This window comes from Streptomyces shaanxiensis, assembly GCF_039537145.1.
Taxonomy (GTDB): Bacteria; Actinomycetota; Actinomycetes; order Streptomycetales; family Streptomycetaceae; genus Streptomyces; species Streptomyces shaanxiensis.
This window is the reverse complement of sequence record NZ_BAAAZY010000022.1, coordinates 169108-225543: the sequence shown is the minus strand read 5'-3', so window position 1 is coordinate 225543 and position 56436 is coordinate 169108. Positions and strand designations below refer to the sequence as shown.

53 protein-coding genes and 1 tRNA gene (2 of these 54 cut by a window edge) are annotated in these 56436 nt (G+C 70.9%); 32 read left to right on the top strand and 22 right to left on the bottom strand.

Annotated features, from left to right (window positions below; all coding sequences use genetic code 11):
- On the top strand, positions 1-1503 hold the 3' portion of the coding sequence (locus ABD932_RS33880) for an MFS transporter (RefSeq protein ID WP_345018753.1). Its footprint begins 39 nt before the window's first position; 1503 of the gene's 1542 nt are visible here — the last part of the coding sequence; its start codon lies beyond the left edge, outside the window; the stop codon is at positions 1501-1503.
- A 117-nt stretch (positions 1504-1620) separates the two neighbouring features.
- Here ABD932_RS33880 and ABD932_RS33875 read toward each other — a convergent pair whose 3' ends face one another.
- Positions 1621-2190 carry a MarR family winged helix-turn-helix transcriptional regulator gene (locus ABD932_RS33875; protein WP_345018752.1) on the bottom strand — a complete coding sequence of 190 codons (570 nt, stop codon included), beginning with the start codon at positions 2188-2190 and terminating at the stop codon, positions 1621-1623.
- 119 nt (positions 2191-2309) lie between these two features.
- Here ABD932_RS33875 and ABD932_RS33870 point away from each other — a divergent pair, with 119 nt between their 5' ends.
- Positions 2310-3095: a dioxygenase family protein gene (locus tag ABD932_RS33870; protein ID WP_345018751.1), complete on the top strand. Its 786-nt coding sequence runs from the start codon at positions 2310-2312 to the stop codon at positions 3093-3095.
- A gap of 46 nt (positions 3096-3141) precedes the next feature.
- Here ABD932_RS33870 and ABD932_RS33865 read toward each other — a convergent pair whose 3' ends face one another.
- Complete coding sequence (locus ABD932_RS33865; protein ID WP_345018750.1) at positions 3142-3672, bottom strand: GNAT family N-acetyltransferase; 531 nt, start codon at positions 3670-3672, stop codon at positions 3142-3144.
- 169 nt (positions 3673-3841) lie between these two features.
- On the opposite strand from ABD932_RS33865, the gene ABD932_RS33860 reads away from it, so the two are divergent.
- Positions 3842-4837: a sigma-70 family RNA polymerase sigma factor gene (locus tag ABD932_RS33860; protein ID WP_345018748.1), complete on the top strand. Its 996-nt coding sequence runs from the start codon at positions 3842-3844 to the stop codon at positions 4835-4837.
- 515 nt (positions 4838-5352) lie between these two features.
- Here the strand turns inward: ABD932_RS33860 and ABD932_RS33855 are convergent.
- Positions 5353-6318, bottom strand: a complete 966-nt coding sequence (locus tag ABD932_RS33855; RefSeq protein ID WP_345018747.1) for a helix-turn-helix transcriptional regulator — start codon at positions 6316-6318, stop codon at positions 5353-5355.
- A 62-nt stretch (positions 6319-6380) separates the two neighbouring features.
- Between ABD932_RS33855 and ABD932_RS33850 the strand changes: the two genes are divergently transcribed.
- The 5 genes from ABD932_RS33850 (at position 6381) to ABD932_RS33830 (ending at position 12547) form a co-directional block, all read left to right on the top strand.
- Entirely contained in the window at positions 6381-7958 is a 1578-nt protein-coding gene (locus tag ABD932_RS33850; protein ID WP_425587555.1) for an MFS transporter, read from the top strand.
- Positions 7959-8153: 195 nt separating this feature from the next.
- Complete coding sequence (locus ABD932_RS33845; RefSeq protein ID WP_031487724.1) at positions 8154-8915, top strand: DeoR/GlpR family DNA-binding transcription regulator; 762 nt, start codon at positions 8154-8156, stop codon at positions 8913-8915.
- Positions 8912-9859, top strand: a complete 948-nt coding sequence (gene pfkB, locus ABD932_RS33840) for a 1-phosphofructokinase (RefSeq protein WP_345018743.1) — start codon at positions 8912-8914, stop codon at positions 9857-9859. The genes ABD932_RS33845 and pfkB overlap by 4 nt, the downstream gene beginning before the upstream one ends.
- Positions 9860-10109: 250 nt before the next feature.
- Positions 10110-12185, top strand: a complete 2076-nt coding sequence (locus ABD932_RS33835; RefSeq protein ID WP_345018741.1) for a PTS fructose transporter subunit IIABC — start codon at positions 10110-10112, stop codon at positions 12183-12185.
- Positions 12186-12289: 104 nt separating this feature from the next.
- Positions 12290-12547 carry a hypothetical protein gene (locus ABD932_RS33830; RefSeq protein ID WP_345018739.1) on the top strand — a complete coding sequence of 86 codons (258 nt, stop codon included), beginning with the start codon at positions 12290-12292 and terminating at the stop codon, positions 12545-12547.
- 16 nt (positions 12548-12563) lie between these two features.
- Here the strand turns inward: ABD932_RS33830 and ABD932_RS33825 are convergent, their stop codons facing one another.
- From ABD932_RS33825 to ABD932_RS33810, 4 genes are all read right to left on the bottom strand, one after another.
- Entirely contained in the window at positions 12564-13310 is a 747-nt protein-coding gene (locus tag ABD932_RS33825; RefSeq protein ID WP_345018737.1) for a DUF6227 family protein, read from the bottom strand.
- Between the two features lie 178 nt (positions 13311-13488).
- Positions 13489-14694 (bottom strand): L,D-transpeptidase, encoded by a 1206-nt coding sequence (locus ABD932_RS33820; protein ID WP_345018735.1) that lies wholly within the window; start codon positions 14692-14694, stop codon positions 13489-13491.
- Positions 14695-14857: 163 nt separating this feature from the next.
- Positions 14858-15958 (bottom strand): P1 family peptidase, encoded by a 1101-nt coding sequence (locus tag ABD932_RS33815; protein WP_345018733.1) that lies wholly within the window; start codon positions 15956-15958, stop codon positions 14858-14860.
- 82 nt (positions 15959-16040) lie between these two features.
- On the bottom strand, positions 16041-17279 hold the full coding sequence (locus tag ABD932_RS33810; protein WP_345018732.1) for a low temperature requirement protein A: 1239 nt from the start codon (positions 17277-17279) through the stop codon (positions 16041-16043).
- An 84-nt stretch (positions 17280-17363) separates the two neighbouring features.
- Here ABD932_RS33810 and ABD932_RS33805 point away from each other — a divergent pair, with 84 nt between their 5' ends.
- Complete coding sequence (locus ABD932_RS33805) at positions 17364-17546, top strand: hypothetical protein (protein WP_345018730.1); 183 nt, start codon at positions 17364-17366, stop codon at positions 17544-17546.
- Positions 17547-17568: 22 nt separating this feature from the next.
- Here the strand turns inward: ABD932_RS33805 and mscL are convergent, their stop codons facing one another.
- The 6 genes from mscL to ABD932_RS33775 all read right to left on the bottom strand — a co-directional run bounded on the left by mscL (position 17569) and on the right by ABD932_RS33775 (position 23333).
- Complete coding sequence (mscL, locus tag ABD932_RS33800; protein WP_345018728.1) at positions 17569-18024, bottom strand: large conductance mechanosensitive channel protein MscL; 456 nt, start codon at positions 18022-18024, stop codon at positions 17569-17571.
- 129 nt (positions 18025-18153) lie between these two features.
- Entirely contained in the window at positions 18154-18768 is a 615-nt protein-coding gene (locus tag ABD932_RS33795) for a hypothetical protein (protein WP_345018726.1), read from the bottom strand.
- 159 nt (positions 18769-18927) lie between these two features.
- Positions 18928-19761, bottom strand: a complete 834-nt coding sequence (locus tag ABD932_RS33790) for an S-methyl-5'-thioadenosine phosphorylase (protein ID WP_345018825.1) — start codon at positions 19759-19761, stop codon at positions 18928-18930.
- 86 nt (positions 19762-19847) lie between these two features.
- Complete coding sequence (locus ABD932_RS33785; RefSeq protein WP_345018724.1) at positions 19848-20177, bottom strand: FmdB family zinc ribbon protein; 330 nt, start codon at positions 20175-20177, stop codon at positions 19848-19850.
- A gap of 67 nt (positions 20178-20244) precedes the next feature.
- The gene (locus tag ABD932_RS33780; RefSeq protein ID WP_345018722.1) at positions 20245-21537 is read right to left on the bottom strand and encodes an MFS transporter; all 1293 of its coding nucleotides are present in this window, start codon (positions 21535-21537) and stop codon (positions 20245-20247) included.
- 248 nt (positions 21538-21785) lie between these two features.
- Positions 21786-23333: a potassium/proton antiporter gene (locus ABD932_RS33775; protein ID WP_345018720.1), complete on the bottom strand. Its 1548-nt coding sequence runs from the start codon at positions 23331-23333 to the stop codon at positions 21786-21788.
- Positions 23334-23550: 217 nt separating this feature from the next.
- Here ABD932_RS33775 and ABD932_RS33770 point away from each other — a divergent pair, with 217 nt between their 5' ends.
- Positions 23551-26322, top strand: a complete 2772-nt coding sequence (locus tag ABD932_RS33770) for a penicillin acylase family protein (RefSeq protein ID WP_345018718.1) — start codon at positions 23551-23553, stop codon at positions 26320-26322.
- A gap of 72 nt (positions 26323-26394) precedes the next feature.
- On the opposite strand, the gene ABD932_RS33765 is transcribed toward ABD932_RS33770, so the two are convergent.
- Positions 26395-26976, bottom strand: a complete 582-nt coding sequence (locus tag ABD932_RS33765; RefSeq protein WP_425587554.1) for a 5-formyltetrahydrofolate cyclo-ligase — start codon at positions 26974-26976, stop codon at positions 26395-26397.
- Between the two features lie 133 nt (positions 26977-27109).
- On the opposite strand from ABD932_RS33765, the gene galU reads away from it, so the two are divergent.
- The 8 genes from galU to ABD932_RS33725 all read left to right on the top strand — a co-directional run bounded on the left by galU (position 27110) and on the right by ABD932_RS33725 (position 34015).
- Positions 27110-28012: a UTP--glucose-1-phosphate uridylyltransferase GalU gene (galU, locus tag ABD932_RS33760; protein WP_126392855.1), complete on the top strand. Its 903-nt coding sequence runs from the start codon at positions 27110-27112 to the stop codon at positions 28010-28012.
- A 4-nt stretch (positions 28013-28016) separates the two neighbouring features.
- Positions 28017-29339 (top strand): molybdotransferase-like divisome protein Glp, encoded by a 1323-nt coding sequence (gene glp, locus ABD932_RS33755; RefSeq protein WP_345018713.1) that lies wholly within the window; start codon positions 28017-28019, stop codon positions 29337-29339.
- Positions 29340-29425: 86 nt separating this feature from the next.
- Positions 29426-29920, top strand: a complete 495-nt coding sequence (gene moaC / locus ABD932_RS33750; protein ID WP_126392853.1) for a cyclic pyranopterin monophosphate synthase MoaC — start codon at positions 29426-29428, stop codon at positions 29918-29920.
- On the top strand, positions 29917-30414 hold the full coding sequence (locus ABD932_RS33745) for a MogA/MoaB family molybdenum cofactor biosynthesis protein (protein ID WP_345018710.1): 498 nt from the start codon (positions 29917-29919) through the stop codon (positions 30412-30414). Before moaC ends, ABD932_RS33745 begins: the two co-directional genes overlap by 4 nt.
- A 20-nt stretch (positions 30415-30434) precedes the next feature.
- On the top strand, positions 30435-31082 hold the full coding sequence (locus ABD932_RS33740; protein WP_126392851.1) for a GNAT family N-acetyltransferase: 648 nt from the start codon (positions 30435-30437) through the stop codon (positions 31080-31082).
- A gap of 183 nt (positions 31083-31265) precedes the next feature.
- The gene (sepX, locus tag ABD932_RS33735; RefSeq protein WP_345018707.1) at positions 31266-32507 is read left to right on the top strand and encodes a divisome protein SepX/GlpR; all 1242 of its coding nucleotides are present in this window, start codon (positions 31266-31268) and stop codon (positions 32505-32507) included.
- A gap of 92 nt (positions 32508-32599) precedes the next feature.
- A tRNA-Ala gene (locus tag ABD932_RS33730) sits at positions 32600-32673 on the top strand.
- 94 nt (positions 32674-32767) lie between these two features.
- Positions 32768-34015, top strand: a complete 1248-nt coding sequence (locus ABD932_RS33725; protein WP_345018705.1) for an MFS transporter — start codon at positions 32768-32770, stop codon at positions 34013-34015.
- Positions 34016-34019: 4 nt separating this feature from the next.
- Here the strand turns inward: ABD932_RS33725 and ABD932_RS33720 are convergent, their stop codons facing one another.
- Positions 34020-34496: a GNAT family N-acetyltransferase gene (locus ABD932_RS33720; protein WP_345018703.1), complete on the bottom strand. Its 477-nt coding sequence runs from the start codon at positions 34494-34496 to the stop codon at positions 34020-34022.
- A gap of 77 nt (positions 34497-34573) precedes the next feature.
- Here ABD932_RS33720 and ABD932_RS33715 point away from each other — a divergent pair, with 77 nt between their 5' ends.
- The gene (locus tag ABD932_RS33715; protein WP_345018701.1) at positions 34574-35377 is read left to right on the top strand and encodes an exodeoxyribonuclease III; all 804 of its coding nucleotides are present in this window, start codon (positions 34574-34576) and stop codon (positions 35375-35377) included.
- Here ABD932_RS33715 and ABD932_RS33710 read toward each other — a convergent pair.
- Positions 35374-36015 (bottom strand): MerR family transcriptional regulator, encoded by a 642-nt coding sequence (locus ABD932_RS33710; RefSeq protein WP_425587559.1) that lies wholly within the window; start codon positions 36013-36015, stop codon positions 35374-35376. The two genes, ABD932_RS33715 and ABD932_RS33710, sit on opposite strands and share 4 nt — an antisense overlap.
- Positions 36016-36211: 196 nt before the next feature.
- On the opposite strand from ABD932_RS33710, the gene ABD932_RS33705 reads away from it, so the two are divergent.
- The 4 genes from ABD932_RS33705 (at position 36212) to ABD932_RS33690 (ending at position 39912) form a co-directional block, all read left to right on the top strand.
- Positions 36212-37765 carry a flavin-containing monooxygenase gene (locus ABD932_RS33705; protein ID WP_345018697.1) on the top strand — a complete coding sequence of 518 codons (1554 nt, stop codon included), beginning with the start codon at positions 36212-36214 and terminating at the stop codon, positions 37763-37765.
- Entirely contained in the window at positions 37762-38715 is a 954-nt protein-coding gene (locus ABD932_RS33700) for an alpha/beta fold hydrolase (RefSeq protein ID WP_345018694.1), read from the top strand. Before ABD932_RS33705 ends, ABD932_RS33700 begins: the two co-directional genes overlap by 4 nt.
- A complete protein-coding gene (locus ABD932_RS33695; RefSeq protein WP_345018692.1) occupies positions 38712-39605 on the top strand; it encodes an SDR family oxidoreductase in 894 nt (297 codons plus the stop codon). Before ABD932_RS33700 ends, ABD932_RS33695 begins: the two co-directional genes overlap by 4 nt.
- 88 nt (positions 39606-39693) lie before the next feature.
- Entirely contained in the window at positions 39694-39912 is a 219-nt protein-coding gene (locus ABD932_RS33690) for a hypothetical protein (RefSeq protein ID WP_345018690.1), read from the top strand.
- A gap of 208 nt (positions 39913-40120) precedes the next feature.
- Here ABD932_RS33690 and ABD932_RS33685 read toward each other — a convergent pair whose 3' ends face one another.
- Complete coding sequence (locus ABD932_RS33685) at positions 40121-43396, bottom strand: S41 family peptidase (protein ID WP_345018688.1); 3276 nt, start codon at positions 43394-43396, stop codon at positions 40121-40123.
- A gap of 186 nt (positions 43397-43582) precedes the next feature.
- Between ABD932_RS33685 and ABD932_RS33680 the strand changes: the two genes are divergently transcribed.
- From ABD932_RS33680 to ABD932_RS33650, 7 genes are all read left to right on the top strand, one after another.
- Positions 43583-44182, top strand: a complete 600-nt coding sequence (locus ABD932_RS33680; RefSeq protein ID WP_345018686.1) for a TetR/AcrR family transcriptional regulator — start codon at positions 43583-43585, stop codon at positions 44180-44182.
- A gap of 199 nt (positions 44183-44381) precedes the next feature.
- Positions 44382-46607, top strand: a complete 2226-nt coding sequence (locus tag ABD932_RS33675) for an MMPL family transporter (protein ID WP_345018684.1) — start codon at positions 44382-44384, stop codon at positions 46605-46607.
- 115 nt (positions 46608-46722) lie between these two features.
- The gene (locus ABD932_RS33670) at positions 46723-47058 is read left to right on the top strand and encodes a CU044_2847 family protein (RefSeq protein ID WP_345018681.1); all 336 of its coding nucleotides are present in this window, start codon (positions 46723-46725) and stop codon (positions 47056-47058) included.
- The gene (locus ABD932_RS33665; protein ID WP_345018678.1) at positions 47055-47855 is read left to right on the top strand and encodes a trypsin-like serine protease; all 801 of its coding nucleotides are present in this window, start codon (positions 47055-47057) and stop codon (positions 47853-47855) included. The genes ABD932_RS33670 and ABD932_RS33665 overlap by 4 nt, the downstream gene beginning before the upstream one ends.
- A gap of 1021 nt (positions 47856-48876) precedes the next feature.
- On the top strand, positions 48877-49629 hold the full coding sequence (locus ABD932_RS33660) for an HAD family hydrolase (RefSeq protein ID WP_345018823.1): 753 nt from the start codon (positions 48877-48879) through the stop codon (positions 49627-49629).
- 45 nt (positions 49630-49674) lie between these two features.
- Positions 49675-50193 carry a YbaK/EbsC family protein gene (locus ABD932_RS33655; RefSeq protein WP_345018676.1) on the top strand — a complete coding sequence of 173 codons (519 nt, stop codon included), beginning with the start codon at positions 49675-49677 and terminating at the stop codon, positions 50191-50193.
- Positions 50190-51035 (top strand): EamA family transporter, encoded by an 846-nt coding sequence (locus ABD932_RS33650; protein WP_345018674.1) that lies wholly within the window; start codon positions 50190-50192, stop codon positions 51033-51035. The genes ABD932_RS33655 and ABD932_RS33650 overlap by 4 nt, the downstream gene beginning before the upstream one ends.
- A 46-nt stretch (positions 51036-51081) precedes the next feature.
- On the opposite strand, the gene ABD932_RS33645 is transcribed toward ABD932_RS33650, so the two are convergent.
- The 3 genes from ABD932_RS33645 to ABD932_RS33635 form a co-directional block, all read right to left on the bottom strand.
- Positions 51082-51378, bottom strand: a complete 297-nt coding sequence (locus ABD932_RS33645) for a hypothetical protein (protein WP_345018672.1) — start codon at positions 51376-51378, stop codon at positions 51082-51084.
- 103 nt (positions 51379-51481) lie between these two features.
- Complete coding sequence (locus tag ABD932_RS33640; RefSeq protein ID WP_345018670.1) at positions 51482-52225, bottom strand: class I SAM-dependent methyltransferase; 744 nt, start codon at positions 52223-52225, stop codon at positions 51482-51484.
- A 72-nt stretch (positions 52226-52297) separates the two neighbouring features.
- Positions 52298-53797 (bottom strand): purple acid phosphatase family protein, encoded by a 1500-nt coding sequence (locus tag ABD932_RS33635; protein ID WP_345018668.1) that lies wholly within the window; start codon positions 53795-53797, stop codon positions 52298-52300.
- Positions 53798-54025: 228 nt separating this feature from the next.
- Here ABD932_RS33635 and ABD932_RS33630 point away from each other — a divergent pair, with 228 nt between their 5' ends.
- Positions 54026-54496, top strand: coding sequence for a hypothetical protein (locus tag ABD932_RS33630; RefSeq protein WP_345018666.1), 471 nt, complete (start codon positions 54026-54028; stop codon positions 54494-54496).
- Positions 54497-54530: 34 nt separating this feature from the next.
- Here ABD932_RS33630 and ABD932_RS33625 read toward each other — a convergent pair whose 3' ends face one another.
- Positions 54531-54986, bottom strand: a complete 456-nt coding sequence (locus ABD932_RS33625) for an HIT family protein (protein ID WP_345018664.1) — start codon at positions 54984-54986, stop codon at positions 54531-54533.
- Positions 54987-55153: 167 nt separating this feature from the next.
- Here ABD932_RS33625 and ABD932_RS33620 point away from each other — a divergent pair, with 167 nt between their 5' ends.
- A complete protein-coding gene (locus ABD932_RS33620) occupies positions 55154-55429 on the top strand; it encodes a DUF1876 domain-containing protein (RefSeq protein WP_345018662.1) in 276 nt (91 codons plus the stop codon).
- A 12-nt stretch (positions 55430-55441) separates the two neighbouring features.
- Here the strand turns inward: ABD932_RS33620 and ABD932_RS33615 are convergent, their stop codons facing one another.
- Positions 55442-56436, bottom strand: partial view of a serine hydrolase domain-containing protein gene (locus tag ABD932_RS33615; protein WP_345018660.1) — the 3' portion only. 163 nt of this gene lie beyond the right edge of the window; 995 of the gene's 1158 nt are visible here — the last part of the coding sequence; its start codon lies beyond the right edge, outside the window; the stop codon is at positions 55442-55444.

Genomic DNA, 56436 nt, shown 5'->3' with positions numbered 1-56436 from the left:
ACGTCCGGTGACGCCAACCGCTGGAAAGCGCTCGTCTTCATCGCGCTGGCCCAGCTCATGGTCGTCCTCGACGCGACCATCGTGAACATCGCCCTGCCGTCCGCCCAGGTGGACCTCGGCATCTCCGACGGCAACCGCCAGTGGGTCGTCACGGCCTACGCGCTGGCCTTCGGCGGTCTGCTCCTGTTCGGCGGCCGGATCGCCGACCTGTGGGGCCGTAAGAACGCCTTCGTCGTCGGCCTGGTCGGCTTCGCCGGCGCCTCCGCGCTCGGTGGCGCCGCCACCAACGAGGCCATGATGTTCGGCGCCCGCGCCCTGCAGGGTGTCTTCGGCGCCCTGCTCGCTCCCGCCGCGCTCTCCCTGCTCGCCGTGATGTTCACGGACGCCAAGGAGCGTGCCAAGGCGTTCGGTATCTACGGTGCGATCGCCGGTGGCGGTGGCGCCGTCGGCTTCATCCTCGGTGGCGTGCTGACCGAGTACATGGACTGGCGCTGGACGTTCTTCGTCAACATCCCGTTCGCGATCGTCGCGGCGGCCGGCGCGTACTTCGTCATCCGTGAGCCGGAGGGCGGCCGCAACCGCAACCCGCTCGACATCCCCGGCGTCCTGCTGTCCACCCTGGGCCTGGTCGCGCTGGTCTACGGCTTCACCCGCGCCGAGTCCGACGGCTGGGGCGACTCCGTGACCGTGGGCATGTTCGTCGCGTCGGCGGTCCTGCTGCTCGCGTTCGTCGTCACCGAGGCCAAGGTCAAGGCCCCGCTGCTGCCGCTGCGCGTGGTCACCGACCGCAACCGCGGCGGCGTCTACCTCTCGCTCGGCATCGCGATCATCGCGATGTTCGGCACGTTCCTCTTCCTGACCTACTACCTGCAGATCGTGAAGGGCTACACGCCGATCAAGACGGGCTTCGCCTTCATGCCGATGATCGTCGGCATGATGGTCGGCTCGACCCAGATCGGCACCCGCCTGATGACCCGCGTCCCGGCGCGGCTGCTGATGGGCCCCGGCTTCCTGGTCGCCGCACTGGGCATGCTCCTGATGACCCAGCTGGAGATCGGTTCGTCGTACACCTCGATCATCCTGCCGGCGATGCTGCTGCTCGGCCTCGGCATGGGTACGGCCTTCATGCCGGCCATGTCCCTGTCCACCCTGGGCGTCGAGCCCCGGGACGCGGGTGTCGCCTCCGCGATGGTCAACACATCGCAGCAGGTGGGCGGCGCGATCGGTACGGCCCTGCTGAACACGATCGCCGCCTCGGCCACGACCTCCTACATCGCCGACCACATCGGCTCCGCAAGCTCGCGCTCGCAGCAGCAGCTGGTCCAGCTGGAGGGCATGGTGCACGGCTACACCAACGCGATCTGGTTCGCCGTCGGCATGCTGGTGCTGGCCGCGGTCATCGTCGTGACCTTCGTCAACGCCGGTCGCCCGGACGGTACGACGGTGGCGTCCTCCGAGGAGGGCGCGGCGGACGAGGTGCCGGTGCCGGTCGTCGCGCACTGACACCGGCGACGACGACCGTACGGCCGTACCCCCTGGGACCAGGCGTACGTATGGGGAAGGGGACGCTCCGTACGTACGGCCTCACAGGACCTGCCCCGGCTCGCTGAATCGAGCGGCTCAGCGGAGCCAGGGCAGGTCCGCACCCGCTTCGCTCGGCTGCAGGCCCTCGGCGACGATCTGCATGATCTCGCCGAGGGCCTGCTGCTGTTCGACGGTGAGCCGGTCGAACATCGCCTGCCGTACGGCCTCCACATGGCCCGGCGCCGTGTCCCGCAGCACCTGCACGCCCTGTTCGGTCAGCACCGCGAACTGGCCCCGCTTGTCGTCGGGGCAGTCCTCGCGCCGCACCCAGCCGTTCTTCTCCAGCCGCGCGATGGCGTGCGAGAGACGGGAGCGGGTGATCTTCGCGAGCATCGCCAGCTCGGTCATCCGCAGTCTGCGGTGCGGGGCGTCGGAGAGCTTGACCAGCAGGCCGTAGTAGACGTGCGGCATGCCCGCGTCGCGCTGGAGCTGGCGGTCGAGGTGGTCCCAGAGCAGCGTGGACGCCTCGATGTACGAGCGCCATACGCGCTGCTCCTCGTCGGTGAGCCAGCGCGGCGGTGCCGACGCGTGTGCCTGTTCGGGTACTCGGTCGGTTTCGTGTTCGGGTTCGGCCGCGGGTGGCGCGGAGGTCGGTGCCGTATTCATGTACTCCACTGTACGAGAGCTCTCCTTGAAATTTTAACTACCGCGGCGTACCGTCTTGAAGAGAGAAGTTTTAGATTTGAAGCAAATAGGGCTTCAGCTCTCCGGAGGGAGTCGCCACCATGTCCGCCGCCACGCAGGAGCGCATGCCTGCCCTTTATCTCAGCCACGGCGCCCCGCCGCTCGCGGACGACCCGATCTGGCCCGGTGAGCTCGCGGCGTGGTCGGCCGACCTGCCGCGCCCCAAGGCGATCCTGATGGTCTCCGCCCACTGGGAGGAGGCCCCGCTTGCCATCGGTGCCACCGAGTCCGTTCCTCTCGTCTACGACTTCTGGGGGTTCCCCGAGCACTACTACAAGGTGACGTACACGGCACCCGGCGCTCCCGAGCTAGCCGAGTCCGTACGGAAGCTCCTGCGCGCCCCGGGCATGCCCGTGCAGGACATCCCGGACCGCGGTCTCGACCACGGCGCCTACGTACCGCTCGTCGAGATGTACCCCGAAGCGGACATCCCCGTACTCCAGATTTCCATGCCGACCCTCGACCCGCTGAGGTTGCTGGACATCGGCCGCAAGCTGGCGCCGCTGCGCGACGAGGGCGTGCTGATCGTCGGCTCCGGCTTCTTCACCCACAACCTGGCCGCCCTGCGGCAGGGCGGCATCCCCTCCTGGTCCGTGGAGTTCGACGACTGGGGCCGCCGGGCGCTGGAGAACGGCGACTGGGACGCCCTGCTGGACTTCCTCCGCAAGGCCCCGGCCGGCCGCTACGCCCACCCGCGCACCGAGCACTTCGCCCCGCTGTTCGTGACCATGGGCGCGGCGGACGCGGCCGGTGAGGCGGCCGGCCAGAAGTCGGTGATCGACGGGTTCTGGATGGGGCTGGCGAAGCGGTCGGTGCAGTTCGGCTGACGGGGCCGGTGCGGTTCGGCCGACGGTTCGGCCGGGCGCGGGGGAGTTACAGCTCCTTCTCGTACCAGGCCACGTCCCAGTACCGGCCGAACTTGCGGCCCACCTCGCGGTACGTGCCGATGTGCCGGAAACCGAAGCGCTCGTGCAGCCGGGTGGACGCCTCGTTGGGCTGCGCGATGCCGGCGTAGGCGCGGTGCAGGTCCTCCTCGGCCAGGGCCTCGAACAGGGCCTTGTAGAGGAGGGTGCCGACGCCGCGGCGGCCGGCGTCCGGCGCGAGGTAGACCGTCACCTCGACGGAGGTCTCGTAGGCGGGCTTCGGCCGGAAGGCGCTGGATGTGGCGTAGCCGAGAATCCGCTGTGAGTTCCCTTCGAGGCCGGCCTCCACGGCAACCATCAGCCGGTACGGCCCGTCTTCAGGGTGGGAGAGCAGCCAAGGGCGGCGCTCTTCCGGCGTGAAGACCTCCGTATCGAATGTGATGGGCGTCTCACGTACGTAGTGGTTGTAGAGGTCGGTGAGGGCTTCGAGGTCACTCTCGACTCCCGGTCTGACCTGCACCTCTGTACGTTCCGGCGGCATCGGTCCTCCCCATGTGGCCGGACAGGGTACTGCAAGATCAGAAAAATAGGTGGGCGGGTTGGGAATTCTGTCCTGATTCCAGTCGTTGTTTCCATCGGATGCAGGGCACTCGAGCAGAGTCCCAAGCGTTCAAGAGCCACCCGCCAGCCCACATCGCAAGGGAGCACGCATGGCAACCCGTGCCGTCGCCCGTCGTCAGTCCGCCACCGGCCGGACCGACACGGCAAGCAGTGTTCGCGCCCATGGCGGCGAGATCGCGGACCGCGACCTGGTCGGCATGTACCTCGACGAGATCGCGCGCACGCCGCTGCTCGACGCGGCCAAAGAGGTCGAGCTGTCGCAGATCATCGAGGCGGGTGTGTTCGCCAGGCAGGTCCTCGACGGGTACGAGGAGGCCAGGGCGGACGCCACCCGCGATGAGCTGGAAGCCCTCGTCGAGGAGAGCGAGCGGGCCAAGGACGTCTTCATCCGCTCCAACCTCCGCCTGGTCGTCGCGGTGGCCCGCCGCTACCCGCGCAGCGGCCTGCCCCTGCTGGACCTGATCCAGGAGGGCAACGCCGGCCTGGTGCGCGCGGTGGAGAAGTTCGACTACCGCAAGGGCTTCAAGTTCTCGACTTACGCGACGTGGTGGATCCGCCAGGCCATCACCCGCTCGATAGCCGACCAGTCCCGCACCATCCGCCTCCCCGTCCACCTGGTCGAGGAGCTGGGCCGAATCCGGCGCGTGCAGCGTGAGTTCAACCGCGAGCACGGCCGCGACCCGGAGCCCGCGGAGATCGCCGCCGAGCTCGGCTCGAACGCGGACCGTGTGACGGACGTCCTGGACTGGGCCCGCGACCCGGTCTCCCTGAACATGTCGGTGGACGACGACGGCGACACCCAGTTCGGCGACCTCCTGGAGGACACGTCGGCGGTCTCCCCCGAGCAGTCCGTCCTGACCCTCCTGCGCAGCGAGGAACTGGACGACCTCATCGGCCGGCTCGACCAGCGCACGGCGTCCATCATCAAGATGCGGTACGGCATCGAGGACGGCCGCGAGCGCACGCTGACCGAGGTCGGCAAGGAGCACGGCCTGACGCGCGAGCGGATCCGGCAGATCGAGAAGCACGCATTGCTGGAGCTGAAGAAGCTGGCGCGGAGCACCGGGTTCGACGCTGCCGCGTAGTGCCTCCGGCGGGAAGGCCGGGGGTGTGTGTCCGGGGGCGGCGTACGCCGGGTGGCGAAAGACCGCGCAAACATGGCGATGTAACGCCGCTTCAACTGCTGGAGCACCGGGAACAAGACTTCCGGGCAAGGGAGTTCGGGACCTGAGGCGACAGGCCTCGGGCCCGGACGGAGATCGACGGACCCCACCGACCGCGACCCGAGCACACCACACACCAAGAGACCGAGTCCCGACGCACTCCCCCCGGCGCCGGGACTTTCCCCGAGTCGGGCTTCGGCGCCTATCCCCCCTGGGTGCCGGGGCCCGGCTCTCTTTTTGGGTTCGGGACCTGTCTTCGGGTCCCGGGGCCCGCCGGGCCGGACCTGGACCGGTGGGCCACCCCGTACCTGAACCACGGGGTGGCCCACCAAATGGCAGATTCTGTCATATGGGCGGAGCGTCTCTGATCGGCTTGTGTCACATGGGCAGAGCCTTTCCGATCGGTGTGCCGATCCCCTGGGGCCCCGGCCCCGGCCTCACCCCGCGGCCCGCCCCAACCGGCCCCCCAACTCCCGCACGCACCGCACCAGTTCCTCCGGCGACTCCACCACGAACTCGCAGTCCACCATCGCCAGCCGCACCGCCATCCACTCCACGGCATCCCCCGCCGCGCCCCGCAACCGGCACCGCCGCCCGTCCCCGACCGGCTCCGGCGCCCCCAGCCACCCCGGCAACCGAGCCGCGACGAACTCCGCGGGCGCGTCGAACGTCACCGAGAACTCGTACGTCTCCTGCCGCCGCCACATCGACTGCCGCAGATACTCCGCCGCGCTCCCCGACGGCAGCTCCCGCGGAGTGAACCGCGCCCCCGTGGCGAACGGCTCGCTCACCCGGTCCACCCGGAACGTCCGCCAGTCGGCCCGGTCGAGGTCGTACGCGACGAGGTACCAGCGCCGCCCGGTCGACACGAGCCGATACGGCTCCACCAGCCGCCGCGACTCGGTTCCGTCCCCCGCCCGGTACGCGAACCGCAACCGCTCCTGCCCCGCCACACTCGACGCCATCACGGTCAGCGTCTCGGGCGCGATACTCGCCCCGTCCCCGCTGGTCAGCGGCGTCGTCGCGGCCTGCAGGGTGGCCACCCGGTGCCGCAGCCGCGACGGCAGCACCTGCTCCAGCTTCGCCAGCGCCCGCACGGACGCCTCCTCCACCCCCTCGACCGCGTGCCCGGCCCCGGCCCGCAGCCCGACCGCGATCGCGACGGCCTCCTCGTCGTCCAGCACGAGCGGCGGCATCGCCTTGCCCGCGACGAGCCGGTAGCCGCCGTCGGCCCCTTTGGTCGCCTGCACGGGATAACCGAGCTCCCGCAGCCGGTCGATGTCCCGCCGGACCGTGCGCCGGGACACCGCGAGGCGCTCGGCGAGCTCACCGCCGGGCCATTCGCGAGGCGTCTGGAGGAGGGAGAGGAGCTGGAGCAGCCGTGCCGGAGTATCCGTCGTCATGAGTTCGAGGATGCCGTAGAACTAGGACACGATCTGACCTAATGGGGTCGTAACTTCCTTCCATGACCTCAAGGACCTCAGCGGGGACCGACCCCGTGACCCACCACAGCGCACCGCCCGCCGAGCCTGCCGAGCCCGCCGCGGGCGACCGCCGCCGCTGGTTCGCCCTGGCGATCGTGATGACCGCGGCCTTCATGGACCTCGTCGACGTCACGATCGTCAACGTCGCGATCCCGTCGATCCAGCGGGACGCCGGCGCGACCTTCAGCCAGATCCAGTGGATCACCGCCGGCTACGCCCTCGCGTTCGCCGCGGGCCTGATCACCGGCGGCCGGCTCGGCGACATCCACGGCCGCAAGCGGCTGTTCCTCATCGGCATAGCCGGCTTCACCCTGGCCTCGGCCCTGTGCGGCTTCGCCGCGAACCCGGAGATGCTGGTCGCGGCCCGGATCCTGCAGGGCGGCATGGCGGCGCTGATGGTCCCGCAGGTCCTGTCGATCGTGCACGCCACCTTCCCGGCGCACGAACGCGGCAAGGTCTTCGGCCTGTTCGGCGCGGTCGTCGGACTCGGCGCGGTCATGGGCCCGCTCCTCGGCGCGCTGCTGACGGAGTGGAACCTGTTCGGTCTCGAATGGCGACCGATCTTCCTCATCAACCTCCCGGTCGGCATCGCGGGCCTGATCCTCGGCAGCCGCTTCATCACCGAGTCCAAGGCACCGAAGGCGCTGAAGCTGGACATGGTCGGCGTCGCGCTCGTCACCCTCGGCCTGCTGATGCTGCTCTACCCGCTGACCCGCGGCCGCGAGCTGGGCTGGCCGCTGTGGGGGTACGTGTCGATGGGCGGTGCGCTCGTGGTCCTCGGGGCGCTGGTGGCGTACGAGAGGCGCAAGGCCGCCCGCGACGGCTCGCCGCTCGTCGAGCTGTCCCTGTTCAAGGTGAAGAGCTTCGCGGCGGGCATCGCCGTACAGACCGTCTTCGGTGTCGCGCTCGGCATCTTCTTCCTGGTCTGGACGCTGTACATGCAGTACGGCCTGGGCTGGAGCCCGCTGAAGGCCGGCCTGACCGGGATCCCGTTCTCGATCGCGGTCTCGACGGCGGCCGGCCTGTCCGTCCAGAAGCTGGTACCGCGCTTCGGCCGCAAGGTGCTCCAGGCGGGCGCGCTGGTCATGGCGATCGGTGTCCTGATCTACATCTGGGAGTCCGGCCACTACGGCCTGTCCATCGCCCCCTGGCAGATGGCCCTGCCGCTGGTCGTCATGGGCGTCGGCATGGGGCTGATCGTGGCCCCGCTGACGGACGCGATCCTCTCGGAGGTGCCCCGCGAGCACTCGGGTTCGGCGTCCGGCCTCATCAGCACCGTCCAGCAGATGGGCAACGCGCTCGGGCTGGGTCTGGTCTCCGTGGTCTTCTTCGGCGTCATCGACGACCGGCTGGCGGAGGGTGCGGAGTCCGCGCACGGTTCGGCGGCGGGCGCGGCCTTCGCGGACGGCTTCCAGCACGCGCTGGGATGGGTGGCCGCGGTGATGGCCGTCATCTTCCTGCTGATGTTCGCGCTGCCGAAGCGGTCGGCCCAGCACATCGAGGGAGCGGCCGATGATCCGTCACCGGCGACGCGGAAGGAGCCCGCGCTGGTGGGCTGAGAGCGGGGGAGGGGCCCGGCACTTCGGTGCCGGGCCCTTCGTCGTTTCCGTATCTCCCCATGCCGGAAGCCCGATCATGCCCAGGTGGGAAGCCAATCATGCCCGATTGCATCCGAACCTGTTTACTTTCCGGAAATCCGGGCGTAGCCTCCCAGCGAAACCACAAGTTCGGGCACAGTTCGGAGGCGAACGGACATGTACGCACCGGAGCGGCAGCAGGAGATCCTCCGGCTCGCCCGTGACGGCGGCCGAGTGGACGTCCTGTCGCTGGCCGAGGAGTTCCAGGTGACGGCGGAGACGATCCGCCGGGACCTGAAGGCCCTCGACCGCGCCGGGCTCGTACGCCGTGTGCACGGTGGCGCGATCCCGGTCGGGCGCCTGGACTTCGAGCCGGACCTCGCCGAGCGCGAGTCGACGGCGGCCGACGAGAAGGACCGCGTCGCGAAGGCGGCCCTCGCCGAGCTGCCCACCGAGGGCACGATGATCCTCGACGCCGGTACGACGGTGGCCCGCCTGGCCGCGGCGCTGCCGCTGGAGGCGTCCCTCACCGTCGTCACGCACAGCCTGCCCATCGCGGCCCGCCTCGCGGACCACCCCGGTATCCAGCTCCACCTGGTCGGAGGGCGCGTACGGCACCGCACGCGCGCCGCCGTGGACGCCTGGGCGCTGCGCGCGTACGGCGAGATCCGCGCCGACGTCCTGTTCGTCGCGGCCAACGGCTTCTCCGCCGAGCACGGTCTGACCACCCCCGACCTCGCCGAGGCCGCGGTGAAGCGCGCGGCCGTCGCCGCGGCCCGCCGGGTGGTGCTGCTCGCCGACTCCTCCAAGCACGGCCAGGAGCACTTCGCCCGCTTCGGCGACCTGAGCGACGTGGACCTGCTGATCACCGACAGCGGGCTGAGCCCCGAAGACGCCGCCGCGATCGAGCGCGGCGGCACGGAAGTAGTGCGCGCATGATCCTCACCGTCACCCCGAACCCGTCTCTGGACCGCACGTACGAGATCCCCTCCCTCGACCGCGGCGAGGTCATCCGCGCCACCGGCGAGCGGATGGACCCGGGCGGCAAGGGCGTGAACGTCTCGCGCGCGGTCGCGGCCGCCGGGCGGCGCACGATCGCCGTCCTGCCCCTGGGCGGTGCGCCCGGCGCGCTCGTCGCCGACCTGCTCGACGCGCAGGGCATCGAGGTCGCGCCGGTGCCGGTCGCCGGGGCCACCCGCTCGAACATCGCGCTCGCGGAGTCGGACGGCGTACTGACGAAGATCAACGCGCCCGGTCCCGAGCTGTCCGCGGCCGAGCAGGAGCTGCTCCTGGAGACGGTCCGTGAGCAGTCGCGCGACGCCGACTGGATCGCCTGCTGCGGCAGCCTGCCCCGCGGACTCGCACCGTCCTGGTACGCCGATGTGGTCGCCCGGGCACACGCCGGGGGCGCGCGGATCGCGCTGGACACCTCCGGGCGCGCCCTCCTCGAAGCCCTGCGTGAGCGGCCCGACGTGGTGAAGCCGAACGCCGAGGAGCTCGCGGAGGCCGTCGGGCGCCCCCTGGCCACCGTGGGCGACGCGGTGAAGGCCGCCGAGGAGCTGCGCGAGATGGGCGCGCGCGCCGTGCTCGCCAGCCTGGGCGCCGACGGGCAGCTGCTGGTGGACGCCTCGGGTGCCTGGTTCGGCACTGCGCGCGTCGACGTCGTACGCAGCAATGTCGGCGCCGGCGACTCCTCCCTCGCCGGCTTCCTGATCGCAGGCGGCAGCGGGCCGGAGGCCCTCGCCTCGGCGGTCGCCCACGGCGCGGCGGCCGTACAGCTTCCCGGCAGCGTGATGCCGTCCCCGGACGATGTGGACCTGGCGGCGGTGACGGTCACGGCCGAGGTGCCGGTGGACCGTGTACTGAAGGAGCCGGTGTCATGACGAATGTCGCGGTTGTCACAGTTGTTGCCGATCGGTCCCGTGAGCGGCGAAGCTCGCTGTTACTCACGGCCGCCGACGGACGGCAGGGCCTCCTGATCCGCTCTGCCGCCCGGAGGAGGCGGGATTTCCCCGACCCCGCCTCCTCCACCCCCGCCACCCCCCACCGCAGCACCACCACCCCCCATGGCACCCCCGTCCCCTTCTCCGCCCACCACACTCCCCGGGCGATACGCGTGCGAAGGAGCCCGCGATGAGCGACATGATCACCGCGGACCTGGTCGATCTCGACCTGTCCGCCGATACCAAGGAAGCCGCGGCCCGCGCCCTCGCCGAGCGCATGGTGGCCCTGGGCCGGGTGACCGACCTCGAGGGCTTCCTCGCCGACGTGGCCGCCCGTGAGGCACAGATGCCGACCGGCCTCGACGGCGGTATCGGCATCCCGCACTGCCGCAGCGAGCACGTCACCGAGCCGACCCTCGGCTTCGGGCGCAGCGCCGCCGGCATCGACTTCGGCGCGGCGGACGGCCCCGCCGACCTGATCTTCCTGATCGCCGCCCCCGCCGGCGCGGACGACGCCCACCTGACGATCCTGTCGTCCCTGGCCCGGCAGCTGATGAACGCCGAGTTCACGGACGCGCTGCGGTCGGCGGGCGACGCGGCCTCGGCGGCGGCGCTGATCCGGGGCGAGGAGCCCCCGGCTGCCGAGGCCCCCGACGCGCCTGATGGCGCCGTTTCCACAGACTCCGTGGCGTCGTCGGTGGCGGCCTCCGCCGACGCCGCCACGGGCACCACCTCCCCGGCCCCCGCCGAGACGTCCGGCGAGCGCCCCTTCCGTATCGTCGCCGTCACCTCCTGTCCGACCGGCATCGCCCACACCTACATGGCGGCCGAGTCGCTGGAGAACGCGGGCCGCGAGGCGGGCGTCGAACTCGTCGTCGAGACACAGGGCTCGGCCGGCTTCACCCGGCTCGACCCGTCCGTCATCGCGGCGGCGGACGGCGTGATCTTCGCCCACGACGTGTCCGTACGCGAGAAGGACCGCTTCGCCGGCAAGCCCACCGTCGACGTCGGCGTGAAGGCGGGCATCAACCGCCCGGCCGAACTCATCGCCGAGGTCCGCGCCAAGGCCGAGCGCGGCGAGGTCACCGCGGCGGCCCGGCCCGGCGGCGGTACCCCCGTCGAGCGCGCGGGCGAGCCCGGCGAGGGCTACGGCACCAAGCTGCGCAAGTGGCTGATGTCCGGCGTGAGTTACATGGTCCCGTTCGTCGCGGCCGGCGGTCTGCTGATCGCCCTCGGCTTCGCGATCGGCGGCTACCAGATCAACGAGGCCAAGTCGGTCACCGAGCACTTCGACTGGGGCCAGATCGACAGCTGGGGCGCGCTGCTCTTCCAGATCGGCGCCGCGGCCTTCGGCTTCCTCGTCCCGGTCCTCGCCGGGTACATCGCGTACGGCATGGCCGACCGGCCAGGACTCGTGCCCGGCTTCGTCGGCGGCGCGATCTCGGTCACGATCGGCGCCGGGTTCCTCGGCGGTCTGGTCGCCGGCCTGATCGCCGGTGGTGTGGTCCTCGGCATCCAGCGGATCGACATCCCGCCCGTGATGCGCGGCATCATGCCGGTGGTGGTGATCCCGCTGGTCGGCTCGGCGGTCGTCGGCTTCCTGATGTTCGTGGTCATCGGCAAGCCGATCTCCGAGGCGCAGAAGGGCCTGACCGACTGGCTCAACAGCCTCTCCGGCACCAACGCCATCCTGCTCGGCGTCCTGCTCGGCCTGATGATGTGCTTCGACCTGGGCGGCCCGGTCAACAAGGTGGCCTACACCTTCGCGACGGCCGGCATCTCGGTGGCGGCCCCGAGCGACTCGGCCATGAAGATCATGGCGGCCGTGATGGCGGCCGGCATGGTGCCCCCGCTGGGCATGGCCCTCGCGACCATCGTCCGCAAGAAGCTGTTCACCACGGCCGAGCGCGAGAACGGCAAGGCCGCCGTGGTCCTGGGCGCCTCCTTCATCTCCGAGGGCGCGATCCCGTTCGCCGCGGCCGACCCGCTGCGCGTCATCCCCGCCTCCATGGCGGGCGGCGCGGTCACCGGCGCGCTGACCATGGCCTTCGGCTCGACCCTGCGCGCCCCGCACGGCGGCATCTGGGTCACCTTCCTGATCGGCAAGCCGTTCCTCTACCTGCTGGCCATCGCGGCCGGTACGGCGGTCACGGCCGGCCTGGTCATCGTCCTGAAGGGCATGCGCAAGACGGCCCCGGACGGCACCCCGGCCGCCGAGTCCCCGGCCACCACGGCCGCGGAGGCGAAGCAGCCGGTGGCGGCGTAAGGATCCCGCTTGTCCCTTTGAGGCGCTGTGAGTTGTTCACGGCACCTGCGAGATACGTCACGGTCCGGGCCCAAAGGCCCGGGCCGTGGTGTCTACTGGGCCCCATGCCTGAGCACGTCTCGTTCCTCCAGCTGCTGGGCCCCGTCGTCCTGGCCCTGGCGGCCGCGCTCTGGGTGACCGGCCTGATCCGCCTCCTGCGCGGCATACGCCCCGAGCGGTCGCCGTGGCACGCGGGCGGCTCGGCACTCTCCGCCCTCCCGCAGCAGCGGCAGACGCCTCCCGAGCGGGAGGCCGTGGAACTGACCCCGGCGGAACGGGACGCCTTCGCGGGACTGGTACGACAGCTCGGCAACGGCCGCTGAAACAGCGGGACCGGCGTTACGACACCTGCGCCGCCCGGCGCTCCATCGCATCCCGCGCCGCGTCCTCGTCGACGTACACCTCGCACATGTGCCGCCCGTCCGGCGTCGCCGTGTGCTCGACCTCCCACAGGGAGATCTCCCTGCCGTCGCGCAGCAGGAAGGCGTGCTCGTAGAGCGAGAAGCACAGGCCCGCGCGCCCCGAACGGCCCGGGCGCCCGAACGCCTGCGTGATCTGGTGCGCGAACGCCGTGGCCAGCAGCGCGGCCGTCTCCGCGCCCGGCCGGTCGGCGTTCTCCGCCCGGCGCAGCAGCCGGCGTGCGTGGTCCGCCGAGTCGTCCGGCACATACGCGTGCCGGGGCGCGGGGATCGGCGACAGCTGCACCGTCACCGGCAGTTCGAAGTCCGGGGCGTCCGGCGGCAGCGGCAGCCGCGCGGTCGCGGCGCGCAGGTCCTCCTCGTCGGCGTACACCTCGTGCTGCGGCGCACCACTCCGTGCGGTGTTGTGCACCAGCTCCCACAGTGTGAGCGCCGAGCCGTCGGCGAGCAGCCAGGTGTGCCGGTACGTCTCGCGATGCCGCCCCGCGCTGTGGTGCGCGGAGTGCAGCGAGCTGTCGTGAGCCAGCGCGCAGTCGAGCTGTCGTATCGTCTCGTCCGGCAACTCGAAGGAGTTCAGGGCGCGGCCGAGGAGTCGCGCGAGGTGCTCCTCCGGAGACTCCGGCGACTCGGGTGGTTCGTACGCTGCCGTGTCGTACGGAACGCTCAAGGTTTCTCCCGGCGTTGCTGCATGTCACCTTGTGGGTGCATACCGTAGCCCCTCGGTCGGACATCATGTCCGGGAACCGAGAAAACGTACGTCCGGTAAAACGCACGGACCGCGCGAGAAGTTCCCGCGCGGCCCGACGAACCGTCAATAATCCCTGTTCGAGCTGTACTTCACTGGATCACACGGCACTGCCCGCGACCCACTCGTTCCATCCCATGTTCCAGCCGTTGAGCCCGTTGTCCGGCGTCACGGTCTTGTCGGGGGAGTTCTTGACGATCACCACGTCGCCGACGAGCGAGTTGTCGTAGAACCACTTGGCGGAGGTGTCCGCCTGCCCGCCCCGCGCGTCCTGCAGACCGACGCAGCCATGGCTGGTGCCCTGGCTACCGAAGGGCGGGTTGCCCTTGTTGTACCAGTAGTTGCCGTGGATGAAGGTCCCCGACGTCGTCAGCCGCATCGCGTTCGGCACGTCCTTGATGTCGTAGGCGTTCGCGAGATCGACCGTACGGCTGTCCATGCGGACCTGCTTGAACTTCTCCGAGATCACCATCTGCCCGTTGTAGGTGGAGAACTCCGAGCTGCCCGCCGAGATCGGCACCGACTTGATCGTCCTGCCGTCCCGCACGACCGTCATCGTCTGCGTGTCGACGTCGACCGTCGAGACCTGCGAGCGCCCGACGGTGAAGCTGACCGTCTTCCGCTGCACGCCGTACACGCCGTTCGCGCCCTCGACGCCGTCCAGGTCGATCTTCATCGTGACCTTGGAGCCGGCCTTCCAGTACTCCTGGGGCCGGAAGTCGAGCCGCTGCTCCCCGAACCAGTGCCCGACCACCTTCTGCCCGCTGCTTGAGCTGACCGTGATGTGCGACTGCACGGCCTTCTTGTCGCTGATCGCCTTGTCGAAGTTGAACGACACCGGCATACCGGCGCCGACCGTCGTGCCGTCGTCGGGCGTGTACGTCCCGATGAAGCTGTTGGCCGAGCTGACCGTGGTGAAGGTCGAGTCGGCGGAGACGGTGCGGCCGTCCGCGTCCTTCGCGCTGGCCGCTATCCGGTACTTCGTGCCCCGCTCCAGCTGCTCCTTCGGCTTCCAGCTGCCCCCGTCACCGGTCAGGGAGCCCGGCACGGCCTGCCCGCTCCCCGCCAGCGTCATCTTCACGTCGGTCAGCTGCCCGTCGCTGACCTTCACGCCGGTCGTGTTGATCGACGCGCCCGTCGAGCCGTCCTTCGCCGAGATCACGATCTTCGCGGCGGACGAGTCCTGGCCGCCCTTCCCGTCCTCGTTGTCGGCGCTCCCACCACAGGCGGTGAGGGTCAAAGCGCCGATCACCAGGGCGGCACAGGCCCCGAGTGCGCGCCGCGCTGCTATGTCCGGCGTTGTCACGAGATACTCCATCTTCATACGGTCTGCGGGTTCCGTTCCGTTCCACGGTGGAAGAGGCCACCGCCACCGAGCCGGGTTCCCCCTGTACGCGGTGAACGCCATCACGTGACAGAACCGCGACAATCCCCGCACCGGGCAGGCACCGACGCGGCCGACCCCGCGGTCAGCGCTCCCCGTGCGGCCTTCTGTCCCCGCCCAACTCCCCGTCCCCGCCCGTCTTCCTGTCCCCGCCCGTCTTCCCGTCCCCGTACAACTCCCGGTACGACGGCCAAGCTCCCCCCGGCCCGTCCACCGACTCGGCCGCGCGTACGGCGCGCACGATCGCGCGCGTCACCGCGTCCGCGCCCGCCGCGAGGAGGTCGTTCAGCGCGAGGGGCTGCCCGGCGTCGAGCGGGCGGTCCCCGGTGGCCAGCGCGAAGACCGTGTCCCCGTCGTTGAGCAGATGCGCCGGCCGCAGGGCGCGCGCGATGCCGTCGTGCGCCGAGCCGGCCAGCTTCTGCGCCTGCGCCTTGGACAGCCGGGCATCGGTGCCGACCACCGCGAGCGTGGTGTTCAGCGGGGGCAGCGGGTTCTTCGCCGCGCTCTCCGTGAGGCGCCTGCGCGCGGCCTCGTGCACCCGTGCCTCCGGGTACTCCACACGCCCCTGGAACAACTCCCCGTACAGCACCCCCGTTTCCGGATCCACCGCCGCCCCCGCCGCGTTGGCCACCACCAGGACGCCCACCGTGATCCCCGAGTCCAGGACGACGCTCGCCGTGCCGATCCCGCCCTTCGTCGCCCCGACCGTCGCTCCCGTACCCGCGCCCACGCACCCCTCCCGCACGGGAGCGCCGGGTTCGCTCGCCGCGGCCGCCTCGACCGCCGCCCGCCCGGTGGCCGCGTCCGGCCTCGCGCGGAAGTCGCCGCCCCGCCCGAGGTCGAAGACACAGGCGGCCGGCACCACCGGTACGACATGCGCCGGATCCGCGCTCACCCGCACCCCGCGCCCCTGCTCCTCCAGCCAGGCCATCACCCCGGACGCCGCGTCGAGCCCGTACGCGCTGCCGCCGGTCAGCACGATCGCCTCGACCTTCTGCACGACGTTGCGCGGATCGAGCGCGTCGGTCTCCTTGGTGCCGGGGCCCCCGCCGCGTACGTCCACGGCGGCGACGGCCCCGCCCTCCGGGGCGAGCACGACCGTCGTACCGGTGAGCCAACCGTCGCCGGTGCGTGTCGCGTGCCCTACCCGCAGCCCCGCGACATCTGTCAGAGCGTCAACTGTCATGCCCCAAGTCTCGTCCAGCGACCGGCGCGGACCCAGGACCTCGCAGGACGTTCAGCCCACCGAGTACCGCGAACCCGGAGCGTCAGGTCACCGGCGCGTTCACCCGCCTTCTGTTCTCCCGGCTCGTCATACGTGCTGTCAGCGTGGTCCCGGTCGCCACCGCCAGCGCCGATACGAGGCCGGCCGCGAGCACCGCCCACTCGCCCAGGAACGTGCAGCAGATCACCAGCAGTGCCGTCGTCGGCAGCACCAGTTGCTGGGTGATGCCGAACTTGAAGTGGCGCGAGTGCAGCGCCCAGACGCTCAGCAGGTAGAGCGCCGTCGGCAGGGTCACCGCCGCCGACGCGGCCAGCGTCGAGATGTGCGCCTTGCCGACGGCCTGCTCGACCGCCACCTCCAGGCCGGCGCCGATCGCGGCCGCCGAGGCGAAGACGACGTAGTGGCCGTACCCCCACAGGAACGCCTGCCGGTTGGAGCGCAGGTGACCGTGGATCGGCACCACGAAGTAGATCCACCACGCGGCGAAGATGATCAGCAGTCCGCCCACGGCGATCGGCAACAGGTCGCCCAGCTCGTCACTCTCGTCGATGCCGGCCTTCACCGCCACCGTGGCGGCGGCGATGGTCTCGCCCAGCACGATGATCGTGAACAGCCCGTACCGTTCGGCGATATGGCGCGGATGCCAGGACGTGGGGTGGTCCTTCTCCGCGTACGGCGGCACACACAGTTCGAGGATCGCCATCACCAGGAACAGCCAGGCCCTGGCTTCCTCGGGCAGGACCACCAGGCCCACCCAGCCGATCTGGCACAGCAGCACACCGGCGGCGTACCGCAGGGCCATCGTCCGTTCCGCGCCGTCAGTGGACCTGGCCACGCGCAGCCACTGCGCCACCAGGGCGAGCCGCATGATCACATAGCCCAGCACCACCGCCTGGTACTCGTGGTCCTCGAACGCCCGGGAGACCCCGGCCGCCAGCACCAGCACCCCGGCGATCTGCAGCAGGGTGACGACCCGGTAGAGGACGTCGTCGTTGTCGTACGCCGATGCGAACCAGGTGAAGTTCATCCAGGCCCACCAGATGGCGAAGAAGACCATCGCGTAGCTGAGGATGCCCTCGCCCGCGTGCCCCTCGGCGACGGAGTGCACCAGCTGGATCCCGGCCTGGGCGATGGCCACGACGAAACACAGGTCGAAGAAGAGCTCCAGCGGGGTGGCGGTCCGGTGCGCCTCACCACGGCCACGGGCCGTGAGTCTGCGCAGCGGGCGGTGGTTTTCGGACGCGCGGGGAGGGTCCGGCGCGGGAGTCGAACTGGACGTCATGGGGTCAAGCACAGCAGATGGGGCGTGGAATTTCTTGCCCAGTGATTCACAAGCGCGCAAGGCCGCGGGCCGTACCCTGAACGTATGAGTACCGCCCCCACCCCCGAGCCGCGCGCCCCGAAGCCCGCGCTGATCTTCGACGATCCGCTGGACCAGCAGTCCTCGGACGACACGGACAGTGGATGGGGCGAGCGGCCACGCGCCGACGGCGACAGTGCCGCCGACCTGAAGCGGTTCCTCGACGAGAAGCCGCCCCACCACATCTGAGCCGCTTCCATCGGAGCCGCTTCTACTGGTCGCGCCCCGAGCCGCGCTGTGCGACCAGCGCGTCGCGGATCTCCTTGAGCACCTCCAGCTCGGTCACCTCCATGACCTCCTGCGCGCCCTCCTTGGCCTTGCGGCGGGCCTCCACCCGGGCCAGGTACTTCGCCATGGGCAGGACCATGAGGAAGTAGACGACGGCCGCGGTGATCACGAAGCTGAGGGCCGCGCCGAGGACGGAGCCCCACAGGATCTGGATGCCCTGCTCGCCCTCGCAGCTCGAGCTCAGGCACGAGCTGTAGTGATCGAGGTTCTTGGTGCCGATCGCCCCGACCAGTGGGTTGATGATCCCCTTCACCACCGAGTTGACGATGTTGGTGAAGGCGGCACCGATGACGACCGCCACTGCCAGATCGACGACGTTCCCGCGCATCAGGAAGGTCTTGAAGCCCTCCCAGACGCTCGGTTCCTTCTTCTCGCTCACCGCGGAGCCTCTCCTCGCATGCACAGGTTGTGGAACGAACAGCTCCGCAACCTACGGCAGGGTTGGGCCATCCTGTCCAATTGAGCCACCGGAACGAGGGGCTGGACCGGAGGTGATGCTTGATCCTGCTCAGCACAGCGTCACCGCCAACCGTGCCGTGGCACTCGCCCCCGCGAGGCGCGCCGCGGTGGAACGCGGCACCGACAGCACCACCAGCGCCCCGCTGTCGGCCGCGGCGTCCAGCGGCTCCGGCACCTTCGTCACCCGCGCCCCGCGCGCGACCACCTGGGCGTCACCGCCCGTCGCCGCCTGCTCCGCGGCGATCACGTCGACCCGGTCACCGGGCCGCAGCAGCCGCACGGTGGCCCCGTCGGCGATCCGCACCGGCGCGGACACCCGCTCGACGGCCCGGTGCTGGCGTACCGGCTCCGCCACCGGATGCCCACGCGCCCGGTCGGCCTCCCGCGGCCCCGCCGCCACGAGTGCCGCCGCCGTCACGGCGAGCCCGGCCGCCACGGCCCGCCTCCGGTGCCGTACGAGTCGCCGTAGTGGATACCGCCCGCCGCGTACCCGCACCGGGTCGAAGTGCGGCACCTCGCACGTGGCCGGGGCATCCGAGCCCGGCGGGAGCGGAACGGCCGACGAAGAAGGGGACGACGGAGCAGACGAAGAAGGGGACGACGGAGCAGACGAAAAGGGGGATGACGGAGCGGGCGAAAACGGGGACGACGGAGCAACGGACATGAGGACCACCACCTGCGACGACGGAACGGCTTGCGACGCCACGATGAGGCTTTTCGCGGCCGTCCGCCGACGCCCGTGGACTACTGCCCGGTTGTGGAAAACTCCCCCACCCGAACGAGGAATTCCGCCCCTCGGCGGGGGCCGGAACCGACTCGGGCCCTACGGCAACGCGAACCCCGGATCCATCCCACCCAGCGCGCCGGCGCACAGACAGTCCCGCTCCCCGTTCCCGGGCAGCCCCGCCACCGCGTCGAACAGCACACCCCGCAGCCGGTCCACGTTCGCCGCGAACACCCGCAGCACCTCGTCGTGCGAGACGCCCTCGCCGGTCTCGGCGCCCGCGTCGAGGTCGGTGACCAGCGTCAACGAGGTGTAGCAGAGCTCGAGTTCACGGGCGAGGGCCGCCTCGGGGTGGCCGGTCATGCCCACCACCGACCAGCCCTGCCCGCGGTGCCACAACGATTCGGCACGGGTCGAGAAGCGCGGGCCCTCTATGACCACCAGCGTGCCGCCGTCCACCGGCTCCCAGTCCCGCCCGCGCGCCGCCTTCAGCGCGGCCGCGCGTCCGGCGGGGCAGTAGGGATCGGCCAGCGAGACGTGCACGACGTTCGGCACGGTGCCGTCGGGCAGCGGCAGCCCGTCGAAGTACGTCCCCACCCGGGACTTCGTACGGTCGACCAGCTGATCCGGCACGAGCAGTGTCCCGGGCCCGTACTCGGGACGCAGGCCGCCCACCGCGCACGGGCCGAGGACCTGGCGCGCGCCGAGCGAGCGCAGTGCCCAGAGGTTGGCCCGGTAGTTGATCCGGTGCGGCGGCAGATGGTGGCCGCGTCCGTGCCGGGGCAGGAAGGCGACCCGTCGGCCGGCGATCTCGCCGAGGAAGAGGGAGTCGCTGGGCGGCCCGTACGGGGTGTCCACCTGGATCTCGGTCACGTCGTCGAGGAACGAGTAGAAGCCGGATCCGCCGATCACGCCGATTTCGACGTTCGCCATGTTCGCCATGCCCGCACCCTAACCGCACCCGGAAACGCCGAGGACCCCGTCGCCGTATGACGACAGGGTCCCGCGAGCAGTGGGTGTTACGCGGCGGAGCTGCTGGAGGAAGTGCCCGCGCTCGACGACTTCGAGTCCGAGGACGACGAAGACGAAGAGGAGGAAGAGGAAGACGACGAGTCGGACGACGAAGAGGACGTCGACGACTTCGACGAAGCCGGCGAGCTGCTCGACGAGGAGCCGCGGCTGTCGTTGCGGTAGAAGCCGGAGCCCTTGAAGACGATGCCGACGGCGGAGAACACCTTCTTGAGGCGGCCCTGGCAGCTGGGGCACTCGGTCAGGGCGTCGTCGGTGAACTTCTGCACCGCTTCGAGACCCTCGCCGCACTCGGTGCACTGGTACTGATAGGTGGGCACTGTCTTCCTCCTGGCACTCTCACTCGATGAGTGCTAACGACGGTCAAGTGTGTCGTATTCCAGCCGCTCAGTCCACTGCCACCGGCACGCGGTGACCGACGCCACGTGCGACGGTACGCGCGCGGGGCCGCGCCGCCAGCCGTGAGCGCAGTGCCAGCAGGGTCGCCAGGGCGAGCAGCGTCCCGCCCATCGGCACCAGGAACCCGGCGCCGCCCCAGAAGCGGTCCTCCAGCTGTCCGGCGACCGTGACGGCGGCGGCCTGGCCGAGTGCCACCGCACCGGTGAGCCAGGTGAAGGCCTCCGTGCGGGCACCGGCCGGGACCAGGCTCTCGACCAGCGTGTACCCGGTGATCAGCGCGGGCGCGATGCACATGCCGACCAGCAGGCCGAGACCGGCCAGGACGAGCACCGAGTGCGCGGCCCACAGCCCGGACGCGGCCAGCGCGAGGGCGGCGTACCCGATGACGAGGCGTCGCTGCGGGGCCACCTTCCACGCGATGGCGCCGCAGGCGATGCCGGAGAGCATGTTGCCCGCGGCGAAGGTGCCGTACAGGACGCCGTTCAGACCGGGCTCGCCGATCGACTCGGTGAAGGCGGCCAGCGAGACCTGCATGCCGCCGAAGACGGAACCGATGCCGAGGAAGGTCACGATCAGTACGCGCACGCCGGGGACGCGCAGCGCCGACGTGTGCTCCACGCGTGCGTGCCCGACGGCCGTGACCGACGGCTGCGTGCTCTTCTGCGCGGCGAACAGCAGACCGCCCAGCAGCGTGAGCGCGGCCTCCGTCACCAGGCCGGCGGCCGGGTCGACGGCGGTGCACAGGGCGGTGGCCAGCAGCGGGCCGACGACGAAGGTCAGCTCGTCCGTGACCGACTCGAAGGCCGCGGCCGTCGTCATCAGGGGCGAGCCCTGCAGCTTCACGCCCCAGCGGGCCCGCACCATGGGCCCGATCTGCGGCACCGAGGCACCGGTCGGCACAGCCGCGGCGAACAGCGCCCACAGGGGGGCGTCGGTCAGGGCGAGCGCCGTCAGCGTCAGGCCGGACAGGACGTGCACCAGGACACCGGGGATCAGGACGGCGCGCTGCCCGTACCGGTCGGCGAGGCGGCCGCTGTAGGGCGCGAACAGTGCCATGGAGACGCCGGTGACGGCCGCGGCGGCGCCCGCCGCACCGTACGAACCGGTGGTGTGCTGCACCAGCAGCACGATGGAGATGGTCAGCATCGCGAACGGCTGGCGTGCCGCGAAGCCGGGGAGCAGGAACGTCCAGGCGCCGCGGGTGCGCAGCAGCTGTCCGTATCCCGGGCGGGAGGAGGCCGACGAGTCCTTCGACGGCTCGGTGGTGACCGTGGACGCCACGGCCCGTGCCTTTCTGCCACCTGGTAGCGCGGCCCCTTCGGGTGGGGGGCGGCGCCGAGAGCTGTCCTCTTGCGCTGGACTGCGGTAGATACCGGCGCCCCATCGAGGAAGGACGTCCCGGCCGCCATACGGTCGCGTCAGCTCTGCGTCAGGCAGAGGTGGTTTGATCTGGGTGACGCCTGCATACTACAGGGGTTAGGGCTGCTCGCGCCTGTGAAAATGAGCACTACGGCGTGCTCCACCTGCGATTAGTTCGTCCCGTTCGTCCCCAGCCATCCGGCCAGCTTGCCCCCGGCGGCCACGGCCCGCAGCCGGTTCTCGGCGGCGTCCCGTACCGGATCCGTGGCGACCACGAGCAGTTCGTCCCCGCGCCGCAGCACCGCCGTCGGCAGCGGAACGAACGACTTTCCGTCGCGGACGATGAGGGTGACGGCGGCTCCGGCGGGCAGCCGCAGCTCGTTGATCTCCACGCCGTGCATCTTCGAGCCCTCGGGGATCGCGAAGGACAGCAGATGCCCGCGCAGCCGCTCCAGCGGCGCCGACTCGATACCGAGGTCGGCGGGCGTGGCGCCGTCGCCCAGGCGCAGCTTGCGGGCCAGCCAGGGCAGCGTCGGGCCCTGGATCAGGGTGTACACGACGACCAGGACGAAGACGATGTTGAAGATGGTGCGGCTGTCCCGGACGCCGCTCACCATGGGGATCGTCGCCAGGATGATGGGCACGGCGCCGCGCAGCCCGGCCCAGGACATCAGCACCTGCTCCCGCCAGGCGACCCGGAACGGCGCCAGACACGCCACGACGCTCAGCGGGCGCGCCACCATGGTCAGCACCAGCCCGATGACGAGCGCGGGCAGGATGTCGTCGCCCAGCTCGTGCGGGGTGACCAGCAGGCCGAGCAGGACGAACATGCCGATCTGGGCGATCCAGCCGACCCCGTCGGCGAAGCCGCGCGTGGCGGGCCAGTGCGGCAGCTTGGCGTTGCCCATCACCATCGCGGCGAGGTACACGGCCAGGAAGCCGCTGCCGTGCGCCATCGCGCCCGCCGCGTACGCGGTGACGGCGATGGCCATGACGGCGATCGGATAGAGACCGGAGGCGGGCAGCGCCACGTGCCTGAGCCCCCAGGAGCCCAGCAGGCCCACCGCGATGCCGATGGCAGCGCCGATGGCCAGCTCCAGGGCTATCTCGCCCACCAGCGCGTACCAGTGCTCCATCGGGCCGGCCTGGGAGAACGCGACCACCAGGATGACCACGGGGGCGTCGTTGAAGCCGGACTCGGCCTCCAGGGTGCCCGTCACGCGCGCGGGGAGGGGGATCCTGCGCAGCACGGAGAAGACCGCGGCCGCGTCGGTGGAGGAGACGACCGCCCCGATGATGAGCGCCTGCCGCCAGTCCAGCCCGACCAGGTAGTGCGCGCCCGCCGCCGTGATCCCGACGCTGATCCCGGTCCCGGCCAGCGCCAGCGCGGTCGCGGCCGGAAGGGCCGGCTTGATCTCTTTCCACTTCGTGCCGAGACCGCCTTCGGCGAGGATCACGACCAGTGCCGCATAGCCGATGACCTGCGTCAGCTCGGCGTCGTCGAAGCGGATGCCGCCGATGCCGTCCTGGCCCATGAGCACGCCGATGCCCAGGTACACGAGCAGGCTGGGGAGCCCGCTGCGCGAGGAGATCCGGACCGCTGCGACGGCGACGAGCAGGACGAGCGAGCAGACGAGCAGGAGCTGGTTGAGGTCGTGGACAGTCAGCGGCCGTTCCCTTCCCTGGCCCGCGCACGCGCGCGTGGGCTCAACGTACATAGGACACGAAGTGGCGGTTCTCCGCACCCAACTACTTCGTTACCTTACCTAACTCTTGACGATTTCTTGACACTCGGAGAGGCATGATCGAACGTCCGTCCGCGCTGGATCACCACTCCGCGTCAAGGGGCACCGGGCCCTGCGCCTATGGTTGCTCCAGCGCTCATTCAAAAGGACAGCCAGCCCTGCCGCTCGCGTTAGGACAGCAAGGACAGCGATGCCCCCGAATACCACCGCCTCCACGGGTCAGCAGCCCGGCAAGTCCGGCAGGAAGAAGGGGCGCAAAGCCCGTCTGTTCGTCCTGGTGCTGGCGCTGGCCCTGATCGCAGGCGTCACCGGCGGTGCCTACTGGTCCATCAGCACCGTCCGTGCCTCCTTCCCGCAGACCAAGGGCTCGATCGCTTTGGACGGCCTGTCCGGGCCCGTCGACGTGAAGCGCGACGACTACGGCATCCCGCAGATCTACGCCTCCTCCGACGAGGACCTGTTCATGGCGCAGGGCTACGTCCAGGCGCAGGACCGGTTCTACGAGATGGACGTGCGCCGGCACATGACCTCCGGGCGCCTGTCGGAGATGTTCGGCAAGGGGCAGGTCGACAACGACGAGTTCCTGCGCACCCTGGGCTGGGACCGGATCGCGCAGGAGGAGTACGACAAGACGCTGTCGGCCTCCACCAAGAAGTACCTCCAGGCCTACGCCAAGGGCGTCAACGCCTACCTGGACGGCAAGGACAACAAGGACATCTCCCTGGAGTACGCGGCTCTCGGGTTCGAGAACGACTACAAGCCGGCGAAGTGGACCCCGGTCGACTCGATCTCCTGGCTGAAGGCGATGGCCTGGGACCTGCGCGGCAACATGCAGGACGAGATCGACCGCGCCCTGATGACCAGCCGCCTGGGCCCCAAGGAGATCGCGGACCTGTACCCGCAGTACCCGTACAGCCGTAACAAGACGATCGTCCAGGCCGGCCGGTACGACGCCGTCACCAAGACGTTCCAGCAGGGTGGCTCCGCGTCCACCGCGGGCTCGTCCGCCGGCGGTTCCACGAGCGGTACGGCGGGGACGGCCTCCTCGTCGGGCACCAGCGGTCTGCAGAGTCAGCTGGCGGGCCTCCAGGACGTCCTGGACGGCCTTCCGACGGCAGTCGGCGTGAACGGCAACGGCATCGGCTCCAACTCCTGGGTGGTCGCCGGGAAGCACACCATCACCGGCGAGCCGCTGCTGGCCAACGACCCGCACCTGTCGGCCTCGCTGCCGTCCGTCTGGTACCAGATGGGCCTGCACTGCCGCTCGGTCTCCAGCAAGTGCCGGTACGACGTCTCCGGCTACACCTTCGCGGGCATGCCCGGCGTGATCATCGGCCACAACCAGAACATCTCCTGGGGCATGACCAACTCCGGCGTCGACGTCACCGACCTCTATCTGGAGAAGCTCTCCGGCGACGGCTACCTGTACGACGGCAGGACGGTGCCCTTCACCACGCGCGAGGAGACCATCAAGGTCGCCGGCGGCACGTCCAAGAAGATCGTCGTCCGGGAGACCAAGGACGGGATGCCCCTGCTGTCGGACCGCAGCAGCGAGCTGGTGAAGGTCGGCAAGAAGGCCACCGTCGACACCGCCGCCCCCGACCGCGGCGACGGCTACGGCATCGCGCTGCGCTGGACCGCGCTGGACCCGGGCACCTCCATGGACGCCGTGTTCGCCATGAACAGGGCGGCGAACTGGAACGACTTCCGTGCCGCGGCGACCCTGTTCGACGTGCCCTCGCAGAACCTCGTCTACGCCGACACGAAGAACCACATCGGCTACACGCTGCCCGGAAAGATCCCCACGCGCGCGCAGGGCTACGACGGCTCCGTCCCGGCGCCGGGCTGGGACTCCAAGTCCCGCTGGACCGGGTACATCGACGACGACGAGCTGCCGTACGAGTACGACCCGGCCCGCGGCTACATCGTCACCGCCAACCAGGCCGTGGTCGACAAGGCCAAGTACCCGTACACGCTCACCACGGACTGGGGCTACGGCGCCCGAAGTCAGCGCATCACCGACCTGATCCAGTCGAAGATCGACGACGGCGGCAAGATCTCCACCGACGACATGCGCCAGATGCAGCTCGACAACAGCAGTGAGATCGCCAAGCTGCTCGTGCCCAAGCTGCTGAAGATCGACATCGAGGACAAGGACGTCCGGGACGCGCAGGAGCTCCTGGAGGGCTGGGACTACACCCAGGACGCCGACTCGGCGGCGGCCGCCTACTTCAACTCGGTCTGGCGCAACGTCCTCAAGCTCGCCTTCGGCAACAAGCTGCCCAAGGAGCTGCGGGTCAAGGGCCAGTGCCTGTATGTCGACCCCGTCAACACCACCGGCCCCGCGGACCAGACGGACAAGGTGCGCGAGTGCGGTGAGCGCGACGCCGACCAGGCGCAGCCGGACGGCGGCGACCGCTGGTTCGAGGTCGTGCGCAGCCTCATGAACGACGAGGGCAGCGACTGGTGGACGACGCCGAGGTCGGGCACCCGCCCCGGCGCCACCGACCGCGACAGCCTGTTCAAGCGGGCCATGATCGACGCCCGCTGGGAGCTGACGGCCAAGCTCGGCAAGGACATCGACACCTGGAGCTGGGGCCGGCTGCACCGCCTGTTCCTGAAGAACCAGACGCTCGGCACCGAGGGCCCCGGTTTCCTGCAGTACGTCCTCAACCGCGGCCCCTGGAAGCTCAGCGGCGGCGAGGGCACGGTCAACGCCACCGGCTGGAACGCCGCGGGCGGCTACGGCGTCGTCTGGGTGCCGTCGATGCGGATGGTGGTCAACCTCGGCGACCTCGACAAGTCGAAGTGGATCAACCTCACCGGCGCCTCCGGGCACGCCTACAACGCCCACTACACCGACCAGACGGACAAGTGGGCCGACGGCGAACTGCTCGACTGGTCCTTCTCGGACGGCGCGGTCGACGAGAGCACGGAGGACACCCTGGTGCTCAGGCCGTGACCCGCTGACGGCGAACGGCCGAAGGGGCCCTCCACGCGCGCGTGGAGGGCCCCTTCCATGCGGGACCGCGGCTCAGGGCTCCCGGAAGCGGCGCACACCCGACGGTGTCACCACCGCGTGCACCGGGCGGTCGTGCGGCTCCTCGGGGACGCGCTCGACGACCTCGGAGTCGTACAGCAGCACCACGAGCGAGGCACGGGCGCCCGCACGTTCCAGACGGGCGAGAACGCGGTCGTACGACCCCCCGCCGCGCCCCAGCCGCATCCCGCGCGCGTCGACCGCGAGACCCGGCAGCAGCACCACGTCGGCGTCGGTCACGGCGTCCGCGCCGAGGCGTTCGCCTCTCGGCTCCAAGAGGGCCATCAGCTTGCCGTGTTGGACCCGGGCGAGGGAGTCCTCCCCGGTGTACGCGCCCCAGTCGAGGTCGTTGTCGGGCAGGAGGGCGGGAAGCAGGACGCGTACGCCCCGCGCGCGCAGTGCGTCCAGCAGCGCGAGCGTGCCGGGCTCGGTGCCGACGGAGACGTACGCCGCCACCACGCGCGCGTGCGCCAGCTCGGGCAGATCCAGGGCCCGTTCGGCCAGCGCGACAGCGGATGCCCGCACGTCATCCGCCGTCAACCTGCTTCTCACCGCGAGGAACTCTCGCCGCAACATTCGCTTGTCAGTCTCGCCCGAACGTCCGATGTGACTCACCCGTCGCTTCCGTACCCTTCCCAATGGGCTCATATGAGTTCCAAATAACCGGAGCCTCAGATTCCCTACAAAGGCACCGGATAAGGTGGCGGGCATGACTCAGTCGCACCCTCGGATCAGCAAGGCTGTCATCCCAGCAGCGGGCCTAGGTACCCGCTTCCTTCCGGCCACCAAAGCCACTCCCAAGGAGATGCTGCCGGTCGTCGACAAGCCGGCGATCCAGTACGTGGTCGAAGAGGCCGTCTCCGCCGGCCTCGACGACGTCCTCATGATCACGGGCCGCAACAAGCGCCCCCTGGAGGACCACTTCGACCGCAACTACGAACTCGAGTCCGCGCTGGAGAAGAAGGGCGACGCCGAACGGCTCGCCAAGGTCCAGGAGTCCAGCGACCTGGCCACCATGCACTACGTCCGTCAGGGCGACCCCAGGGGCCTCGGCCACGCCGTCCTGTGCGCCGCCCCGCACGTCGGCGACGAGCCCTTCGCGGTCCTCCTCGGCGACGACCTGATCGACCCGCGCGACCCGCTGCTCAAGCGGATGGTCGAGGTCCAGGAGCAGCGCGGGGGCAGCGTCATCGCGCTCATGGAGGTCTCGCCCGAGCAGATCCACCTCTACGGATGCGCGGCCGTCGACCCCACCGAGGACGGCGACGTCGTCAAGGTCCACGACCTGGTCGAGAAGCCCGCCGCGGCCGACGCGCCGTCCAACTACGCCATCATCGGCCGCTATGTCCTCGACCCGCACATCTTCGACATACTGCGCGAGACCGAGCCGGGCCGCGGTGGCGAGATCCAGCTCACCGACGCCCTCCAGCAGCTCTCGCAGGACGAGAAGGTCGGCGGCCCGGTGCACGGCGTCGTCTTCAAGGGCCGCCGCTATGACACCGGTGACCGAGGCGACTACCTGCGTGCCATTGTCAGACTCGCATGCGAACGTGAAGACCTGGGCCCGGACTTCCGGACCTGGCTTCGCAGTTACGTAGCCGAGGAGATGTAGCGCTTTGAGCACCGCCGCGACCCGCCCGGCCGACCAGGACCACCTCTGGTCGGTGGACGAACACCTGGAGGACATCCTCGCGACCGTCCGCCCCCTCGAACCCATCGAGCTGCAACTCCTCGACGCCCAGGGCTGCGTCCTGGTCGAGGACGTCACGGTGCCGGTCTCCCTGCCGCCGTTCGACAACAGCTCCATGGACGGGTACGCGGTGCGGGTCGCGGATGTCGCGGGCGCGAGCGAGGAGTTCCCCGCCGTCCTGGAGGTCGTCGGGGACGTCGCGGCGGGCCAGGCCGAACTGCTCCAAGTGGGCCCCGGCCAGGCCGCCCGCATCATGACCGGCGCGCCGCTGCCGCCCGGCGCCGAGACCGTCGTTCCGGTGGAGTGGACCGACGGAGGCCTCGGTGAGGGCCCGGTGACCGGCATGCGCGCCCGCAGCCTGGCCCCCGAGGGCGGCCTGGGCGATGTGCACGTCTACCGGCCGGCCGAGGCACGCGCGCATGTGCGCGCGCAGGGCAGCGACGTGAAGGCCGGCGACCGGGCGCTCGAAGCCGGCACGGTCCTCGGGCCGCCGCAGATCGCCCTGCTCGCCGCGATCGGCCGCGGCACGGTACGGGTGCGCCCGCGTCCGCGCGTGGTCGTGCTGTCCACCGGCAGCGAACTCGTCCAGCCCGACGAGACCCTGGGCAGCGGCCAGATCTACGACTCCAACAGCTTCGCCCTGACCGCGGCCGCCCGGGACGCCGGCGCCATCGCCTACCGCGTGGGCGCCGTCGCCGACGACGTCGAGACGCTCCGGTCCACCATCGAGGACCAGCTCGTCCGCGCCGACCTCATGGTCACCACCGGCGGTGTCAGCGTCGGGGCGTACGACGTCGTCAAGGAGGCGCTGTCCCACGTCGGCGACGAGGACGAGGCGGGCAGCGGCGTCGAGTTCCGCAAGCTCGCCATGCAGCCCGGCAAGCCCCAGGGCTTCGGCTCCATCGGCCCCGACCACATCCCGCTGCTCGCGCTCCCGGGCAACCCGGTGTCGTCGTACGTCTCCTTCGAGATCTTCGTGCGCCCCGCGATCCGGACACTGATGGGGCTGGAGGACGTCCACCGTCCGCGCGCGACCGCGACCCTGACCGCGGACAAGGCGCTGAGCTCGCCCAAGGGACGCCGGCAGTTTCTGCGAGGGGCGTACGCCGACGGCGAGGTCCGGCCCGTCGGCGGCGCCGGATCCCACCTCATCGCCGCCCTCGCGCACGCGGACGCACTGATCGTCGTCCCCGAGGACGTGGAGAGCGTCGAGCCCGGCGCCGAGGTCGAGGTGGTCCTGCTCGGCTGAGCACCCCTGGTTGGCGGTACCGTGTCGCGCACAGCAGGCCCGTGCGCCGCACCGCGACGGGCCCGGACCGGGAGCGCCACAGCAGCATGAGCACGCAGGACCCATCCACCCAGGACCGACTCACGCACATCGACGACGCGGGCGCCGCCCGCATGGTCGACGTGTCCGACAAGGACGTGACCGCGCGCACGGCCCGCGCCAGCGGACGCGTCCTCGTCTCACCCCGCGTGGTCGAGCTGCTGCGCGGCGAGGGCGTCCCCAAGGGCGACGCCCTGGCCACCGCGCGCATCGCCGGCATCATGGGCGCCAAGCGCACGCCGGACCTGATCCCGCTGTGCCACCCGTTGTCGGTGTCCGGTGTGAAACTGGATCTGTCGGTCGCGGACGACGCCGTGGAGATCCAGGCCACCGTGAAGACCACGGACCGTACGGGCGTCGAGATGGAGGCCCTCACCGCGGTCTCCGTCGCCGCGCTCACCGTGATCGACATGGTGAAGGCGGTCGACAAGGGAGCGGTCATCACGGACGTGCGGGTGGAGCAGAAGACGGGCGGCAAGTCGGGCGACTGGAGCCGGTCATGACGTATCGCGCTCTCGTGGTCACGGCCTCCAACAGGGCTGCCGCCGGGGTCTACGAGGACAAGGGCGGCCCGCTGATCGCCGAGGGCCTCAAAGGCTTCGGCTTCGAGGTCGAGGGGCCGCAGATCGTGCCCGACGGCGACCCGGTCGCGGCTGCCCTGCACGCCGGTGTCGAGGCGGGGTACGACGTCATCGTGACCACCGGAGGCACCGGCATCTCGCCCACCGACCGCACCCCCGAGGCGACCCGCGAGGTGATCGACCACGAGGTGCCGGGCATCGCGGAGGCCATCCGGGCGTTCGGACGGCAGAAGGTGCCGACCGCCGCGCTCTCCCGGGGCCTGGCCGGAGTGGCGAGGAGCACCCTGATCGTGAACCTGCCCGGTTCCAGCGGCGGGGTGAAGGACGGGCTGGCCGTCCTGGAGCCCCTGCTGGTCCACGCCGTCGACCAGATCCGCGGCGGCGACCACCCCAGACCCAGTGGGGGTGCGAGCTGAACAGCCCATCCTGGCCCGTCGTGCTGAGGGACGGCGACGTCGTCCTGAGGCCGATAAAGATGCGCGACCAACGGGCCTGGCGCGAGGTCAACCGACGCAACCGGGACTGGCTGCGCCCGTGGGAGGCCACGATTCCGCCGCCCACGCCCAGCGGGCCGATCGCGCACCGGCCGACCTACCGCCAGATGGTCCGCCACCTGCGGTCCGAGGCGAACGCGGGCCGGATGCTGCCGTTCGTCATCGAGTACCAGGGGCGACTGGTCGGGCAGTTGACGGTCGCCGGGATCACCTGGGGCTCGATGTGCTCGGGCCACGTCGGTTACTGGGTGGACGAGGCGGTGGCGGGCCGCGGGGTGATGCCGACCGCCGTGGCGCTCGTCGTGGACCACTGTTTCCGGACCGTCGGTCTGCACCGCATCGAGGTCTGCATTCGCCCCGAGAACGGGCCCAGCCGCCGGGTCGTGGAGAAACTCGGATTCCGCGAGGAGGGGCTGCGTCCGCGATATCTCCACATCGACGGGGCCTGGCGGGACCATCTCGTCTTCGCGCTCACGGCGGAGGAGGTCCCGGAAGGGTTGCTGAGCCGTTGGCAGCGGGCACGCTCCAGGAAGACGCCGCACTCGAACCCGCAGAACACCCGGCAGAACCCGCAGGGGAATCCCGCGTAGCCCGGAAATTGAATAAGTGTTCGAAATTGATCGCCCGATGACCGGCTCAGGGCAATAAATTCGCGCCTCGGCGGGCTGCTGATCGCATCGGTCACAAAAAAAGTTCGAAATATCAGCCAGATCGTGCGACACACCGGCTCAATTGGCGGATGGCCTCACGCAAACCCCTCTACCGTGTGAGGCGTGAGCAGCAGCGGCCTCATCTACGCAGTCATTGTCGGGGCCTGGGCCGCCTACTTGGTGCCGATGTGGCTCCGTAGGCAGGACGAGCTGAACGAGGCCCGTCCGACGGAACGCTTCAGCACAGCCATCCGGTTGCTGTCCGGACGGGCGGGGATGGAGCGCCGATACGCCAAGGACCTGCGCGCGCGCTCCACCGACGAGGGGGAGCCCAGCGCCGATGACCCGGGCGCGGTCACCGAGTCGGTGGACGTCCGGGCCTTCGCCGTGCCTCCGACCCGTCCGCAGACCCAGGCGACGGTCCAGGCGCAGCAGCCCGGACGCCCGGAGCAGGCGGATGGACAGGTGTCCAGGCCGGCACCCGAACGCGGCAACGCGCCCGTCCCCGAACCGGTCTCCGGCCCGGCCCGGGGGGAGCGGGCGCGAGTACCCGCCGCCCGGCGCCCGTCCTCGGAGACGGCGGCCGCGGCACGGGCACGGCGCTCCAAGGCGCTCGCGCGACGCAGACGCACCACCGTCGTCCTCTTCCTCGCCTTCACCCTCGGCGCGATCGTCGCCGCGGTCGGCGGGCTCGCGTTCCTGTGGGCGCCCGGCATTCCGGCCGTGCTGCTCAGCGGGTACATCGCGTACCTGCGTTCCCAGGAGCGCCGCCGCTTCGCCTACCAGATGGACCGGCGCCAGGCCGAGGCCGCCGCCCAGCGGCTGCGCGAGCACGCCCGCCAGTCGCGCAGGCGGGGCCCCGCCGACGCCGGTGACGGCATCGACGAGCCCGACGAGGGGCCCGAACCAGGCACCGAGACCGGCATGTCCGCGCTCGCCGCGGACCGGCGCGCCCTCGTCGAGCAGACCGACCACGCCGAGTGGGTCGACCAGCAGCGCGAGCGGCAGCGGCGGCCCGGGCACGGCGACAGCTGGGATCCGGTCCCGGTGCCGTTGCCGACGTACGTGACCGCGCCGGTCGCGCCGCGCGCCACCTCCGAGGTGGACCTCGGGGCGCCGGACGCGTGGAGCTCGGCCCGGTCGAGTTCCGTCGCCCGGGAACGGGACGCGGGCGACGGTGCCGGGGACGGTGCCGCACGGGGTGCGGAGCCCGCGGACGGGGCCCGCGGTGAGGAGAAGGACGAGGGGGGCGGCCGTAGCGACGCCCGCCGCGCCGCCTCCGCCCGCAGGGCCCGCGAGCGGGGTCGTACGCCGCTGTTCGACCAGTACGAGGACGGCGACCGGCCGCGCGCGGCGAACGAGTAGCCGAAAGCCGCCCCCGGTGGCGGGTCGTGCGGCCGACCAGGAACGGATTTCCAAGCAGGCCGATCGGGGTGCTAAAGTTTCACTCGTTGCAAGGGCCTGTGGCGCAGTCCGGTAGCGCACCTCGTTCGCATCGAGGGGGCCAGGGGTTCAAATCCCCTCAGGTCCACCGCAACGACTTTCCAAGGAAACTTGGGGAGTTGGCGAGATCCCGTCCGATCGGTTGATCGGGCGGGATCTTTGTTTTACCCACCGGGGGGAACATGGAGAAGGTCGCCGCAGAGTTACCGGCGAGGCGTGCGACACCCCTGCGGAGCGCGTCCTTCCGGCGGTTCGTGACCGCCAGTCTGATCTCCGCCACCGGATCCGCGATGGCGCCCCTCGCGCTCGCCTACTCCGTCATCGAACAGGGCGGGGGAGCCGGGGCCCTCGGTGTGGTGCTCGCCACGAACACCGTTCCGACCGTCGTCTTCCTCCTGATGGGCGGAGTCCTCGCGGACCGTATGTCCCGCAGCCGGCTGCTCTTCCTCGGCAATCTGCTGGCGGCCGTGGCCCAGGGAGCCCTGGCGGCCGTCGTCGCCACCGGGCACGCGACGACCCTTTCCATCGCGGTCTGCGGTTTCGTCTCCGGCACGGCGGTGGCCTTCACCGTGCCCGCCACTCAGGGGGCCGTGGCCCAGATCGTGCCCGCGGAGCAGTTGCAGCAGGCCAACGCCCTGCTCAGGCTGCCGAGCAACGCGGTCAAGGTGCTCGGTCCGGCGGTCGGCGGAGTCGTCGTCGCGGTCAGCGGCCCGGCCTGGGCGCTGGCCTGGGACGCGCTCTCCTTCGCCGTCGCCGCCCTCCTGCTGCTCGGGCTGCGCCTGGACGCGCCCGTCACCGTCACCGGCGCGCTGAGTGATCTGCGGGCGGGATGGCACGCCTTCTGGTCGCGGACCTGGTTGTGGACGTACACGCTCGCGGGGACCGTCCTGGTCGCCGCCTGGCTGGCGGGGTTCCAGCTGCTGGGGCCGGTCGTCGCCGCGGAGCGGTACGCCGGGGCGCGGGACTGGGGGCTTGTGCAGGGCGCGTTCGCGGCCGGGCTGTTGGCCGGGACGGTGGTGTGTCTGCGCTGGCGGCCGTACCGGTTGCTCGCGGTGGCCATCGTGGCCTCTCTGCCCCTGGCCGTCCCCTTGCTCGTCATGGGCTGGGGGCTGCCGCTGCCCTGGCTGCTGTTGGCCGTGCTGCTCGCGGGGGTCGGGCTGGACGTGGCGATCGTCGCGTGGACGACCGCCTTCCAGCGGCATGTTCCGCAGGGCGAGTTGGGGCGGATGAGCGCGTTCAACAGCGTCGGGGAGCGGCTGGCGATTCCGCTCGGCTATCTGCTGACCGCCCTCGCGGCCGGCGCCTGGGACAACCGGACGGTGCTGGTGGCGTGTGCCGGGCTGGTCGTCGTCTCCTGCGTCCTCAACCTCTGTGTGCGGGACGTGTATCGCATCAACGCCGTGAAACCCGGCAATGCTCCACGGAACTGACCGCTCACAGCGCCTTGGCGTAACACAGGCTCAGTTCGTGGTGGCGGTAGTAGCCGAACTTCTCGCACGGCTCGTACCCGCTGGACGTGTACAGCGCCACCGCCTCCGGCTGTTTGGCGCCGGTCTCCAGCACCATGCGCGTACGGCCCGCGGCCCGCGCGTCCTCCTCCAGCGCGGCCAGGACGCGTCTGGCGAGACCCCTCCCGCGCATCGCCTCGACGACGTACATCCGCTTGAGCTCGGCGTCGCCGTCCTGGTTGCCCTCGCCGTTCTCGTCCTGGACCCGCCAGCCGCCGGAGGCGACGGGGGTGCCGAGCTCGTCGTAGGCGATCAGGTAGAGGCCGTTCGGGGGCTCGAAGTTCGCCGCGTCCATGGGTGTGGCGTCGCCGTCGTCGCCGTAGCGGACGCCGTATTCGGCCTGGACCTGGTCGTTGAGTTTGACGGCGTCGGGGTGGTCGAAGGAGACCCGGCGTATATGCATGCTAGATACCGTATATCAATTCAAGATCAAGAGGTTCCAGAATCGGACACCGTCCAGTGTGCCGGTAAGGTGCCGGGGTGCTCACTGTGACCTCTGTGAATGTGAACGGGCTGCGGGCCGCCGCGAAGAAGGGCTTCGTGGAGTGGCTCGCCGGTACGCAAGCCGATGTGCTGTGCCTGCAGGAGGTGCGCGCGGAGCCGCAGCAGCTGCCCGAGCAGGTGCGCACGCCCGACGGCTGGCACGTCGTGCACGCTCCCGCCGCCGCCAAGGGCCGCGCCGGTGTCTCCCTCTACACCCGCCGCGAGCCCGACCGTATCCAGGTCGGCTTCGGGTCGAGCGAGTTCGACGGGAGCGGGCGTTACGTCGAGGCCGACCTGCCGGGTGTGACGGTCGCCTCGCTCTACCTCCCCTCCGGCGAGGTCGGCACCGAGCGGCAGGACGAGAAGGTCCGGTTCATGGGCGAGTTCCTGGCCTATCTGAAGGACCTGCGCGAGCGTGCCGCCGCCGACGGGCGTGAGGTCGTCGTCTGCGGCGACTGGAACATCGCCCACCAGCAGGCCGACCTGAAGAACTGGCGCGGCAACACCAAGAACTCCGGGTTCCTGCCGGAGGAGCGCGAGTGGCTCACGCGGGTGTTCGACCCCGCCGAGGGCGGCTACGTCGACGTCGTACGGTCGCTGCACCCCGACGTGGAGGGGCCGTACTCGTGGTGGTCGTACCGCGGGCGTGCCTTCGACAACGACACCGGCTGGCGTATCGACTACCAGGTCGCGACGCCGGGGCTGGCCGCGAAGGCCCGCAAGGGGTACGTCGAGCGGGCGGCGACGCATGCCGAGCGGTGGTCGGACCACGCGCCGGTGACGGTCGTGTACGACCGTTAGCCGTGCGGCCGGTCCCGCTCGCTCTGCTTGCGCAGTCGTCGGTCCAGGGCCAGTGACAGCTCTGCCTCCACCACGCTCCGGGCGAGTGGGCGCAGGCGCTGGAGGTCGTCCTCCCCCGTGTGGCGGAGCACCAGGTCGGCGAACATCTCGGCCAGGTCGTCGACGTGTTCGCGGACCCGCTTGCCCGCGGTCAGGACCTCCGCGAGCGGGATGCCCTCGCGGACCAGGGCCGCGGAGACGTCCAGCAGGCGGCGGCTGATGTGGACGATCTCGTCGCCGTCGGTGCCGAGGTAGCCGAGCTCCAGGGCCGCGGCGAGGTTCTCCGGGGTGACCTGGCCCTCGAAGCGGGCGGCGAGTTCCTCGGGGGTGAGGCGGACCGGCTCCTCCTCGGTCGGGGTGGCGACGCCCAGCAGGTCGGCGACGTCCCGGCCGTGGTCGAGGGCCTCCGCCAGCTCCGCGATGCCGGTGAGGGTGTGGCCGCGCTCCAGCAGGGCCGCGATCGTGCGCAGGCGGGCCAGGTGGTGGTCGTCGTACCAGGCGATACGGCCCTCGCGGCGGGGCGGCGGTATCAGCTTGCGTTCGCGGTAGAAGCGCAGGGTGCGCACCGTGATGCCGGCCAGGCGGGCCAGCTCCTCCATGCGGTACTCACGCTTCTCGGTCACCCCGGCACCTTAATTCGTACTGGCGGTACCCGCGGCGGCAGCCGCTGATGTAAACGAACCCCGATCGACCCCTACCGGTCGGTACGGACCTCCTCTACTCTCCCATTGCGCCAGTGTTCACTGGCGTGGTTCCGGTTGCAGTGTTGTCGTGTTGAAGTGTGGAGGCACAGGCATGGCCGAACGCGAACATGTGCGGGTCGCGGTGGTCGGGTCCGGGTTCGGCGGGCTGGGGGCCGCCGTCCGGCTTCGGCGCGAGGGTGTCACCGACTTCGTCGTCCTGGAGCGGGCCGACAGCGTCGGCGGCACCTGGCGGGACAACAGCTATCCGGGATGCGCGTGCGATGTGCCGTCCCATCTGTACTCGTTCTCCTTCGCGCCCAACCCCGACTGGCCGCGCACCTTCTCCGGGCAGGAGCACATCCGCGCCTACCTGGAGCACGTCACGGACGTCTTCCGGCTGCGCCCCCACATCCGCTTCAACTCGGAGGTGAAGCGGATGACCTGGAACGGCGAGCGGCTGTGCTGGGACATCGAGACCAGCAGCGGCAGTCTGTCGGCCGACCTCGTCGTCTCCGCCACCGGCCCGCTCTCGGACCCGAGGATCCCCGACATCCCCGGGCTGGACACCTTCCCCGGCAAGGTCTTCCACTCCGCCCGCTGGGACCACGACCACGACCTGCGCGGCAAGCGCGTCGCCATGGTCGGCACCGGCGCCTCCGCCATCCAGATCGTGCCGGCCATCCAGCCCGACGTCTCCCGGCTGACCCTCTTCCAGCGCACCCCGCCCTGGGTCATGCCCCGCGTGGACCGCGCCATCAGCGGCGCCGAGCGCTCGCTGCACCGGGCCCTGCCCTTCACCACCCAGCTGCGCCGCGGACTGCTGTGGGGGCTCCGGGAGCTGCAGGTCCAGGCGTTCACCAAGCATCCCAACGAGCTGGGGCTCATCGAGCAGTTGGCCAAGCGGAACATGGGGCGGGCCATCAAGGACCCCGCCCTGCGCGCCAAGCTCACGCCCGACTACCGCATCGGCTGCAAGCGGATCCTGCTGAGCAGCGAGTACTACCCGGCGCTGGCCCGGCCCAACGTGGATGTCGTCGCGAGCGGGCTCAGCGAGATCCGCGGCTCGACCGTCGTGGCCGCCGACGGCAGTGAGGCCGAGGTCGACGTGATCGTCTTCGGCACCGGGTTCCGGGTCACCGACATGCCCATCGCCGAGCGGGTGGTGGGCGCGGACGGCCGGACGCTCGCCGAGGCGTGGAAGGGCGGGATGGAGGCTCTGCGGGGTGCCTCGGCCGCCGGGTTCCCGAACTGGATGACCATCATCGGGCCCAACACCGGACTGGGGAACTCGTCCATGATCCTGATGATCGAGTCCCAGCTGAACTACATGGCCGACTTCGTACGCCAGTTGAACGTCCTGGGCGGGCAGGTCGCCCTCGACGCCCGGCCCAGCGCCGTGCACGCCTGGAACCGGCGGGTGCAGGAGCGCATGAAGCGGACCGTGTGGAACACGGGTGGGTGCACGAGCTGGTACCTCGACGCCAACGGGCGGAACACCACCATCTGGCCCGGTACGACGTCGGAGTTCCGGCGGGCCACGCGGCGGGTGGATCTCGCGGAGTACGCCGTGGTCCGGGCGAGCGGCACGGACAGCACGGACAGCACGGAAGCCAACAACAGCGACGACAGCAACGACAGCAACGAGAACGCGGAGGTGACGGCATGAGCCGTCTCATGCACGTGGCCTCCGGGCCCTACGCCCCACCCGTCCCCGCCCGTGAGCTGACGGCCGAGTCGGCCGACGGCGCCCGGCTGCACATAGAGGTGCACGGACCCGAGAACGCGCCCGCCGTCGTCCTCGCGCACGGCTGGACCTGCTCGACCGCCTTCTGGGCGGCGCAGATACGGGACCTCGCCGTCGACCACCGCGTCATCGCCTACGACCAGCGCGGCCACGGACGCAGCCCGGCCGGCTCCGGCTGCACCGCCGACGGGCTCGCCGACGACCTCGAAGCCGTACTGAAGGCGACCCTCGCACCCGGCGAGCAGGCCGTGATCGCCGGGCACTCCATGGGCGGCATGACGGTGATGGCCGCCGCCACGCGCCCGGCGCTGCGGGAGCACGCCGCCGCCGTCCTGCTCTGCAGCACCGGCGCCTCGCGGCTGGTCGCCGAGTCGACCGTCGTGCCGATCCGGCCCGGTCGGCTGCGGACCTGGCTGACCAAGCACATCCTCGGGTCGCGGGCGCCGCTCGGGCCGGTCACGCCGGTCGCCCGGGCGATCCTCAAGTACGCGACGATGGGCCCCGGTTCGGCCCCGCACATGGTCGAGGCGTGCGCGCGGATCGTGCACGCGTGTCCGCGCAAGGTGCGGTACGCCTGGTCGCAGGTGCTCGATCTGCTCGATCTCGACCACGGCGTACGGGAGTTGGCGGTGCCGACGGCGGTCGTCGTCGGTACGGCGGACAGGCTGACGCCGCCGGTGCACGCCCGTTCGCTGGCCGCCGCGCTGCCCCACTGCCTCGGCGTCACCGAACTGCCCGGCCTCGGGCACATGACGCCGGTCGAGGCGCCCGAGTTGGTGACCGGGAAGATACGGGAGCTCGTCACGACGTACACCCAGGACAGGGCGTACACCCAGGACGAGACCTACACGCAGGTGAAGGAGGGCGCATGAGCAGGGTGAGCCTCGAAGGGCAGGTCGCCGTCGTCACCGGTGCGGCGCGGGGTGTCGGTGAGCTGCTCGCCCGCAAGCTCTCCGCGCGGGGTGCGAAGGTGGCGCTCGTCGGGCTGGAGCCGGACGAGCTCAAGCAGGTCTCCGAGCGGCTGCACAGCGAAAGTGACCACTGGTACGCCGATGTGACGGACCATGAGGCCATGGCCCTGGTGGCGCGGGAGGTCAAGGAGCGGTTCGGGAAGGTCGACATCGTGGTCGCCAACGCGGGGGTCGCGTCCGGTGGGCCGTTCGTCGACTCCGACCCCGAGGCGTGGCGGCGGGTCATCGAGGTCAACCTCATCGGGTCGGCGGTGACGGCCCGGGCGTTTCTGCCGGCGCTGATGGAGAGCCGGGGGTATCTGCTGCAGATCGCCTCGCTGGCCGCCATCACTCCGGCGCCGATGATGACCGCGTACTGCGCGTCCAAGTCGGGTGTGGAGGCGTACGCGCACAGTCTGCGGGCCGAAGTCGGGTACAAGGGCGTGCGGGTGGGGGTCGGGTATCTCTCCTGGACCGACACCGACATGGTGCGCGGGGCCGATCAGGACGATGTCATGCGGGAGTTGAGGAAGCGGCTGCCGTGGCCGTCCAACAAGACGTATCCGCTGGGGCCGGCGGTCGACCGGATCGTGGCCGGGATCGAGCGGCGGTCGAGCCATGTGTACGGGCAGTGGTGGCTGCGCGGGATGCAGGGGGTGCGCGGGTATCTGCCGGGGGTCATCGGGACCGTGGGGCAGCGGGAGATGCGGCGGTTCGCGGACCGGCTGGAGGGGATGCGGACGGGGCTGGTCGGGGCGGGGGGCTCCGCCGATGAGCGGGAGCGAGCTGCGCGGATCACGCCGCGTAACTGATCGACATGCGTGGGGTTATCGCCCGTGTGAATCTGGTCGAGGCCCCAGCGAGGGGCCAACCCCCCACTCACTACGGGAGTGAACCCACATGGGCATGAAGGACCAGTTCCAGGAGAAGTCGGAGCAGCTGAAGCAGCGGGCGAAGCAGCAGCGGCAGCAGGGTCAGGAGGGCCGGCCGGGTCACCCGGGCCAGCCGGGTCAGCCGGGTCAGCCGGAGCGGGGTCGTCAGCGGCCGCAGCGTGAGGATGAGCGCGAGCGCTCGACTCGTGACGACGAGGAGCGGTTCGACCAGGACTACGACCGGTAGTTCTTGCGGTCGGCTCAGCCGATGAAACGCGGGGTACCCCCTGTTTGGTGGGTACCCCGCGTTTTGGCTTGCCTTGAGAGGTGCGTTGTCGGGTGCGGCTGTGTGGGGGCTTGTCGCGCAGTTCCCCGCGCCCCTGGGTTGGCTGGGGTGCCGTGTCTCGAGAGGCGGGACAGCGCCGCGCCCCTGAGGGCGTTGGCCTTGCCCCTGCTCAATTCCTCGGCGGCAATTCCGGCCTCGAGCGGTCCGGGACGTGGGCGTAGTCCGGGGGCGTTGCCGGGGGGTTCGACTCCAGGAGTTTCAGGGCCAGTTCCACCGCGTCCGTCAGTTGGGCGTGGCGGCCCTCCGCCCAGTCCAGTGGGGTGCGGAGGACCTCCAGGTCGGGGGTCACGCCCTTGTTCTCGATGCTCCAGCCGTATGCGTCGAACCACGCCGCGTTCATAGGGACCGTGATCACCGTGCCGTCGCCCAGGCGGTGGCGGCCGGTCATGCCGACCACTCCGCCCCAGGTGCGCTGGCCGACGACCGGGCCCAGCTTGAGGAGCTTGAAGGCTGCCGTGATCATGTCGCCGTCCGAGGAGGTCGCCTCGTCGGCCAGGGCGACGACCGGGCCGCGCGGGGCGTTCGAGGCGTACGACACCGGCTGGGCGTTGCGTGTGAGGTCCCAGCCCAGGATCGTGCGGGTCAGCTTCTCCACGACCAGTTCGCTGATGTGGCCGCCCGCGTTGCCGCGTACGTCGACGATCAGCGCGGGGCGTGACATCTCCATCCGCAGGTCCCGGTTGAACTGGGCCCAGCCCGAGCCGCCCATGTCGGGGATGTGCAGGTAGCCGCAGCGGCCGCCGCTCAACTCCCGGACGACGGCCCGGCGTTTGGCCACCCAGTCCTGGTAGCGCAGGGGGCGTTCGTCGAGCAGCGGGACGACGGCGACCCGGCGTGACCGGCCTGCCTCGCCCTCTGCCGGGCTGAACGTGAGCTCCACCGTCGTGCCGCCTGAGCCGGCCAGCAACGGGTACGGGCCCCTGACCGGGTCCACCGGGCGGCCGTCCACGTGTGTGAGGACCGCTCCTTCGCGGATGCCGGTGCCGGCCAGGGGCGAGCGGGCCTTGGAGTCGGACGACTCGCCGGGGAGGATGCGTCTGACCGTCCAGCCCTCGTCCCTGCGGACCAGGTTGGCGCCCAGCAGGCCCTGCCAGCGCTGGTAGTGGGGCGGGCCCTCGTTGCGGCGGGCGGGGGAGACGTACGCGTGCGAGGTGCCGAGTTCGCCCAGCACCTCTCGCAGGAGGTCCGCGAACTCGTCGGGGGAGGCGACGCGGTCGACCAACGGGCGGTACTGGGCGAGGACTCCGTCCCAGTCGATGCCGCACATGTCCGGCTCCCAGAAGTACGCCCTGATCAGGCGGCCCGCCTCCTCGTACGACTGTCTCCACTCCGCCGTCGGGTCCACCTCGTGCAGGATGCGGCGCAGGTCGATCCACACCGTCGAGTCGCTGTCGCCGGACTCGTTCGCGGGCACCGCCCGCAGGTCGCCCTCGTCGACGACGACCAGGCGGCTGCCGTCCCCGCTCACCGCGAACCAGTCCAGATGGTCGACGAGTTCGGACTTCTTGGCCTTGCTGATGTTGAAGTGTTCGAGGGTCGGCCGACCGGTCGTGTCGTCCGGGTTGGCGAACGTCTCGCCCAGCGCGCCCGAGATCGGCCAGCGCAGCCACACCAGTCCGCCGCCCGCGACCGGGTGCAGCGCGGAGTACTTGGAGGCGGTCACCGGGAAGGGGGTGACCCGGCTCTCCAGGCCCTCGACCTCGATGGTCGTCGCTCCGGCCTCCGAGCCCTCCTCGTCCTCCACCGGGTCAAGGCCGCCGGCCGCCGGGCGGCCCTCGGGGTTGAGGGCGAAGGGGGACGGGGTGGCCGAGGACAGGGGGACCAGGTAGGGGCGGCAGCCCAGCGGGAAGGACAGGTCGCCGGTGTGGACGTCGTACACCGGGTCGAAGCCGCGCCAGGAGAGGAAGGCCAGGTAGCGGCCGTCCCGGGTGAACACGGGGTTCTCGTCCTCGAAGCGGCCGTTGGTGACGTCGACGATCAGGCCGGCTCCTGCCTCTACTCCCGCCCCCTGTCCGGTCCCGGAGATCCGGGCCAGCTTGATCTGGCGGAGGGAGCGGCCGATGCCCGGGTGGGACCAGGTCAGCCAGGTCCCGTCCGGGGAGAAGGCCAGGTCCCGTACGGGTCCGTTGATCGACCGGATCAGCTCCGTGACCTCGCCGTTGGAGTCCTCGGTGACGTCGAGGAGAAGCAGTCGTCCGTCGTGCGCCGCGAGCGCGAGGCGCTCTCCCTTCGGGTCGGCGACCATCTCCAGGACCCGGCCCAGCTCGCCGGAGGCCAGCCGGCGGGGTTCCCGGTCGCCGGTCGCCCGGGGGAGGTAGGCGATCTCGATGGCGTCCTCGCCCTCGGCGTCGGTCACGTACGCGACCTGGCCGACCGAGCCGAGCATTTCAGGGAGCCGGACCCGTACGCCGGGGGTGTCGGTGATGGTGCGGGCCGGGCCGTCCCGGTGGGTGAGCCAGTAGAGGCTGCCGCGTACGACCACGGCGCTCGCGCGGCCCGTCTCGTCCACGGAGATGCCGTCGACGTGCTGGGCGGCCGGCACCTGGTACGTACGTCGTCCCGCGCGCGGCCCGCTCAGCCGTACTTCGAGCTTGCGCGGCTTGGAGTCCGGGGCGAGGTCGTCCACGATCCACAGGTCGCCCGCGCACTGGTACACCACCCGGGTGCCGTCACTGGAGGCGTGCCGGGCGTAGAAGGCGTCGTGGTCGGTGTGGCGGCGCAGGTCGGAGCCGTCGTACGCGCACGAGTAGAGGTTGCCTACGCCCTCGTGGTCGGAGAGGAAGGCGATCCGGCCGCCGACGAACATGGGGGAGTGGAGGTGGCCGCCGTGGCCGCCGATGTCCGCGAGCAGGCGTTCGCCGTGCAGCCAGAGGCGGCCCGTGGCCCCGCCCCGGTACCGCTTCCAGGACGCCGGTTCGTGCGGCGGGGTGCCGGTCAGGAGCAGGGTCTTGCGCTCGCCGTCGATGTCGGCGACCTGGATGTCGGAGCACGGCCCCCAGGGGAGCTTGCGGCCGGGGTCGCCGCCGAGGCTGACCTTGTAGGCCCAGGTGAAGTGGGAGAAGGGCTCACCGTGGGAGGCGACGGCGAGGATGATGCCGTCGGGTGTCCAGCCGCACACCTGGGTGTCCGCCGACCCCCAGTGGGTGAGCTGCTCGCCCGGGCCGCCGTCCACCGGGACCAGGTGGATCTCGGGGACCAGGCTCCGCCAGCTCGTGTACGCGATGTGCCGGCCCTCGGGGCAGAAGCGGGGGTGGCCGGTCTTGGTGCGGTCCACGGTGAGTCGCCAGGCGCGGCCGGGGCCGTCGAGGGGGGCCAGCCACAGGTCGTCCTCGGCCACGAAGCACAGCAGGTCGCCGCTCAGATGCGGTAGGCGCAGGTAGCTCACCTCCCCATGCTTTGCCGGGGGACGGACAGGGGCAAGTCGTGGGAAACGGGGCGCGTGTCGGCGGTCGGTGCCCGTGCGTGACCCAGAACACGGCCGTACGCGAACGAAACCGTTTCGTTTCGAAGGGGGATGCGGTACCTTCGTCGTGTACGAAACCGTGTCGTTCGGAGTGGGAAGGTGAGGACCGTGACCGAGGTGGCAACAGCGCGGCGCAGTCGTATCACCCCCGAGCGCGAGGCCGAGTTGTACGGCGCCGTGCTCGACCTGCTCCGGGAGGTCGGCTACGACGCCCTCACCATGGACGCCGTGGCGGCCCGCACCCGGTCCAGCAAGGCGACGCTCTACCGCCAGTGGGGCGGCAAGCCGGAGCTGGTGGCGAAGGCGATCCGGCACAACAAGCCGGGCAACATCGCCGACGTCGACACCGGGACCCTGCGGGGCGACCTGCAGGCCCTCACCTCGCGTGAGGACGACTGCACCATGCAGCAGAACGCCGCGCTGATGCGGGGTCTGTTCATGGCGGTGCACGCCAACCCGGAGCTCCTGCAGGCCTTCAAGGAACTGCTCATCGAGCCCGAGATGGCGGAGTTCCACCGGGTGGTCCAACGGGCCGTCGACCGCGGCGAGGTACGCGCCGACTGTCCCGCGCTGGACTACGTGGTGCACATGCTCGTCGGCGCGTTCGCCACGCGGACGCTGATCGACGACCGGCCGCCGACGCAGGAGTTCCTCTCCTCGTACATCGACGCCGTGGTCCTCCCCGCCCTCGGCGCACCCGTCGACTGACGAGCTCCGTCGACCGACGAGCTCCGTAACCCGACGAGTTCCGTCAACTGGCAAGTCCCTCCAGCTGACGGGTTCCCCCAGCAAGCCCTCCACCTGACGTAACCGCTCACGTCGTCGGGCTGATCACCCCTGCCCTGGGGCCTGTGCCGGAACCCCGGCCGGGCGCCCCAACCCCACGACCTGACCGGGAGTCGCTCTCGTGGCCACGTTTCTCTACAAACTCGGCCGGCTCGCCTTCAGGCGACGGCACTTCGTCGCCCTCGTATGGGTCGCGCTGCTCGCCCTCGCGGGCGTCGGCGCGGCCAGCGCGCCCAGCGCCGGATCCAGTTCCTTCTCCATCCCCGGCACCGAGGCGCAGAAGGCCTTCGACCTGCTGGACCAGCGCTTCCCGGGCGGCAGCGCGGACGGCGGGACCGCCCGGGTCGTCTTCAAGGCGCCGGACGGGGAGAAGATGACGGACGCCGCCAACAAGGCGACCGTCGAGAAGACCGTCAAGGAGCTGTCCGACGGCTCCGAGGTCGTCTCCGTCGCCGACCCCTACAAGGCGCACGCCGTCAGCAAGGACGGCACGATCGCGTACGCCTCCGTGCGCTACGAGGTCCCCGGCATGGAGCTGACGGACGCCAGCAGGGACGCCCTGGAGGACGCCGGGCAGCAGGCCCGCGACGCCGGGCTGACGGTGGAGATCGGCGGTGACGCGCTCCAGACGACACCGGAGGCGGCCTCCTCCGAGATCATCGGCCTCGCGGTCGCCGCGGTCGTCCTCGTCATCACCTTCGGCTCGCTGATCGCGGCCGGTCTGCCGCTGCTCACCGCGCTGATCGGCGTCGGCATCGGCGTCTCGGTGATCACCGCGCTGGCCAACGCCCTGGACCTCGGCTCCACCACCTCCACCCTGGCCATGATGATCGGCCTCGCGGTCGGCATCGACTACGCCCTGTTCATCGTCTCCCGCTACCGCGCCGAACTCGCCGAGGGCCGCGACCGCGAGGAGGCGGCAGGCCGCGCCACCGGCACCGCGGGCTCCGCGGTGGTCTTCGCCGGCCTCACCGTGGTGATCGCGCTGGTGGGCCTCGCGGTCGTGAACGTCCCGATGCTGACGAAGATGGGTGTCGCCGCGGCGGGCACGGTCGTGATCGCGGTCCTGATCGCGCTGACCATGGTCCCGGCACTGCTCGGCTACGCGGGCCGCAAGGTCAGGCCGACGGGCGAGAAGGGCAGGCTCTTCGGCGGCGGCAGGAAGAAGGCGGCCGCGGACAAGGCCACTTCCGACAAGCCGAACATGGGCACGCGCTGGGCCAGCTTCGTCGTACGCCGCCCCCTGGCCGTCCTCCTGCTCGGCGTCCTCGGCCTCGGTGCCGCCGCCCTTCCGGCGACCTCCCTCGAACTGGGCCTCCCCGACGACGGCTCCCAGCCGACGTCGACGACCCAGCGCCGGGCGTACGACATGCTCTCCGAGGGCTTCGGCCCCGGCTTCAACGGCCCGCTCGTGGTGGTCGTCGACGCGAAGGCGAGCGACGCCCCGAAGGAGGCGGTCACCAAGGTCTCCGACGAGATCAAGGGCCTCAAGGACGTCGTCACGGTGACCCCGGCGACGTACAACAAGTCCGGCGACACGGCGACGATCACCGTGATCCCCGACTCCAAGCCGTCGTCGGTCTCGACTGAGGACCTGGTGCACTCCATCCGTGACGCGGGCACCGGGATCACGGCCGAAACGGATGCGAAAGTGCTGGTCACCGGCACGACCGCGATGAACATCGACTTCTCGCAGAAGCTGAACGACGCGCTGGTGCCGTATCTGATCCTGGTGGTCGGCCTCGCCTTCCTCCTCCTGATCCTCGTCTTCCGCTCGATCCTCGTCCCGCTGAAGGCGGCCCTCGGCTTCCTGCTGAGCGTGCTGGCGGCGCTGGGTGCGGTGGTCGCGGTCTTCCAGTGGGGCTGGCTCGCCGACCTCTTCGGCGTCCAGGAGACCGGCCCGGTCATGTCGATGATGCCGATCTTCATGGTCGGCGTGGTCTTCGGGCTGGCCATGGACTACGAGGTGTTCCTCGTGACGCGGATGCGCGAGGCGTACGTCCACGGCGAGCGGCCCAGCCAGGCCGTGGTGACCGGGTTCCGGCACAGCGCGCGGGTCGTCACGGCGGCGGCGATCATCATGATCGCGGTGTTCTCCGGCTTCATCGGCGCCAGCGAGTCGATGGTCAAGATGATCGGCTTCGGCCTGGCGATCGCGGTCCTCTTCGACGCGTTCGTCGTCCGCATGGCCATCGTCCCGGCCGTCCTCGCCCTGCTCGGCAAGAAGGCCTGGTGGCTCCCGAAGTGGCTGGACCGCGTCCTGCCGAACGTGGACGTGGAGGGCGAGGCCCTGCGCACGGAGGCGGAGGCAGACAAGGACGGTGAGCGGGAGCTGGTGCGCGTCTGACGGGCCGCGATTGAGGTAGGCCGGCCGGTGAGGGCTCCGTGGGGACGGGGTGCCCTCACCGTCGCCCCGACCACTTGGACCCTCTTCGTCGCATCCGTTTCGCTACCCTGAGGCTGTGACGGAGCAACGGGCAACTGACCTGCCCCTGGTGCGAGTTGAGACCGTCGAGCTCAACGGGCACGGAGCGCGGCAGATCGGCGCGAGGACACGCCAGTCCGCGCCCCTGGCCGACCGCCAGGACGAACTGCGGGACGCCATCCGGCAGGCGTCGACCATCGCGCAGGACTCGCTCGCCCAGGTTCCCGAGCGGCACGGCTGGGCCGTCACCAGCGCGGAGGTCACCTTCGGGATCACGCTGGCAGCCGAGGCCGGTGTCATCCTCTCCAAGGCGTCGGCGGAGGCGTCCTTCGAAGTGACGCTCACGGTGGAGCGGACCTCGGGTGCGCCGTGACCGGCGACCAGTACTGGGTGCGGATCAGTGAGGACGGCAGATTTCTGGGCGCCGGGCTCCTCCTGACCCGCGTCTACGTGCTGACGGCCATGCACTGTCTCCGGGAGGCACGCGTGCAGTACGGACGCCTGGATCTCGAACTGGCGGACGGGCGCGCGGTGACCGGCCGGCTGTGCGACTCGGTGAAGGACAGGGACCTCGCCCTCATCCACATCGAGGACGCCCGCCGGTACGACCTGCCCGTCGCCCCGCCGACGGACTGGCCACGGCCGGACGCGCGATGGCGTGGCACCTACTGTCCGCCGGACGAGCAGACACAGCTCAGCGGACGCGTGTCGCACGCGCCCATCACCTACCGCAGCGTCGAGGGCGGCGAGTTCACGGGGATTCAGCTGACCGTGGAACAGGGGCTGGGTGACTATTCGGGGTACTCGGGCAGCCCCGTGGACACCGATCCAGGTGTGGTGGGCATCCTCATGGAGCAGCAGTACAGCCGTGCGGACCCCGCCCAGGGAAGCGAGGTGCTCATCGCCGCGTCCGTACGACATGCCATGGACCTGTTTCCGCACTTCAGCGTGGACTCCCTGCGGAACGGCGGCCACGATCCCACGGAGCCTTGCGAGTCGGCCGAGCAGGCGCCCGAGCGGAACGCGGTACGGGACGTCGAAGTCGTACTGAGGGCGCTGCGTCAGTGGGAGGAAGCCGGCTACATCACGCCGGAGGAAGCACAGGAGCAGCGCGGCCGCACACTGCGGAAGTTCGGCGACCGCGCCCTGGGAGGCGACCCCGATGCCTGAAAGCGCCGTACCGCCGTGGCAGCGCAGGATCGATCTGGCCGAGAGGGCGGTCGGGGGATCCCTGGACGCGGTTGGCTTGCTGCGGCACGAGGTCGACCGGCTCGCCGAGGACGAGCAGTTGCTGAGCACGCCCGCGGACGCGGCTGAGATGTCGTATTTCCTTGCCCTGCTGCGTGAGCTCGGCGACGCGGCCGAGCGGGAGTACGGGGTCGCTCTGGACACGATCAAGCAATGGGTGAACGAGGAACGCGTTCCCGTGGAACACCGGTGCCCGGTCCACAACCGGATCGCCACCGTCCTTGCCGAGAGCGGACACGACTGGGACGCCCGCTGGGCCCTCCGAGGGGCGCTGAAGGCCGCCCGAACGCCCCTTGAGGAGGCCCACACCCTCACTCAACTCGGCGCGGTGTTCGTCCGGCTGCGAGGGCGGGCTGCCGCCCGGGAACACGCCGAACGGGCCGCGCGACTTGCTTCTCAGGCCGATGGCTCGGCGGCTTGGCTCGACGTGCGGATGCGGTCGGCCCATACCTTGTTCCTGATCGAGCGGCCGCTACAGACCCGGGGCAGGGGCCTCGACCTGGTGCGGGAACTGGTGGACCTCTGCGGTCGGCAGATCGACCGCTGGGGGAACGACCATCCCCGGGCGCTGGAAGCCCTCGTGATCATGACCGCGGCGAAGCACGCGGAGGCCGTGGCGGCGCACGACCTGGCAGCCCAGGAGCGGTTGACCGACGCCCTCGCCGTGACGGCCCAACGGTCCGCGAGCCTGCTCGGGGCACGGCACCCCCAGGCCAGGGCCGCACGCGAGGCGCTCCTGGAAGCCCACGAGATCACGAGCCAGGTCAGAGCGGACGAGGAGCGGCGGGAGCAGGACCACCGGGAACGGGCCCGGCGCAGCGAGCGGGAACTGGCCCGGCGGGAGGAAGCGGAACGGGCGAAGGCGCGAGACCAGTCGGCGGCGAACGGTACGAGAACGCAGCCACGGGAGCCGGTGGCGGGGGGTGCGGGTGAGGCGACCGCGATGTTCACCAGTCCGCTGCTCACCGCCGTACCGGAGGATCGGACTCCGCACGACCCGGCCGAGGACCTGCGCGAGGTCATCGCCCGTGCGCGAGTCGTGCTCTGGGACTTCGACGGGCCGATCTGCCGCCTGTTCGCCGGGCATTCGGCGGACTGGGCGGCGGACGGTCTTGTGCGGTGGCTGGAGGCACGGGGCCTGCACGGCCTGTTGACGGATGAGGAACGGGAGGCATTGGACCCGCACGTCGTCCTGCTTGCCGTGGCGCGACGGCATCCCGGCAGCGACCTGGTGCTGGAGCTGGAGGAACGGCTCACCCTGGAGGAGTTGCAGGCCGCGGCCTCGGCGATGCCCACCGCATACGCGGACCCGTTGATTCGCACCTGGACCGCAGCCGGCGTTCGACTCGCCGTCGCCACCGACAACTCCCCCCGTGTCGTGCGTAAGTACCTTGTGTCTCGGGGCCTGCTGTCCTGCTTCGCCTCTCATGTGTACGGCCGCACCCAGAACCTGCACCTGCTCAAACCGAATCCGCACTGCCTCAACCGGGCTCTGGCAGCGATGGGTGCCGGTCCTTCGGACGCGTTGGTCATCGGCAGCACCCCCGCGGACTGCCAAGCCGCCCTCCGGGCCGGCATTCCGTTCCTCGGGTACGCGCGCAACGCCCGTAAGGTCAAGGAGCTCAGGAGCGTCGGCGCCGGACTGGTCGTCGAGTCGCTGGAACAGGTGCTCCGGATCGTCCGCTCGACCGCCTGATAACCCGGTCGCATGCCCGGTACACCCACCGCTAGCGTGCCGTGCATGACGACAGCCGCCACTGAGTCCGAGGGCTTCGGAGCCCACCCCCGTTTCGCCGAAGCCCTGCGTGAGCTGGGGCTGGCCGACCTCCACACCCGGATCCGCCGCTTCCCGGACGCGACCCGTACCGCCGCCGAGGCCGCCGCGGCCATCGGGTGTGAGCTCAGTCAGATCTGCAAGTCGCTGATCTTCGCGGCGGACGGGGAGCCGGTGCTGGTGCTGATGGACGGGGCGTCGCGGGTCGACGTGGAGCTGGTCCGGAAGGAACTCGGCGTCCAGAAGGTCACGCGGGCCAAGGCGGATGTCGTACGGGAGACCACCGGGTACGCCATCGGCGGTGTACCGCCCTTCGGGCACCGTACGCGGACGCGGGTGCTCGCCGACCGGTCGCTGCTGGAGCACGAGGTCGTGTGGGCCGCCGCCGGGAACCCGCACGCGGTCTTCCCCATGGAGCCCAAGGAACTTGTCGCCCATGCCGGCGCCGCCCTGGTGGACGTGCGCGAGCAGCCGCAGACTTCGTGACGCCCCTGGTCACCGCCGCCGTCCTGCTGGCCGCCGTCACGCACGCCAGTTGGAACGCCATCGCCCACAAGATCACGGACAAGCTGGTGGGGTTCACGCTCATCGCGGGCGGCGGGGTGCTCATCGGGCTGGCGCTGATGCCCTTCGGGGCGTTCCCGGCGGCCGGGGCGTGGCCGTATCTCCTGGCGTCGGCCGTCGTTCATATCATCTATTTCGCGCTGCTGATGAAGTCCTTCCGGCTGGGCGACTTCGGGCAGGCCTACCCCATCGCCCGGGGCACCGCGCCGCTCGTGGTCGCCCTGTTCGCCGCCGTGTTCGCGCACGAGGTGCCCAACGGGTGGGCGGCCGCCGGGATCGCCGTGTCGTGCACGGGGCTCGTCGGCGTCGCCCTGTGGGGGCTGCGCGGGCACCGGCCCAACTGGGCCGCGATCGGCGCCGCGTTGGCGACCGGGCTGAGCATCGCGGCGTACACCGTGATCGACGGGCTGGGCGTGCGCGCCTCGGGGTCGTCGCTCGGCTATATCGCCTGGCTGATGGTGGTCGAGGGGCTCGCCATCCCGGCGTACGCCGTCTGGCGCTGGCGCGGGGAGACGGTCGCCGTGCTACGGCCGTTCGCCGTGCTGGGGCTGCTGGGTGCCGCGCTGTCCGTCGCCGCGTACGCGCTGGTCCTGTGGGCTCAGACGAAGGCGGAGTTGGCGCCGATCGCCGCGCTGCGGGAGTCCTCGATCATCGTGGGCGCCGCCATCGGGGCCGTCCTGTTCAAGGAGCGGTTCGGGCGGGCCCGGATCGCGGCGGCGGCGCTGCTGGTGGTGGGCATCGGGATGATGCTGCACGCCAGTTAGGCCGAAGCCCCGGCCGTCGGCCGGGACTTCCGCACCAGTCAGACGGTCACTTGTCGAAGGCGGCGTTGTTGCAGCCCATCGTCGAGCCGAGGTGGGTGCTCTGGCTGCCCTCGTTGCCCTCGCCGTTGAGGGCGCCGCCCAGCAGGCCGTTGAGCAGGCCGACTGTGCCGAGGATGTCGATGTTCAGGTCGTGGGACTTGCACGAGGTGCTCTGCTGGACCTTGAAGTCGTTGCCGCCCCGGTGGCCGTGGCCGTGGCCGTCGGCGTGGGCCGTGCCCGCGCCCACGAGCGCCACGCTGCTGAGGGCGGCGACCAGAACGGCAGCCTTGCGAAGCTTCTGCATGTCATCTCCGGTGGAGTGAGGTGGATGCAATGCGTGAAAGGGCGCCCCTTTCGTGCAGGAGCGACCCTTACGATTAAGGGAGATTAAGTAGAAATGCCCCAAATCATCCTGCGGCGCGCCGAGTTTCGCGATCTTGCACCGGCTTGGCCACCCGGAACGCGAACTGGCCGCAGTACGTGAGCTTGCGCAGGTTCACCAGCGCCGTCCTGCGGCGGCGGCCGTTCTGCGCCGCCCACTCGTCGATCTCCGTGTTGAGCGGGGACTGTTCGTCCCAGTACCGGCTGTACTCGGGCGGACGGCCGAGGTAGCTGCGCATGATCAGCGCCACCCCGTCGAGCGAGGGCCGGATCTCCTCCAGCTCGAGCCCCGCCTCCTCGACCAGGACCCGAAAGCCGTACGGGGTGTAGTTCCACAGGCTGAAGGAGTGGTACGGCTCGAACTGGGACGTCGACCCGATGAACAGGCCGCCGGGCTTCAGTACTCGGCTGATCTCCGCGAGCAGCTCGCGCGGGCGGGCGACGTGTTCGAAGACCTGGTGGGAGTAGATGAGGGGGAGCGAGTCCGAGCCGAGGGGGAGATGGACGCCGTCGTAGTGCACGACGGGGTCACCGCTCGGGGTGCGCTGTGCGGCCTCCGGTGAGTCCCGGATGTCGACGCCGACCCACCGCACCGCCGGGGCGTGCCTGCGGAAGAGCCGGGCGGACGTGCCGCGGCCGCATCCCAGGTCGACGACCAGCCCGGGTGCGCCGGGGGCGCCCATCACCTCGTCGACGTAGTACCGCGAGGTGACCTGACGGGCGTGGTCGTCGGGGATGCAGTCGCGCATCAGCTCCCAGAGGGTCGCCATGACTGTGACGCTACGGACACTCCCTGTCCGGTGCTATTTACAGTGCGCTATCGGTGCACCACCGGTGCGCTGTCAGTGCACTGTGCTCTGCGCGGCGATGCCCGACAGGTCGTGCGCCGTCACGCTGTTGCGGTCCGCGACCGAGCGGCCCAGGGCGTGGTGCGGCCACAGGCCCGCGGCGACGCGGCGGCTGCGCTCGTTCCACTGGCGGGCCGCCGGGGCGTCGGCCTTGTAGTGGTTGAGGGCGTAACCGCCGGAGTGGATGCGCAGGAGGGTGAAGCCGCCCGGGTAGTCCTTGGCGGCGGCGACCTCCTGCTGGGTGACGTGCGGCGCCCGCACCAGCACGGTGCGCTTGTTGCGGTGGGTGTGGCCCGCGTGGTGCAGGAAGACGCCGGGGGCCTGCGCGTAGGCGTCGACGATCGCGCGGGCCTGGCGGCGCTCCAGGCACTGGCCGCGGGTCACCGGGAACACCGAGTCCCGCACGGTCAGCGGATGGTGGCCGAACACCAGCGTCGGCTGGTCCGGCTGCTCCCTCAACCGCTGCTGGAACCACGCCAGTTGGTCGGGTCCGAGGCCGCCCGCGTCGGCGCCGTTGCCGGTCTTGGCGTAGGTGTCGAGGCCGATGATGCGCAGCCCGCCGAGGTCGTGGGCGAAGAACCCGGAGCCGTCGCCGCCGCCCGGGAAGGTGGTCTGGAAGGTGGCCTGGAAGGCGTTGGCGTTGTCGTTGTTCCGCGCGCGGTCGTGGTTGCCGCGTACGACGAAGTAGTCCCGCCCGTGGGTGCCGAAGCCGTCCAGGATCCGCCGGGCCTCGCCGAGGTCGTGCGCCGCCCCGCCGGCCGAGATGTCGCCCCCGGCCAGCAGCACGTCCGCCCCGCGCCGCCGGGCCTCCTCGACCAGGGCCCGGCTCATCAGCTCCGGATAGGGCGCGCGCCCCGGCTGCTGCCCCACGCCGCGCAGCATGGGCAGGCCGCCGACCAGGCCGGCGGTGGTCTCGCCGAGGTGCAGGTCGTTGCAGAGCGCGACCGACAGCAGGTGGCGGCCGGGCGGGGGCTGCGGGGTGGTGAAGGAGTACGGGCCGCCGCTGTGGCCGAACCCGAACGTCGAGGTGCCCACCGCGTTGCCGCGCACCAGGTGGAGCGGGGTGGGCGTGGCGGCGACGCCGCGTGAGCGGGCCTGGTAGTAGTACGTCTGCCCCGGCTCCAGGTCCGTGAGCTCGACCTGGTGGTAAGCGGTCGGGCGGCCCTCGGAGGCGGTGCGGTTGAGCCGGGAGGGGTGGGTGCCGTAGACGACCTCGCCCTCGGTGATCGCGGGGAGGGGGTGGCCCAGGCCGTCGTTGGTGCCGGGGATGCCGGTGTACCAGGTGATGACCGCGCGGTCCTCGGCGAGGGTGACCAGTTCCAGGTTGACGGCGGTCAGGTCGTCGGGGTGGGAGCGCGCCCGCTGTACGGCGGCGGAGGCCGACCGCAGCAGGGCGGGGGCGAGGCGCGCGCCGGAGCGCAGCACCTCGCAGGGGCCGGGGAAGGCCGACAGGACCGCGAGGGCGGGGAGGTGGGCGGAGAAACAGCAGCGCATGTCCTCGATATGGCCCTGAGCGGTGAACGGGGGAGGTGGCGGTGGCGGCGGGGCCAGGTCCGGCGCGAGACATCTCCATGGAACGCGACATCTCCATGGAAGCAGGGCGAAGGCGGTCACCGAAGGGAGTGTGCCGAGTCTCACTGATCCCGAGTTGGGGGCTTTGCTCCGGGACTACGATACGGGCCGGGCGAAAACGAGGGTGAGGCTCACCGAGGGGGCGGGGCAGTGACTGCGCTGAGCGAGGGGTCGGAGGGGCCGGACGTCGCAGGGTCGGACGTCGGGGGCCGCGAGCCGCCGCTGGGCGCGGACCGGATCAAGCACCTCGAGTTCATCCAGGCGACGATCACGCGACTGGGCACCAACTCGTTCCTCGTGAAGGGCTGGGCGCTGACCCTGGCCGCGGGCCTGTTCGCGCTGTCCGCCAGCCGGTTGAGCTGGCAGCTCGCGGGCGTCGGCCTGGTGCCGCTGCTCTGCTTCTGGTACCTGGACTGCTTCTTCCTGCGCCAGGAACGGGCCTTCAGGCGGCTCTACGACGACGCGCGGCGCCCCGGCAGCACGGTCGAGATGCTCTCCATGGACGTGGCGCCGTATCTGGCCCGGATGCCCTGGCCGGAGGTCTGGCAGACGCCGACGCTGCTGCTGTTCTACGCGCCGCTGCTGCTGACCGACCTGGTGCTGCTGGCGTTCGCCCTGTGAGGTGACGTGAGGTGACGTGCGGTGTCGGCCGAAGTCAGGGCGCCGGCCGTCGGACGATGGCCGCGGAGAGGCGGGCGGCGAGCGCGTCCGTGGCCGCGTCGTCCTCGTAGCGGAAGCCCGCGCCCTTCGGTGGCCAGATGGTTCCCATCGTGTCGCCGGGGCCGCGTGGCACGAGGTGGACATGGGTGTGGAACACGGTCTGTGTGGCCACCGCGCCCGCGGAGTTGACGACGTTCATGCCGTCGGGCCGCAGAACCGCGCGCAGCGCCCTGCCCACCACCATCACGGTGTGGAACAGGCGCTGGGCCGCCGCCTCGTCCATCGCCCACAGGTCCGCCGCGTGCGCCTTCGGCACGACCAGGGTGTGTCCCCGCGTGGCGGGCGCCAGCGGGAAGAAGGCGAGGGTGTGCTCGTCCTCGTGCACCACCCGCGCCTCGGCGGCACCGGCGACGATCTCGCAGAAGACGCAGTCCTGTTCACGCGCGCCCATGGCCGGCCATCCTGTCGCTCCGAGGTGTCCGCAAAGTGTTCCGAGCCGTATTCCGAGTCGCATTCCGAGCCGTACTGCGAGCCTCTTCGGAGCTTATTCCGACTCCGACTGGTCGCCGGTGCCCTCTCGGGCGCACCCTGGAAGCAGGTCTTCCGGAGGTGATCGTCATGATGCACACCGCAGTGGGATGGCATGTCGAGCTGGAGTTCCAGGAGGACGACCAGGAAACGAGGTCGGTCGCCCTGGTGCGTCTGCCCGACGGCTCCGAGGTACGGGCCCACGGACACGCCACACGGCACCACACCGACTCCAATCAGCCACGGGTCGGCGAGGAGATCGCCGGGGCCCGCGCCCTGAACGAACTGGCGATGCAACTCCTCACCAAGGCACACAGCGAGATCGACCAGGCATCGGGACGCACGTCGCACCCGATCCACGTCTGAACCGGGGCAGCGCTACGCCAACACCCCCCGCACCGCCCGCACCAACGCCTGCGCCCTCGGATCCGCCGTGACCGTCTTGCGGAAGCCGTTCGTCACATAGCCGAACGCGATGCCCGTTTCCGGGTCGGCGAAGCCGAGGGCGCCGCCGCGGCCGGGGTGGCCGAAGGAGGTGGGGCCCAGGAGGGGGGAGGCGGTGCCGTGGAGCATGAAGCCGAGGCCGAAGCGGGTGTTCACGACCAGGACGCGGTCCGGGCCGGAGGACTCCTCGGTGCGGGCCAGTTCCAGCGTGGGCGGGTCGAAGAGGCGGATGCCGTCGACCTTGCCGATCAGGCCGGCGTAGACGCGGGCCAGGCCGTCGGCCGTGGCGATGCCGTTCGTCGCGGGGAGGGCGGCGGCGCGGTAGGCGGGGTCGTTCTGGTCGGGGAACGGGGTGATGGCGGCGAAGGCACGGCGGGTGAGGGAGTCCGGGTCGTCGTAGGCCTCGGTGACCGAGCGCTTGGGGCGGGAGCGCAACCCGCCCGCCGGTTCGGGACCGTCCACGCGACCGGTACGGCCTACCCGGGCCGCCTCCGCCTCCGGCAGGCCCAGCCACAGGTCAGCGCCCAGCGGGCCGGTGACCTCGGTCGCGAGCCACTCGCCGGCCCACCGCCCCGTCACGCGCCGGACCAGCTCGTCGAGCATCCAGCCGTACGTCAGCGCGTGATAGCCGTGATCGGTGCCCGGCTCCCACGCGGGCGCCTGCGCGGCCACCGCCTCGGGGCCCCGGCGCGGGTCCAGCGCCGCTGCGGGCGTGAGCGGGCGGTCGAGGACCGGGAGCCCGGCGCGGTGGTTCAGCACATGCCGGACCAGCAGCCGCTCCTTGCCGTGCGCCTTGAACTCCGGCCAGTACTCGGCCACCGGCGCGTCCAGGTCCAGCACGCCTCGCTGATGCAGGAGGAGGAGTACGGCGGCGGCGACGCCCTTCGTCGCCGACCGCACGACCTGCGCGGTGCCGTGTTCCCAGGGCT

Bases quoted from the DNA above. Each gene is read 5' to 3' on its own strand.
- ABD932_RS33870 (WP_345018751.1), top strand. From the start codon at position 2,310: ATGTCCGCCGCCACGCAGGAGCGCATGCCTGCCCTTTATCTCAGCCAC.
- ABD932_RS33705 (WP_345018697.1), top strand. From the start codon at position 36,212: ATGGCCGAACGCGAACATGTGCGGGTCGCGGTGGTCGGGTCCGGGTTC.
- ABD932_RS33830 (WP_345018739.1), top strand. From the start codon at position 12,290: ATGCCTGAGCACGTCTCGTTCCTCCAGCTGCTGGGCCCCGTCGTCCTG.
- ABD932_RS33790 (WP_345018825.1), bottom strand. From the start codon at position 19,761: ATGGCGAACGTCGAAATCGGCGTGATCGGCGGATCCGGCTTCTACTCG.
- ABD932_RS33745 (WP_345018710.1), top strand. From the start codon at position 29,917: ATGACGTATCGCGCTCTCGTGGTCACGGCCTCCAACAGGGCTGCCGCC.
- ABD932_RS33855 (WP_345018747.1), bottom strand. From the start codon at position 6,318: ATGACGACGGATACTCCGGCACGGCTGCTCCAGCTCCTCTCCCTCCTC.
- ABD932_RS33860 (WP_345018748.1), top strand. From the start codon at position 3,842: ATGGCAACCCGTGCCGTCGCCCGTCGTCAGTCCGCCACCGGCCGGACC.
- ABD932_RS33775 (WP_345018720.1), bottom strand. From the start codon at position 23,333: ATGTACGTTGAGCCCACGCGCGCGTGCGCGGGCCAGGGAAGGGAACGG.
- ABD932_RS33625 (WP_345018664.1), bottom strand. From the start codon at position 54,986: ATGGGCGCGCGTGAACAGGACTGCGTCTTCTGCGAGATCGTCGCCGGT.
- ABD932_RS33865 (WP_345018750.1), bottom strand. From the start codon at position 3,672: ATGCCGCCGGAACGTACAGAGGTGCAGGTCAGACCGGGAGTCGAGAGT.
- ABD932_RS33810 (WP_345018732.1), bottom strand. From the start codon at position 17,279: ATGACGTCCAGTTCGACTCCCGCGCCGGACCCTCCCCGCGCGTCCGAA.
- ABD932_RS33695 (WP_345018692.1), top strand. From the start codon at position 38,712: ATGAGCAGGGTGAGCCTCGAAGGGCAGGTCGCCGTCGTCACCGGTGCG.
- galU (WP_126392855.1), top strand. From the start codon at position 27,110: ATGACTCAGTCGCACCCTCGGATCAGCAAGGCTGTCATCCCAGCAGCG.
- ABD932_RS33815 (WP_345018733.1), bottom strand. From the start codon at position 15,958: ATGACAGTTGACGCTCTGACAGATGTCGCGGGGCTGCGGGTAGGGCAC.
- ABD932_RS33770 (WP_345018718.1), top strand. From the start codon at position 23,551: ATGCCCCCGAATACCACCGCCTCCACGGGTCAGCAGCCCGGCAAGTCC.
- moaC (WP_126392853.1), top strand. From the start codon at position 29,426: ATGAGCACGCAGGACCCATCCACCCAGGACCGACTCACGCACATCGAC.
- ABD932_RS33635 (WP_345018668.1), bottom strand. From the start codon at position 53,797: ATGCGCTGCTGTTTCTCCGCCCACCTCCCCGCCCTCGCGGTCCTGTCG.
- ABD932_RS33710 (WP_425587559.1), bottom strand. From the start codon at position 36,015: ATGGAGGAGCTGGCCCGCCTGGCCGGCATCACGGTGCGCACCCTGCGC.
- ABD932_RS33720 (WP_345018703.1), bottom strand. From the start codon at position 34,496: ATGCATATACGCCGGGTCTCCTTCGACCACCCCGACGCCGTCAAACTC.
- ABD932_RS33690 (WP_345018690.1), top strand. From the start codon at position 39,694: ATGGGCATGAAGGACCAGTTCCAGGAGAAGTCGGAGCAGCTGAAGCAG.
- ABD932_RS33765 (WP_425587554.1), bottom strand. From the start codon at position 26,976: ATGTTGCGGCGAGAGTTCCTCGCGGTGAGAAGCAGGTTGACGGCGGAT.
- ABD932_RS33640 (WP_345018670.1), bottom strand. From the start codon at position 52,225: ATGGCGACCCTCTGGGAGCTGATGCGCGACTGCATCCCCGACGACCAC.
- ABD932_RS33725 (WP_345018705.1), top strand. From the start codon at position 32,768: ATGGAGAAGGTCGCCGCAGAGTTACCGGCGAGGCGTGCGACACCCCTG.
- ABD932_RS33660 (WP_345018823.1), top strand. From the start codon at position 48,877: ATGTTCACCAGTCCGCTGCTCACCGCCGTACCGGAGGATCGGACTCCG.
- ABD932_RS33620 (WP_345018662.1), top strand. From the start codon at position 55,154: ATGATGCACACCGCAGTGGGATGGCATGTCGAGCTGGAGTTCCAGGAG.
- ABD932_RS33645 (WP_345018672.1), bottom strand. From the start codon at position 51,378: ATGCAGAAGCTTCGCAAGGCTGCCGTTCTGGTCGCCGCCCTCAGCAGC.
- ABD932_RS33805 (WP_345018730.1), top strand. From the start codon at position 17,364: ATGAGTACCGCCCCCACCCCCGAGCCGCGCGCCCCGAAGCCCGCGCTG.
- ABD932_RS33655 (WP_345018676.1), top strand. From the start codon at position 49,675: ATGACGACAGCCGCCACTGAGTCCGAGGGCTTCGGAGCCCACCCCCGT.
- ABD932_RS33875 (WP_345018752.1), bottom strand. From the start codon at position 2,190: ATGAATACGGCACCGACCTCCGCGCCACCCGCGGCCGAACCCGAACAC.
- ABD932_RS33700 (WP_345018694.1), top strand. From the start codon at position 37,762: ATGAGCCGTCTCATGCACGTGGCCTCCGGGCCCTACGCCCCACCCGTC.
- ABD932_RS33795 (WP_345018726.1), bottom strand. From the start codon at position 18,768: ATGTCCGTTGCTCCGTCGTCCCCGTTTTCGCCCGCTCCGTCATCCCCC.
- pfkB (WP_345018743.1), top strand. From the start codon at position 8,912: ATGATCCTCACCGTCACCCCGAACCCGTCTCTGGACCGCACGTACGAG.
- ABD932_RS33845 (WP_031487724.1), top strand. From the start codon at position 8,154: ATGTACGCACCGGAGCGGCAGCAGGAGATCCTCCGGCTCGCCCGTGAC.
- ABD932_RS33850 (WP_425587555.1), top strand. From the start codon at position 6,381: ATGACCTCAAGGACCTCAGCGGGGACCGACCCCGTGACCCACCACAGC.
- ABD932_RS33835 (WP_345018741.1), top strand. From the start codon at position 10,110: ATGAGCGACATGATCACCGCGGACCTGGTCGATCTCGACCTGTCCGCC.